This is a genomic window from Streptomyces venezuelae ATCC 10712, assembly GCF_008639165.1.
GTDB lineage: Bacteria > Actinomycetota > Actinomycetes > Streptomycetales > Streptomycetaceae > Streptomyces > Streptomyces venezuelae.
In genome coordinates this window covers 3,518,696-3,574,694 of sequence record NZ_CP029197.1, presented here as the reverse complement: position 1 = coordinate 3,574,694, position 55,999 = coordinate 3,518,696, and the positions used below count along the sequence as shown (strand labels likewise).

Here is a 55,999-nt window from a genome sequence, read left to right as displayed (position 1 = left end):
ACGACACGAGCCTCTACCCGGGCCCCTCGCTCCACCCCATCGGACCCAACGAGAACCTCGCCCCCGTCGTCGCCCTCATGACCACCGAAGGACGCCTCGACGACAGCCGGAGCGGACCCGCGCCCCGCAGCGGCGACCCGGCCGGCGACACCGCCGCCGCCTTCGCGGACCTCCTCACCCGGGCCGGCGTCAAGGTCACCGGCGACCCGGCCCCCGGCCGCGCCCCCAAGGCCGCCCCCCTGGCCCGTACGTACTCCGCCCCGCTCGCCGACCTCGTCGAGCGCACCCTCACCCACAGCGACAACGACCTCGCCGAAGCCCTCGCCCGGCAGACCGCCCTCGCCCGCAAACAGCCCGCGAGCTTCGACGGCGCCGCCAAGGCCGTACGCGACGAACTCGCCCGGCTCGGCCTCCCCGTCGCCGGCGCCCGCTTCGCCGACGGCAGCGGACTCGACCGCCGCGACCGCGTCTCCGCCGCCCTCCTCACCGGACTCCTCACCCGCGCGGCCGACCCCGCGCGCCCCGCCCTGCGCCCGCTCCTCACCGGACTCCCCGTCGGCGGCTTCACCGGCACCCTCGCCGGCCGCTTCGACACCGCCCCCGCCACCGCGGGCGCCGGACTCGTCCGCGCCAAGACCGGCACGCTCACCGGCGTCAACACCCTCGCCGGGACCGTCGTCACCGCCGACGGCCGACTGCTCGCCTTCGCCTTCCTCGCCGGCCGCACCCTCTCCCCGTACGAAGCCCAGCCCGCCCTCGACCGTCTCTCCGCCGCCCTCACCGGACAGCGGTAGGCGGGAGGCCCGCCGTCCGGGCCGCGAGAGCCCCGGCCGCCTCCCGACCCGCACCGAAGGCGTCCCGAACCCGCACCGAACGGCCCCCGAGACCGTACGGTTGACGCATGACGAGCATCGGTGGCGCAGGCACATCCGGGATGGTCGACTGGAACCTCGCGGTCGCGACCGCGACCCGCCTCGTGCGGCCCGGACCCGAAGTCAGCCGCGACGAGGCCCGCGAGGTCGTCGCCGAACTCCGCAGGCACGCGAAAGCCTCCGAGGAACACGTCCGCGCCTACACGCGGATGATCCCCGAGGGCGGCGAGCCGCACGACACCCCCGTCCTCGTCGTCGACCGGGCGGGCTGGATCAAGGCCAACGTCGCCGGCTTCCGCGAACTCCTCACCCCGCTCCTCGGCAAGATGCAGGAGCGCCGCGCCTCCACCCCCGGCAGCGCCGTCCTCGGCGCCGTCGGCGGCAAGGTCACCGGCGTCGAACTCGGCATGCTCCTGTCGTTCCTGGCCTCCCGCATCCTCGGCCAGTACGAGACCTTCGCCCCCGCCACCCGCGACCTGCCCGCCGGCCCCGCCGGCGCGGGGCGCCTCCTCCTGGTCGCCCCCAACATCGTCCACGTCGAACGCGAACTGGAGGTCTCCCCGCACGACTTCCGGCTCTGGGTCTGCCTCCACGAGGAGACCCACCGCACCCAGTTCACCGGCGTCCCCTGGCTCCGCGACCATCTGCAGGGCGAAATCCAGTCGTTCCTCGCCGCCACCGACGTCGACCCCGGCACCGTCGTCGAACGCCTCGGCGAGGCCGCCCAGACCCTCGTCGGCGGCCGCCCCGAAGCCGAGGAGGGCGAACCCGCCCCCTCCCTCGTCGAACTCGTCCAGACCCCCGAGCAGCGCGAGATCCTCGGCCGCCTCACCGCCGTCATGTCCCTCCTCGAAGGCCACGCCGACTACGTCATGGACGGCGTCGGACCGCAGGTCGTGCCCTCGGTCGCCGAGATCCGCGAGAAGTTCCAGCAGCGCCGCGCACGCGGCGCCTCCCGCCTCGACCTCGCCCTGCGCAAGCTCCTCGGCCTCGACGCCAAGCTCCGCCAGTACCGCGACGGCGAGCGGTTCGTCCGCGCCGTCGTCGACCAGGTCGGCATGGACGGGTTCAACCGCGTGTGGACCTCCCCCAACACGCTCCCCACCAAGACCGAGATCGCCGCCCCCGCCGACTGGATCGCGAGGGTGCACCGTAAGGCAGACTCATGAGACAGGTGCGGCAGACGGCACAGGAACACGTCCGAACACCCCACCAATCACCCATCCGAGGGACCCTGAGCATGGGGTGAGGCGTGCAATGCTCGGGTAACGGCCGGGTTTCTGTCACCATCGACGCACTCTGAGTGACCGAACCCCCCTTTCCGACCGTTAAGACTCCGACCGAGGCACCCCACCCCATCACGAAGGGCACCGGACATGGGTCCCCATCCTGCGGTCGCGGCGATACGCCTGGCGGTCCGCCGCGTACTCCACGACGTTCTCACCGAGCACACCACCACGGACGCCGAGCACACCCCCCTCGTGCTCGTCGCCTGCTCCGGCGGCGCCGACTCCATGGCGCTCGCCTCCGCCCTCGCCTTCGAGGCCCGCAAGCTCCCCGTGCGCGCCGGCGGCATCACCGTCGACCACGGACTCCAGGACGGCTCCGACACCCGCGCCGGCGAGGTCGTCGGCCGCATGACCGCCCTCGGCCTCACCCCCTCCGAGGCCGTCGCCGTCACCGTCGGCCGCGAAGGAGGCCCCGAGGCAGCGGCCCGCGACGCGCGGTACGCGGCCCTCGACGCCGCCGCCGAACGCCACGGAGCCGCCGCGATCCTCCTCGGCCACACCCGCGACGACCAGGCCGAAACCGTCCTGCTCGGACTCGCCAGGGGCTCCGGCATCCGCTCGCTCTCCGGCATGGCCGCCATCTCCGGCGCCTCCGGCCGCTACCGGCGCCCCTTCCTCCAGCTCGACCGGCAGACCGTCCGCAAGGCCTGCGTCGCACAGGAACTCGCCGTCTGGGACGACCCCCACAACAGCGACCCCGCCTACACCCGCTCGCGGCTCCGCCACGAAGGCCTCCCCGCCCTCGAGAAGGCCCTCGGCAAAGGCGTCGTCGAAGCCCTCGCCCGAACGGCCCAGCTCTCCCGGGACGACGCGGACGCCCTCGACACCTGGGCGGCCGACGCCGAGACCTCCGTACGCGACGAGGCGGGCGCCCTGGAGTGCGCCAAGCTCCACGGGCTGCCCCCCGCCGTACGCCGCCGCGTCCTGCGCCGCGCCGTCATCGCCGAGGGCGCCCCCGCCGGCTCCCTCTTCGCCCGGCACATCGAAGAAGTCGACCGGCTCATCACCGGCTGGCGCGGCCAGGGAGCCATCAACCTGCCCGGCCGCGTCGAAGCCCGCCGCCAGGGTGGCAGACTGGTCATCCGGCAAGGCTGACGCACGCTGCAACGAAAGTGACCCGGGTGAACGAGAAGGACATGGGCACCGACCTCCAGTCGGTGCTCATCACCAAGGAAGAGATCGACGCCAAGCTGGCAGAGCTGGCCGCGAAGATCGACGCGGAATACGCGGGCAAGGACCTGCTCATCGTCGGCGTCCTCAAGGGCGCGGTGATGGTGATGGCGGATCTGGCTCGCGCCCTTTCCACCCCCGTCACCATGGACTGGATGGCCGTGTCCTCCTACGGCGCCGGCACCCAGTCCTCGGGCGTCGTCAGGATCCTCAAGGACCTCGACACCGACATCAAGGGCAAGCACGTCCTGATCGTCGAGGACATCATCGACTCCGGCCTGACGCTGTCCTGGCTGCTGTCGAACCTCGGCTCGCGCGAGCCCGCCTCCCTCGAGGTCTGCACGCTGCTGCGCAAGCCCGAGGCCGCGAAGGTCGCGATCGACGTCAAGTGGATCGGCTTCGACATTCCCAACGAGTTCGTCGTGGGCTACGGCCTCGACTACGCCGAGAAGTACCGGAACCTTCCGTTCGTCGGCACGCTCGCTCCGCACGTCTACGGCGGCTGACGGCCACGCCGTCGGCCCGGGCGTTCGGGGAACCCGCACCGCCTTCCCTCCGTTGAACCACGGGAAGGCGGTCGCGGGCGACGATGCTGAGGTACCGTCCGAAGAACAGCTTTTTCACACAGCAGCTCTCACAGCAGCATTTTCCTACGGGCAGGAGGGACGGGGCGTTCTCGCTCCGTATGGATGGACGTGAAGCGATACTTCCGTGGGCCGGTCATGTGGATCGTGCTGGCCGTCCTCGCCGTGGTCGTGCTGATGCAGGTCGTCGGCTCGTCCGAGGGCTACAAGACGGTGGACACCGGCAAGGTCGTCCAGGCGATCGACAAGAACCAGGTCAAGCAGGCAAAGGTCACCACCGGTGACGAGCAGATCATCAAGATCGAACTCGTCGACGGTCAGAAGATCGACAACAGCAGCAAGGTCCAGGCCAGCTACATCGGCTCCCAGGGCGTCGACGTCGCGGACAAGCTGCAGGAGAAGTTCGAGGCCGGGCAGATCGAGAAGGGCTACACCGTCTCCCCGACGAAGCAGTCGCCCTTCGTCTCGATCCTGCTCTCGCTCCTCCCCTTCGTCCTCATCGTGGTCGTCTTCCTCTTCCTGATGAACCAGATGCAGGGCGGCGGCTCCCGCGTCATGCAGTTCGGGAAGTCCAAGGCGAAGCTCATCACCAAGGACACGCCGAAGACCACCTTCGCCGACGTCGCCGGCTCGGACGAGGCCGTCGAGGAACTCCACGAGATCAAGGAATTCCTCCAGGAGCCCGCGAAGTTCCAGGCCGTCGGCGCCAAGATCCCCAAGGGCGTCCTGCTCTACGGCCCGCCCGGAACCGGCAAGACGCTCCTCGCGCGCGCCGTCGCCGGCGAGGCCGGGGTGCCGTTCTACTCGATCTCCGGCTCCGACTTCGTCGAGATGTTCGTCGGTGTCGGCGCCTCCCGGGTCCGCGACCTCTTCGAGCAGGCCAAGGCCAACGCGCCGGCCATCGTCTTCGTCGACGAGATCGACGCCGTCGGACGCCACCGCGGCGCCGGCCTCGGCGGCGGCCACGACGAGCGCGAGCAGACCCTCAACCAGCTCCTCGTCGAGATGGACGGCTTCGACGTGAAGGGCGGCGTCATCCTGATCGCCGCCACGAACCGGCCCGACATCCTCGACCCCGCCCTCCTGCGCCCCGGCCGGTTCGACCGCCAGATCGCCGTCGACCGCCCCGACATGCAGGGCCGTCTGGAGATCCTCAAGGTCCACCAGAAGGGCAAGCCGGTCGCCCCGGACGTCGACCTCGGCGCCGTCGCCCGACGCACCCCCGGCTTCACCGGCGCGGACCTCTCCAACGTCCTCAACGAGGCGGCGCTCCTCACCGCCCGCAGCGACCAGAAGCTGATCGACAACAAGGCTCTGGACGAGGCGATCGACCGTGTGGTCGCGGGCCCGCAGAAGCGGACCCGGATCATGTCGGACAAGGAGAAGAAGATCACCGCGTACCACGAGGGCGGCCACGCCCTCGTCGCGGCGGCCTCGCCGAACTCCGACCCCGTCCACAAGATCACCATCCTGTCCCGCGGCCGCGCCCTGGGCTACACGATGGTCCTGCCGGACGAGGACAAGTACTCGACCACCCGCAACGAGATGCTCGACCAGCTGGCCTACATGCTGGGCGGCCGCGCGGCCGAGGAGCTCGTCTTCCACGACCCGACCACGGGCGCGGCGAACGACATCGAGAAGGCCACGGCCACCGCTCGCGCGATGGTCACGCAGTACGGCATGACCGAGCGTCTCGGCGCGATCAAGTTCGGTGGCGACAACACCGAGCCGTTCCTCGGCCGTGAGATGGCGCACCAGCGCGACTACTCGGAAGAGGTCGCGGCGCTGGTCGACGAAGAGGTCAAGAAGCTCATCGAGACCGCGCACAACGAGGCCTGGGAGATCCTCGTCGAGAACCGCGACGTTCTCGACAACCTGGTCCTCGCCCTCCTGGAGAAGGAGACGCTGGGCAAGGAGGAGATCGCCGAGATCTTCACCCCCATCGTCAAGCGCCCGGCCCGCCCGGCCTGGACCGGATCCTCCCGCCGTACCCCGTCCACGCGTCCGCCGGTGCTCTCCCCCAAGGAGCTCGCCCTGACGAACAGCGCGAACGGCTCGGCGACCCCCGCGGTCGACACCACGAAGGGCATCGAGATCGCCCCGGTGGACACCCCGGAGGACTGACCGCGCCACCCCGGAATGGCTGCCGCGCCCCCACAGGTTTTAGCCTGTGGGGGCGCGGCATTTCGCGCACTATCAGCCAGACGGAACGAGGCACAGAGATGACCGACCCGGTGACGCTGGACGGCGAGGGCACGATCGGCGAGTTCGACGAGAAGCGCGCCGAGGCCGCCGTGCGGGAGCTCCTCATCGCGGTCGGCGAGGACCCGGACCGTGAGGGCCTGAGGGAGACGCCGGCGCGGGTGGCGCGGGCGTACAAGGAGATATTCGCGGGCCTGTGGCAGGTGCCCGAGGGCGTGCTGACGACGACGTTCGATCTCGGTCACGACGAGATGGTGCTAGTCAAGGACATTGAGGTGTACTCGACATGTGAGCACCATCTCGTACCGTTCCGGGGCGTCGCCCACGTCGGTTACATCCCGTCGACGTCCGGCAAGATCACCGGCCTGTCGAAGCTGGCCCGGCTCGTCGACGTCTACGCCCGCCGTCCCCAGGTGCAGGAACGGTTGACCACCCAGGTGGCGGACTCCCTGATGGACATCCTGGAGCCGCGGGGCGTCATCGTGGTCTTCGAGTGCGAGCACATGTGCATGTCCATGCGCGGCATCCGCAAGCCGGGCGCCAAGACGATCACCTCGGCCGTCCGCGGCCAGCTGCGCGACCCCGCGACCCGCGCCGAGGCGATGAGCCTCATCATGGCGCGCTGACGCGCCACGACGGACCGGATCAGGCCCGGGCCTTGCCCGGGCCTTCGCCGTTGTCCTCGTCCTCCGGGAGTCTGCAGACGCGCTCCAGGAAGAGGGCGGCGGCGATGACGGCGATGCCTGCCGCGACCGAGAGGGCCGCGTAGAGGGCCTGGTCGCGGCGGGCGGGGACGTCGAGGGAGCCGAGGAGGAAGACGCCCGTGCCGCCGTACATGCCGGCGACGAGGGCGGCCACCAGGGCGCTCGCCTGGCCGAAGACGACCGCGCGGGCCGCCATGAGGGGTTCGACCCCCTTGGCGCCGGGGCGGCGGTCGCGCTGGGCCTTGAGGCGGACCCGGATGGAGAGGGCGGTCGCCGTCAGGACGACCGCGATCACGGCGAGGACGATGGGCGCGGCGATCGGCACGCTGGGGAGGGTGCCGACCGAGTCCCAGAGCCGGGCGGCGCCCCAGGAGAGGATGCCGGCCACGAGGAACAGTCCGGCGAGCACCTTCAGCCGCAGTTGTTTCACCGGGTGTCCTTCTCCTGATCGTCGGTCGTGGTCCGCGGGGCGGTCTGCCACGAAGCGTAACGACTACTCGGGCAGACGGAGTTCCAGGTCGGCGCGGCGGGCGATGCCTTCGCCGCCGACGGCGGCGAGGAGCTCGGTGACCGGTCCGTGGCCGGGGAGCTGGGCCTCGGGGTCCACGTCGTGCCAGGGGGCGAGCACGAAGGCGCGCTGGTGGGCGCGGGGGTGCGGGAGGGTGAGGACGGGGTCGTCGGAGACCACGTCCGCGTAGGCGACGATGTCGACGTCGATGGTGCGGGCGCCCCAGTGCTCCTCGCGGACGCGGTGGAAGGCCTCCTCGACGGCGTGGGCCCGCTCCAGGAGGGAGGAGGGCGGCAGGGTCGTCTTGAGGAGCGCGACGGCGTTGAGGTACGAGGGCTGGGTGCCGGGCTCGACGCCCCAGGGCTCCGTCTCGTACACCGGGGAGACGGCCTTGACGCGGAGGCCGGGGGTGTCGGCGAGGGCGTCGACGGCCCCCTGGAGGGTCTCCAGGCGGTTGCCGAGGTTGGCGCCGAGGGCCACGACGGCCCAGCGGGGGTTGGACAGCGTCGTGTCGGCGGCGTCGACGGTCGCGACGACGGAGGCCGGTACGGGCTGGACGGTGGGGTCGCTCTGCGTCGGCTTCATCGTCGGCTCCGGGTGATCGTGATGGTCACGTCGTCGAACGGCACGGTGATGGGCGCGTCCGGCTTGTGGACGACGACCTCCACCTCTTGTACCCCGGCGTGGCTGAGGCATTGCTGGGCGATGCGCTCGGCGAGGGTCTCGATGAGGTCGACGGGCTCGCCCTGGACGACGTCCACGACCTCTTCGGCGACGACCCCGTAGTGCACGGTCTTGGTCAGGTCGTCGTCGGCGGCCGCCGGGCGGGTGTCCAGGCCGAGGACCAGGTCCACGATGAAGGTCTGGCCCTCCTCGCGCTCCTTGGGGAAGACGCCGTGGTGGCCCCGGGCCTTGAGGCCGCGCAGCGCGACACGATCCACGCGAATCACTCCTGCTGTCGTAGTTCGGTGGCCACGCAGCCGGGTGCGGACGGCCGGGTGTCCAGCATCGAATCTACCTGCGGGGACCGACAGACCTTGCCCTCGGGGGGCCGCGGGCGGGCCGGTGGAGGGGGGCTCAAGCCTGGTCGGGGCGGGGCTCGTCGTCTCCGGGGTCGCCGGTTTCCTCGGTGTCGTCGGTGTCCGCGAGGACCGGGGAGGCGTGGTGGGACCAGATCCGCCAGCCGTCGGATGTGTGGCGGAACACATTGGTGGCGACGACGAGCTGGCCGACGAGGGGTCCCAGTTCGGCGCCGTCCTCGGGGGGTCCGCCGCTGAGGATGTTCTCGGTGCAGGTGACGACGGCGGTGTTCCCGGCGAGGGAGATCTTGAGGTCGGTGAGGAAGAACTGGATGTACTCGGTGTTCGCCATGATCAGCGCGTACGAGCGGAGCACCTCGCCGCGGCCGGTGAGGACGGGCCAGCCGGGGTGGACGCAGGTGATGGGGGTGGCTCCGTCGTCGAGCCAGAGCGCGGAGACGCCTTCGAAGTCGCCGGTCTCCATCGCCTCGTAGAAGGCGGTGTTGGCGGCTTCGACGGCCGCCTCGTCGGCGGTGCGGCTCACGCGGCTCCCTCGACGGCGCGGGCGACCCGTACGGCGTCGGCGGTGGCCCTGACCTCGTGGACGCGGACGGCCCAGGCGCCGGCGTGGGCGGCGAGGGCGGAGACGGCGGCGGTGGCGGCGTCGCGTTCGCGGGCGGGGGGCGGGGTGGAGCCCTCGCGGGTGAGGACGTGGCCGAGGAAACGCTTGCGGGAGGCGGCGACGAGGAGGGGGCGGCCGAGGGCGCGGAGCTCGCGGAGGTGGGCGACGAGGGCCAGGTCGTGGGGGGCGAGCTTGGCGAAGCCGAGGCCGGGGTCGACGATGATCCGTTCGGGGTCGATGCCGCCGTCGACGACGGCTTCGAGGCGGGTGCGGAGTTCGCCGAGGACCTCGGTGACGACGTCGTCGTAGACGGCGAGGCTGTTCATGTCCTGGCTGAATCCGCGCCAGTGCATGACGACGAAGGGGACCTCGGCGGCGGCGACGGCGGGGACCATGGCGGGGTCGGCGAGGCCGCCGCTGACGTCGTTGACGAGGACGGCGCCGGCTTCGACGGCGCGGGCGGCGACGCCGGCCCGCATCGTGTCGACGGAGACGGTGACGCCTTCGGCGGCGAGGCCGCGGACGACGGGGACGACGCGGCGGAGTTCTTCCTCCTCGTCGACGCGGCTGGCGCCGGGGCGAGTGGACTCGCCGCCGACGTCGACGAGGTCGGCGCCTTGGGCGACGAGGTCGAGGCCGTGTTTGACGGCGGCCGTGGTGTCGAACCAGCGGCCGCCGTCGGAGAAGGAGTCGGGGGTCACGTTGACCACGCCCATGACCGCGCAGCGGTCCCACTCCGGCAGGCCCCGGGCCGTACCCCGGTCGGTCGTCGTACTCATGTGTCCAGCGTAGGGCCCGGGGGCGGGATCAGGCCGCGCGGACCTCGTGCTCCGAGGGGGTGGGGACGATGTGCGCGCAGGGCCGGGGGGTGGGGGCGGGGCGCCTGCGGGCGAAGGGGCGGGGCAGGGAGAAGTTCACGAAGCCTTCGGCCTGCATGGCGGCGAAGCCGATGCGGGGGAGGTCGCGGCTGGTGCGGTAGACGACGAAGCGGGGCTCCCAGCGGGGCCGGAACTTGGCGTTGAACTTGTACAGCGATTCGATCTGGAACCAGCGGGAGAGGAAGACGAGCAGTCCGCGCCAGACGCGCAGGACGGGGCCCGCGCCGATCTTCTCGCCGCGGGCGAGGGCGGAGCGGAACATGGCGAAGTTGAGGGACACGCGCGCGATGCCGAGGCCGGGGGAGGCCTGGAGGGCGGCGACGATGAGGAGCTCGTTCATGCCGGGGTCGGCGGAGCGGTCGCGGCGCATGAGTTCCAGGGACATGCCGTCCCGGCCCCAGGGGACGAAGTGGATGATCGCCTTGAGGTCGCCGTAGGGGGAGGTGAGGTCGTCGTCGGTGTCGCTCTTGTGGGCGGTCGCTATGACGGCGTCGCCGTCGCCGGGGGCGCCGATGCGGCCGAGGGCCATGGAGAAGCCGCGTTCGGTGTCGGTGCCGCGCCAGTCGGCGGCGGCGCGGCGGACGCGTTCGAGTTCGGCGTCGTCGAGGTCACGGACGCGGCGGACCTGGGTGGTGTAGCCGTTGCGTTCGATGCGCTTCACCATCTGGCGGACGTTGCGCATGGCCCGTCCGGAGAGCGAGAAATCCTCGACGTCGACGACCGCCTCGTCGCCGAGTTCGAGGGCGTCGAGGCCGGTTTCGCGGGTCCAGACCTGGCCGCCGGTCTCGGAGCAGCCCATCACGGCGGGGGTCCAGGAGTGGGCCTTGGCCTCGTCCATGAAGCGTTCGATGGCGCCGGGCCAGGCTTCGACGTCGCCGATGGGGTCGCCGCTGGCGAGCATCACGCCGGAGACGACGCGGTAGCAGACGGCGGCCTTGCCGCTGGGGGAGAAGACGACGCCCTTGTCGCTGCGGAGCGCGAAGTGGCCGAGGGAGTCGCGGCCGCCGTGCTGGTCGAGGAGGGCGCGGAGCCTGATCTCGTCCTCTGCGGTGAGGCGGGCGGCGGGGTGTTCGGGGCGGAAGGCCAGGTAGATGGTGGTGAGGGCGGTGAGCATGCCGAGGGCGCCGAGGGAGTAGCCGACGGTCCAGTCGACGCCGTTGCTGTAGCCGACGGGGCCTTCGGCGCCGAAGAGTCCGTAGAGGACGTGTTCGAGGCGGTCGGCGAGGCTGGGGTCGCCGATGACGCGGCGCGGGTGGGCGCTGACGATGACGAGGCCGAGGGCGATGGAGCCGGCGCCCATGACGACGAAGTTGGCGAGTGCGCGCCAGCGGCTGCGGGGGTCGGGGAGGGCGGCGAACTCGCCTCGGTGGCGTACGAGGAGGGTGAGGAGTACGAGGGAGAGGAGGGCGCCGAGGACGGAGTGGCGCCAGATGAACTGGGCGGCGGCGCCGAGGGGCAGCAGGACGACGGCGGCGCGCCAGGCGCGGCGCTTGTGTCGCTTGAGGCCGTGGGCGAGCAGCAGGAGGAGGACGCCGACGCTGAGGGAGAGGGCGGCGGAGAGGGGGCCGAGGGTGCCGGGGAGGACTTCCGCGAGGGCGTGCATGCGGCTGGCGCGGAAGCGGGGGAAGACTCCTGCGGCGATGTCGATCAGGCCGATCAGGGTGCAGGCGGTGCCGACGAGCGCGGGGACCTTCTCGGGCCGTGGGCCGCGGAGAATCCGGCGTACTCGAACCGGAACCAATCCTGATTTGTCCCCATCTACTGTGACAGACATGGCTTCCCGTGCTTCCCGTGGTCCTGCGAAGGGTCCTTGATTCCGGGCGGGCCCTGCGGCGCGTTCGGCGGGCCGTTCCGGTTGGTGCGCCTTCTAGGACGGAGCCGTGCGGGGTCGGGTTCATCGGTTCACAGGAAATTCTTGGAAAGGAAGGCTCGGTCGTCCCATGGGTCTCACCAGCAACAAAGTCCTCGTGGTGGCGGTCGCGCTCGCCGTTCTGTTCTTCATCGCCACGATCTGGCTGTGGCCGAGGCTGGCGCGCCGTGGCTGGCGCGCGGTGGTGGGGCGGGTCGGGCTGCTGCTCGTGACCCAGCTGGCGCTCTTCGCGGCGGTGGGACTGGCGGCGAACCGTTCCTTCCTCTTCTACGGCTCCTGGGCCGACCTGTTCGGTCAGGAGCAGGAGATGGGGGTGGTCGTCGACCACGCGGGCGGTTCGAAGGACCTGAGGGTGGTGGGGACGCAGGCGCTCGACGTGCCGGGCGGCGGCCGGCCGGCGGTCGCCGGGCAGATCCAGAAGGTCGTCGTGTCGGGCGAGCGGTCGGGGATCGTCTCGCCGGCCTATGTGTACCTGCCGCCGGAGTACTTCCAGGAGCGGTACGCCAAGCGCACGTTCCCGGCCTCGGTGGTGCTCACCGGCTACCCGGGGACGGCGGAGAACCTGATCAAGGGGCTGAAGTACCCGCGGACGGCGTACCTCCAGGCGAAGGAGGGCCGGATGCAGCCGATGATCCTGGTGATGCTGCGGCCGACCGTGGCGCCGCCCCGGGACACCGAGTGCGTGGACGTGCCGGGGGGCCCGCAGACGGAGACCTTCTTCGCCGACGACCTGCCGAAGGCGGTCTCGGAGTCGTACCGGGTGGGCACGAAGCCCCGTAACTGGGGGTTCATGGGGAACTCCACGGGCGGGTACTGCGCCCTGAAGATCGCCCTGCACCACCCCGACCGGTTCGCGGCGGGCGCCGGATTCTCCGCGTACTACCGGGCGGCGGAGGACGTGACGACGGGCGACCTCTTCCACGGGAACGACGGACTGCGCAAGCGGGGTGACCTGCTGTGGAGCCTGGACCACCGGCCGCAGGGCCCGACGTCGTTCCTGGTGACGACGTCGCAGCACGGCGAGGACAACCGCAAGGACACGCTGGCGTTCATCAAGAAGGTGAAGAGCCCGGCGAAGGTCTCCTCGATCACGCTGAAGAGCGGGGGCCACAACTTCAACACGTGGAACCGGGAGATCCCGCCGGGCCTCGTCTGGATGGGCGCCAAGCTCAGCGCGACCTGACGGGACCCGGATCAGCCGGAGGTCACCGAGGCCCGGCGCAGGGCGCGGTGGACGCCCTCCGGGGTGAGGACGCCGACGGGCCGGCCGTCCTCGCCGGTGACGGTGAGCAGGCCGGTGTCGTGCTGGAGGAGTACGGCGAGGGCGTCCTTGAGGGAGGTGCCGAGCGGGACGGGCTCGGGGGCGCCGTCCCGGCCCGCGGCCCCGCCGGACTCCTTCACCGGCGGCGCGGGGTCGAGGTCGGCCTCGGTGACGGGCGTGACGGCGAGCCGCTTCAGACCGCGGTCGCTGCCGACGAAGTCCGCGACGTACGGGGTGGAGGGGGCGCCGAGGACGGTGGCGGGCGTGTCGAACTGCTCGATCCGGCCCTGCCCGTAGACGGCCATGCGGTCGCCCATGCGGACCGCCTCCTCGATGTCGTGGGTGACGAGGAGGACCGTCTTGCGGACGGTGGCCTGGAGCGCGAGGAACTCGTTCTGGAGGCGCTCGCGGACGACGGGGTCGACGGCGCCGAAGGGTTCGTCCATGAGGAGGACCGGCGGGTCGGCGGCGAGGGCGCGGGCGACGCCGACGCGCTGGCGCTGGCCGCCGGAGAGCTGGGCGGGGTAGCGGGAACCGTAGACGGCGGGGTCGAGGCCGACGAGGTCGAGGAGTTCGGCGGCACGCGCGCGTGCGTCGGCCTTCTTCCAGCCGAGCAGGGAGGGGACGGTCGCCGTGTTGTCGAGGACCGTGCGGTGCGGGAACAGCCCGACCTGCTGGATGACGTAGCCGATCTTGCGGCGCAGGGCGACGGGGTCGACGCCTGCGATGTCCTCGCCGTCGACGAGGACCCGGCCGGAGGTCGGCTCGACGAGCCGGTTCACCATCATCATCGTGGTCGTCTTGCCGCAGCCGGACGGCCCGACCAGGGTGACGAGTTCGCCCTCCGCGACCTCGAAGGAGAGGTCGTCGACGGCGGTCGTGCCGTCCGGGTACCGCTTGGTCACGTGCTCGAACCGGATCATGGTTCCCCATTCTGTCCCCTGGACGCCGGGGGTGTGTGAAGGGCGTGTTGCCGCATTGTGGCGGGTCTCGGGGATTGTCGGTGGCGGGGGTTAGGGTCGTCACACATGCGTTCGGAAAGGCCGGCGACCCGGGGGGAGGACGGATGAGCGCACCGAACTGTCTGGTCACCAACGACTGGATCTGCGGCGAGTATCTGCGCACGCGCGCCGAGGAGTTGACGGACGCCACGCTCCAGCATGTGGGAATCACGGTCGTGTCCGTGCTGATCGCGCTGGTCGTCGCGGTGCCGCTGGCCCTGCTCGTCCGGGCCAGGCCACGGTTCGCCGGACCGGTCCTCGGACTGACCACCCTGCTCTACACGATCCCGTCGCTCGCCATGTTCTCGCTGCTGCTGCCCTTCTTCGGGCTGTCGGCCGCGCTCGTGGTGACCGGCCTCGTGCTGTACGCCCTGACGATCCTCGTACGGAACACGCTGGCGGGTCTCGCCTCGGTGCCCGCCGAGACACGGGAGGCCGCCCGGGGCATGGGATACGGCTCGCTGCGGCTGCTCTGGCAGGTCGAACTGCCGCTGGCGCTCCCGGTGCTGATGGCGGGGATACGGATGGCGACGGTCTCCACGATCGCGCTGACGACGGTGGGCTCGGTCGTCGGCCGCGGCGGCCTCGGCAACCTCATCGAGGACGCGCTGCCGACCTTCTTCAAGGCGCAGATGCTCGCCGCCTCGGTGCTGTGCGTGCTGCTGGCCGTCGCCGCCGACCTGCTGCTCCTGGGCCTGCAGCGGCTGCTGACGCCATGGGCCCGCATACGGACCGCGCCGGGAGGTGAGTGAGATGGGCGTGGTGACGGACGCCTGGGGCTGGCTCACCACCGGCGCGCACTGGACGGGCGAGGAGGGCGTCGGGCAGCGGCTCGCCGAGCACGTGTACGTGAGCGGGGCGGCCCTCCTGATCGCCGCGGCGCTCGCGCTGCCGCTCGGGCTCTGGCTCGGCCACCTGGGCAAGGGCGGGACGCTCGCGGTGAACGTGTCGAACGTGGGCCGGGCGGTCCCGGTCTTCGCGGTCCTCGCCCTGTTCATGGTCTCCCCCCTGCGGAACGCCGGGTACGTGCCGACCGTCGTCGCCCTGGTGCTCTTCGCGATACCGCCGCTCCTCACCAACGCGTACGTGGGGATGCGGGAGGTCGACCGGGCCGCGGTGCGGGCCGCGCGGGGCATGGGGATGACGGGCGGCCAGCTCTTCCTGCGGGTCGAACTCCCGCTGGCGCGGCCGGTGGTGATGACCGGGGTCCGCTCGGCCGCGGTGCAGGTGGTCGCCACGGCGACGATCGCGGCGATGGTCGGCCAGGGCGGCCTGGGCCGGATCATCACGGCCGGCTTCGCCACCTACGACACGGCGCAGGTCGTCGCGGGCGCGGTGCTCGTGGCCCTGCTCGCCCTGCTGGTGGAGGGCGTGCTGGTGGGCGCGGACCGGCTGCTCTTCCGGGCACGGGACGGACGACGTGACGGTCGACGTGACGAACGACGTGACCGCCCACGTGACCGGCGGCCCGACCGACGACTTGACCGACGATTCGATCAACTGAGCAAACGGTGACTGGGGATGGGTGATCTCGTGAACAGGGTCTCGCGTATCGCGGGTGCGGTGCTGGGGACGGCGGCGCTGACCGTCGCGCTCGCCGCGTGCGGCGGTGACAGCCTGGAGCAGGGCAAGGAGAAGGGCGCCGGAAGCTCCGGCGGCGCCGGGAACTCCGGCGGCGGGGAGAAGGGTTCGCTGGTCGTCGGCGCGGCGGCGTTCACCGAGGCCAAGGTGCTCGCCGAGCTGTACGCCCAGTCCCTGCGGAACGCCGGATACTCGGTGTCCATCACCACCGTGAAGAATCGGGAGCTCTACGAGCCCTCGCTGGAGAAGGGCGAGATCGACGTCGTCCCGGAATACGCGGCGACCATCGCGGAATTCCTCAACGCGAAGGTGAACGGGCCGAAGGCGCCCGAGGACAAGCCCGTCGCCTCCGGTGACGCGACGGCCACCGTCGAGGCGCTGCGGAAGCTCGCCGAACCGCGCGGACTGAAGGTGCTCGCGGTGGGCGGCGCGGTCGACCAGAACGCCTTCGCGGTGACGAAGGAATTCGCCGAGAAGAACAAGCTGAAGACGCTTTCCGATCTCGGCGCCTCGAAGCTGAAGGTGAAGATCGCCGCCGGTGACGAATGCGCGGTCCGGCCGTTCTGCGCGCCCGGCCTGAAGAAGACGTACGGGATCGACGTGACGGGGATCGACCCCAAGGGCGTCGGCACCCCGCAGGCCAAGCAGGCGGTCAAGGACGGGGTGGACCAGCTGGTGCTGACGACCACCACGGACGCCACCGTCGACAGTTACGGCCTGGTCTTCCTCGAGGACGACAAGAAGCTCCAGAACGCCGACAACGTCCTGCCCGTGGTGAACGCCAAGGACGCCGGTTCGGCGGAGATAGCCGCCGCCCTGGACAAGATCACCAAGGTGCTGACCACAGCGGATCTCGCCGAACTCAACCGCAAGGTGGACGCCGAGCGGGCGAAGCCGGAGGACGTCGCCAAGGAGTATCTGGAGACGAAGGGGCTGCTCAAGAAGTAGTCATCGGCTGAGGGGAGGCGGCCCGAAACGGAACCGGAACGGTTGATATCCACTTCTGGTGGCGAGAAGTGGCCAAGAGATTGCCGGGCCGACACCCCACACCGCGCCTACGCACGGTAAATTTCAGGCCATGCCACGTGGACGCCACCGCCATTCCCCGCCTCTGCACAAGCTGCTGCCGCCCTCCGCGGTCGCCGGCGCCGCGGTCGTGTGCGCCGCGGCCGCCTGGCTCCCCGGCGGCCCGCTCGTCGCACGGCTGCTCGCGGCCGCCGCGGCCGCGGCGGCCGTCACCGGTGCCGTCCTCATGCGCAGTTGGGACCGGAGCGCCGGTCTGAAGGTCGCCGAACTCGACCGGGCCCGCGCCGCCGACCAGTGGAAGGCCGAGGAGCGGCTCGCCGAGCTGGAGTCCGACCTGGAGGAGGCCCGCGCGCTGCGCTCCCGGCTCGACGCCAAGCTCCGCGCCAAGCGGGTGGAACTCGCCGGGCTGCGCGGCGAGCACGCCGACCTGCTCCGCCGGTACGCCACCGCGGAGACCGAGCGGGCCAGCGCGCTCGAAGGCGCCCGCCTGCTCGCCCTGGAGTCGGCGGCCGGTACGACCTCCGGCGCCGTCAAGGAGTTGACCGCCGGCGGCTCCGCGCCCACGCCCGAGGCCTACCGCCGCGCGGCCCAGGCCCTGCGCGACCTCCCGCGCAACGCGGCCGCGCAGCAGGCCCGCCGCACCGCCGAGGCCGCACGCGCGCGTGACCTCGCCGAGCGGGCCCGCGAGACGGAGGAGCCGCAGGGGAAGCACGCGGCGGCCGCCGGAACCGAGCACGCCCGACCGGCCGCCGCCCTCGCCCTCCCGGCCGCCGCCCCCATGGTCCCCGCGGTGCCGACCGCGTCCGCGATCGTGCCGTACGCGGCCCGTCGGCCCGTTCCGCGCCCCGAGGGGGGCTTCGACTTCTTCGGTACGCAGAAGGCCGCGGCGGCCATCGAGGCCGTGCAGAACACCGATCTCGCGGACGTCGTGGGCGAGGAGGTCCTCGAAGAGGCCCTCGCCGCGCAGGCGGCGCTCGGCGCGCCGCTCCTCACGCCGATCAGCCCGACCGGGACCCCGGTCGACCCGCTCGCTCCGCGGCCGTCGCAGGCGGTGGGCCAGGTCATCGACCTGACGGCCCACGACGAGACGGAACAGCTGGACGTCGCGGAACTCCGCGGCGCGGTCAACTCCTGACACCACGCCGGGGGCGGGGCTACTTGTCGATGTCGCCCACGACGAAGAACAGGGAGCCCAGGATCGCCACCATGTCCGCGACCAGCGTCCCCGGCAGGAGTTCGACCAGCGCCTGGATGTTGTTGAACGACGCCGAGCGCAGCTTCAGCCGGTAAGGGGTCTTCTCGCCCTTCGAGACCAGGTAGTAGCCGTTGACGCCGAGCGGGTTCTCCGTCCAGGCGTACGTGTGGCCCTCCGGCGCCTTGAGCACCTTCGGCAGCCGCTGGTTGATCGGCCCGGGCGCCAGCTCCGCCATCCGGTCGAGGCAGGCGTCGGCCAGGTCCAGGGAGTTGTGGGTCTGGTCGAGGAGGCACTCGAAGCGGGCGAGGCAGTCGCCCTCCGAGCGGACGGCGACCCGCAGGGTCTCCTGGAGCTCCCCGTACGCCAGGTAGGGCTCGTCGCGGCGCAGGTCGAAGTCGACGCCCGAGGCGCGGGCGATCGGCCCCGACACCCCGTACGCGTGGACCGCCTCCGGCGACAGCACGCCGACCCCCCGCGTACGGCCCCGGAAGATCTCGTTGCCGAGGACCAGCCGGTCGTACACGTCCATCCGCGAGCGGACGTCCGCGACGGCCTGCCGCGCCCGCCCCAGCCATCCGGCGGGCAGGTCCTCCTTGAGGCCGCCGACCCGGTTGAACATGTAGTGCATCCGGCCGCCGGAGACCTCCTCCATCACGGCCTGGAGTTCCTCGCGCTCGCGGAAGGCGTGGAAGACGGGGGTGATGCCGCCCAGTTCGAGGGGGTACGAGCCGAGGAACATCAGGTGGTTGAGGACCCGGTTCAGCTCGGCGAGGAGCGTACGGGTCCACACCGCGCGCTCCGGGACCTCCATGCCCAGCATCCGCTCGACGGCCATGACCACGCCGAGCTCGTTGGAGAAGGCGGAGAGCCAGTCGTGACGGTTGGCCAGCATGATGATCTGCCGGTAGTCCCGCGCCTCGAAGAGCTTCTCGGCACCGCGGTGCATGTAGCCGATCACCGGCTCGGCCTGCTGTACGACCTCGCCGTCGAGCACGAGCCGGAGCCGGAGCACACCGTGGGTCGAGGGATGCTGCGGCCCGATGTTCAGCACCATGTCGGTGCTCTCCGCCGCGCCGCCGATGCCGACCGTCGTCTCCGTCATGCGGTCAGTATCCCCCGTGCCCCGGCCGCCCCGTGCCCTGCGTCCCGCCCTCCCCGCCGGGCCGCCCCGGCACCCGCCGGGTCAGCCACAGGAAGTCGCCGAGGCCGCCGCGGGCGGTGAGCTCGGCGGCCTCCCCGGCGGAGGAGAGCGCGCGGAGGTAGGCGGTGGGATCGGCCGAGGCGAGGGAGAGCGGCGGCCGCCCGCCGGACACCCCGAGCCGCCCGAGCGCCTCCCGCTGCGTGACGATCCCGGCCTCCGGCCACCCGCCGCCCCGGGACCCGGACGCGCCGTGCCCACCGGCCGCCTCCGGATCCCCGCCGCCGTGACCCGCGGCCGCCTCCGAAGCGCCGCCGCCGTCGCCACCCGCCGCCGCGCACGCGTCCAGGGCCACGTGGGACGTCAGGTCGCAGCTGCCGTCCGGGACCGGGGGGACCTCGCGGCCCGCGCGGAAGCCGGTCAGGGAGCCGAAGGGCGGCCTGGACTCCCGTACGTGCGCGTAGTCCACGGCCACCGCCCGGCCCGCCGCCAGCGACCCGACCGCCGCGGCCCAGGCCTCGTCGCGGGGCCGGCCGATCTCGGCCCGCGCGCCCGGCTCCCGCAGCGGCCACCAGCGGGCCAGCCACTCCGCGTCCGGTCCTGAGACGGGCCCGCCGAGCCGTTCCGTGCCGTCCGTGCGGACCTCCACGTACCGGACGGTGCCCTCGGCGTCCGCCTCGGCCACGTCCACCGGCACGTTGTCGAGCCACTCGTTCGCGAAGACCAGCCCCCGCACCCCCGAGGGCAGCCGGTCGCTCCACTCGATCCGGGGGTCCAGCCCCGCGGGCCGCGGCGCGCGCTCCACGGCGTACGGCCGGACCGTGAGGTCATGGGCGTCCCCGGCCACGGCGAGGACCCCCGTGAGCAGCTCCCCGCGCCCCGCGCCCACGTCGACGAGGTCGATCTCGGTCGTCCCCAGCTCCTCCGCGACCTCGGCGAGCAGCCGGGCCACGGCCGCCGCGAAGAGCGGGGAGGCGTGCACCGAGGTGCGGAAGTGCCCCACCGGTCCCTCCGGGCGCAGATAGAAGCCCCCGGGGCCGTAGAGCGCCCGTTCCGTGGCCTGCCGCCACCCCTGCCACTGACACGTCTCATCCGTCACGCGCCCCAGTCTCCACCTCGGGGAGTACGGGCTCCGCGTCAAGGATCGACCCCACGGTTGATCCCTGCACCTATCCGCCTTCCCTACTCTGGGTGACGTGCAGCGCCTCTACGACTTCATCCGCAGACACCCGACGGGCGTCGACACCTTCTGGGGCGTCGTCCTCCTCGGGTTCTCCTTCCTGTGGGTGGTGTCAGCCGGCCCGGTCGAGGGCCACCCCGTGGGGTACGTGCTCGTCGCCGTGCTGTTCTCCCTGGTCGTGGCCCTGCGGCGACGGGTGCCGGAGAAGATGCTGCTGCTCGCGGTCGGTCTCGGCCTCGCGCAGCTCGCCCTCGGTCTGGTGCCGTTCTTCGCCGATTTCGCCATGCTCGTGATCATCTACACGGTCGCGGCGCACGACGGACCCCGCTGGGCCTCCCGGCTCGCGCTCATCGGCGGCCTCTCCGCCGCGACGCTCTCCCAGCTGAGATGGCCCATGGAGGGCCCCGGGTCCAACGCCGCCAAGGTCTTCTTCACGATCATCATGACCGTGCCGTTCGCGCTGGCCTGGGTGCTCGGCGACTCGCTCCGCACCCGCCGCGCCTACTTCGCGCAGCTGGAGGAGCGGGCCTCCCGGCTGGAGCAGGAGCGTGAGGCGCAGGCCAAGGTGGCCGTCGCCGCCGAGCGGGCCCGGATCGCCCGCGAGCTGCACGACGTCGTCGCGCACAACGTCTCCGTGATGGTGGTCCAGGCCGACGGCGCCGCCTACGTGATGGACTCCTCCCCGGAGACGGCCAAGCAGGCGCTGGAGACCATCTCCAGCACGGGCCGGCAGGCGCTCGCGGAGATGCGCAGGCTGCTCGGCATCCTGCGGACCGGCGAGCACCAGGAGGCCGGGGAGTACGTGCCGCAGCCCGACGTGAAGCAGATCGAGGACCTCGTCGAGCAGGTGCGGGGCGCCGGTCTCACCGTGGACTTCGCCATCGAGGGGAGCCCGCGTCCGCTGCCCAGCGGCGTCGAGCTCACCGCGTACCGGATCGTGCAGGAAGCCCTCACCAACACGCGGAAGCACGGCGGTCCGGATGTCGGCGCCAGCGTCCGGCTGGTGTACTTCGACGACGGTCTCGGGCTGCTCGTCGAGGACGACGGCCGGGGAGCCCCGCAGGAGATGTACGAGGACGGCGGCGCCGACGGCCGGGGCCACGGTCTGATCGGCATGCGGGAGCGGGTCGGCATGGTCGGGGGCACGCTGGACGCCGGTCCGCGTCCTGGTGGAGGCTTCCGGATCAGTGCCCTGCTTCCCCTCAAGCCCGCTCTCTGACGACGACGAAGGAATCTGATGTCCATCCGCGTGATGCTTGTCGACGACCAGGTGCTGCTGCGCACCGGTTTCCGCATGGTGCTGGCCGCCCAGCCGGACATGGAGGTCGTGGCGGAGGCGGGCGACGGGGTCGAGGCGCTGGAGGTACTGCGTTCGACGGCGGTCGACGTGGTGCTGATGGATGTGCGCATGCCCAAGCTGGACGGGGTGGAGACGACCCGCCGGATCTGCTCGCAGCCCGACCCGCCGAAGGTGCTGATCCTGACCACCTTCGACCTCGACGAGTACGCGTTCTCCGGGCTCAAGGCGGGGGCGAGCGGCTTCATGCTGAAGGACGTGCCGCCGGCGGAGCTGCTCGGGGCGATCCGTTCGGTGCACAGCGGGGACGCGGTGGTGGCGCCTTCGACGACCCGCCGTCTCCTCGACCGCTTCTCGCCGATGCTGCCGTCCTCGGGCAAGGAGCCCGAGCACAAGGAGCTGGGGCGTCTGACGGACCGGGAGCGCGAGGTGATGCTGCTGGTCGCGCAGGGCCTGTCGAACGGCGAGATCGCCGCCCGGCTCGTCCTCTCCGAGGCGACGGTGAAGACCCATGTGGGCCGCATCCTGACCAAGCTGGGCCTGCGCGACCGGGTCCAGGTCGTGGTCCTGGCGTACGAGTCGGGTCTGGTCCGGGCGGGCGGCGGCGCGGCGGGCTGAGCCGTGACGCTGCTGTGGATCAACGGTCCGTTCGGCGGTGGCAAGACCCAGACCGCGTACGAGCTGCGGCGACGGCTGCCGGGCAGCGTGGTGTGCGACCCGGAGCACGTCGGCTTCGGGCTGCACCGGGCGCTGCCGCCGTCGCTGCGCGGGGACTTCCAGGACCTGGCGGCCTGGCGGCAGGGCGTGTACGAGGTGCTGGACCTGGCGCTGCGGCGGTACGAGGCGGGGCCGGTGATCGTGCCGATGACGCTGACCGATCCGGGGTACTTCGCCGAGATCGTCGGCCGGCTGCGCACGGACCACGGCGCGGACCGGGTGCACCACGTCGCGCTGCTCGCCGAGCGGGAGACGGTCCTGGGGCGGCTGGTGGAGCGGGGCCTGGGGCGCGGTCTGAAGCGGGAGAGCTTCGCCGTGGCCAAGCTGGACGAGTGCCTGGAGCGGCTCGCGGCGCCGGAGTTCGCCCACCACGTCCGTACGGACCGGCTGACCGTTCCGGAGGTCGCGGACCGGGCCGCGGAGCTGGCCGGGCTGCGGCCCGTGCCGAACACGGACGGGCCGCTGCGGCACCGGCTGCGGCGGATCCGGGTGGGCCTCTCCCACCTCCGCTTCGACTGAACCCGCACCCCCCAGGAACGCCGGGTGCAGGCAGGCCTACCGGAGCACGCTCTCCAGGAAGTCGCTGCCGAGGCGGGCGACGACGGAGAAGTCGAGCTGGTGCAGCACGTACCGGCCGCGGCGCTGGGTGGTGAGCAGGCCGGCCTTCTTCAGGACGGAGAGGTGCCGGGAGACCTCGGGGGCGGTGATGCCGTACGCGTCGGCCAGCTCGCTCGTCGAGTACGGGCCGCGCGCCAGGTTGCGGCAGAGCCGCATCCGCATCGGGTGGGCGATGGCCTCCAGGCGCAGCTTGACCGTCTCGACGGGCTCGGCGCCGCCGACCTCCCGGGTGGCGGCGGGGTACTGGATCACCGGCTGCCAGCCGGGGGCGCTCGTCGCGAACAGATGGGGCCAGCCGAACGCGGTCGGCACGAGGGTCACAGCGGAGCCCTGCGCCTCGGTCCGGCTGTGCACCAGTTTGTCGACGACGATGCGGCTGCCGTGCGGGCCGTCCTCGAAGGAGAGCGCGGGCGAGGCGGCTGTCAGGGCCTCGGCGAGGCCCTTGCGGCGCAGCAGTTCGGTCTTGTGGCGGGCGTCGGCGGCGAGCTGGACGCGGACCCGGCGCCAGGTGTCGGCGAAGAACGCCTCGTCGCAGTCCTCCAGGAGCCGGCGGATCCACGCGCGCGTGGCGGCCGGTTCGGCCAGCATCCGCTCGACGAACGCGGCCTGGCGCGGCCCGCGGGCGGCGGCCAGGTCGAGTGCGCGGCGGCGGGACTGCTCGTCGACCAGCGGGGACGGGATGCCTTCCGCGTAGCGGCTGCTGCAGGAGATCTCCAGGGCCGCGCCGACGAACCGCTCGTCGTCCAGGCGGTCGAGGTCGTCGAGCTCCTCGGCGAGCGTCTCGCGCGGCCGGGCGGGCAGCAGGAAGTCGGAGCGGGTGGACCGCCACATGAAGTCGGCCTCGTGCAGCCGGTCCGCGAGCTCGGGCTTCATCCCGGCGGAGGTCGCGGTCGTCCAGGCGTGCAGCCGGGCGTGGTGGGCGGGCTCGGCGAGGGCGTGCAGGGCGTTGCCGAGCTCGGCCAGCGGCGAGGGGCAGAAGGTGATCCGCTCGTGCGGCAGTCCGGTGATGTCTATGGTCACGCTCACCTCCCCATGGTGCGGGGTGGGGAGGGGGAGCTGTCCCGCCGTTTGACGGCCCTCGTCAAACGTCGGGCCACCGGCCGTGGGCGCGGCGCACGGTGGGGGCATGAACGCGATGCACCAGTACGTCTTCGACGCGTACCGCGCAGCTCAGCTCGGTGAGCCGATGCCTCCGGCACCCGGGACCCATGACGTCGCCGTCCTGCGGTCGGTCCGTGACCGGCGCCGCTTCGAGCGGGTCCTCGCGGGCCGCCCGGCGCGGGGCGGCCTTCGGACGGCCGTGCGGTCGGCGGTGCGGGCCGTCCTGCGCCGCCGGCCGGGTCCGGGCGTCTGCTGACAGCCGGCCGCGGCCGGCGGCTCGACGGCACCGGACGCGGCGGGTCCGCGTTCGAGGCGCGCCCTTCAGCGGCAGCCGGGTTTCAGCGGCAGCCGGTTTCAGACGATCCGGTCGAGGAACGCGCGTACCGCCGCCCGCACGTCCTCCGCCGTCCACTCCAGGCCCGGTCCGGCCACCGTCAGCTCGGTCACGGCGACCCCCGGCGGGCCGCCCGCGCCCGGGGCGAACCAGCGCCGGAAGAGCGCCGTGCCGGTGGCCTCGGTCTGGGCGAGCGCGGCCGCCGTCAGGGTGTCGGGGTCGTACGGCAGCCAGACCTGGAACTGGTGGGTGTGCGGGGCCTCCGGGTGGACCCGGAACCACAGGCCCGCCTCCGTGAGCGCCTCCCGGACCGCGTCCGCGACCACGCGCGCGTGGGCCACGTACGAGGGCAGCCGGGGCAGCTCCACGTCCAGGCCCCGGAGCGCGGTGAGCGCCGCCGGGTACTGCTGGAAGACCTGGCCCCCGTACCGGTGCCGCCACACCCTGGCCTCGGCCATGACGTCCTCGGGGCCGGCGAGCACGGCGCCGGACATGCCGCCGAGGGACTTGTAGAACGACACGTAGACGCTGTCGGCGAGCCCCGCGATCTCGGCGAGCGGGCGGCCGAAGTGGGTCGGGCACTCCCAGAGCCGCGCCCCGTCGAAGTGGACCACGGCGTCCCGTTCCCTGGCCGCGGCCACCACCTCGGTCAGCTCCTCCCAGGTCGGCAGCACGAAGCCGGCGTCCCGCAGCGGCAGCTCCAGCATCAGCGTCCCGAAGGGTTCCGGGTGGTCCCGTACCTCCTCGGCCGTCGGCAGCCGGGGGGCGTCGGTCGGGTGGACCGTACGGAGTCCGGAGACGGCTCCGAGCGCGCCGCCCTCGTGGACCTCGGGGTGGGCGAGCGGGTGGAGGGCGACGACGGGGTTGCCGGTCCGCCCGGCCCAGCAGCGCAGTGCCACCTGCTGGGCCATGGTGCCGGTGGGGAAGAAGACGGCGGCGGGCATGCCGAGCTCCTCGGCGACGCGCCCCTCCAGCTCCTCGACGAGCCCGTCGCCGTAGCTGTCGAGCGGTGCCTCGCCGTGGCCGGAGGACTCGGCCCAGTCGGCGAGCTCACGCAGCCGCGGGCCCACCGGGCCGTCCACCTGGGTGCGCCACAGGGTGCGTTCGGCGCCGCCCCAGACCTTCGCCCGGTGGTGCCGGGCCGCTTCCGGGTCCACGGCGTCCGGGGCGTTCACGGTGTCCACATCGTCCACAGGTTCCATGGAGCGATCATCACACCACCGCCCACACCCTGTGGACAGCCACGGAGCAGCGCGAAACGCTGGCGTAGCATGACCAGAAATCGTCCGGTACCCGCCGAGGACTGGAACGGAAGGCCGTCCCCACCGTGAACGCACCAGCAGCGCCAGAGCCCCGAGCCGAGGACCGACCCGCCCGGCTGACCGTCGGCGTCGTCGGCGCCGGCCGCGTGGGCCCCGCCCTCGCCGCCGCCCTCCGCCTCGCCGGGCACCGCCCCGTCGCCGTCTCGGCGGTCTCCGACGCCTCCCGCCGCCGCGCCGCCGAGCTCCTGCCCGACGTCCCCGTCGTGGAGCCCGCGCGCGTCCTCGCCCTCGCCGACCTGGTCCTGCTGACCGTCCCGGACGACGCGCTGCCCGGCCTGGTCGAGGGCCTCGCCGACACCGGGGCCGTACGACCGGGCCAGCTGCTGGTGCACACCTCCGGGCGGTACGGGGCACGGGTCCTCGACCCCGTCCGGCGGGCCGGAGCCCTGCCGCTTGCCCTGCACCCCGCCATGACCTTCACCGGCACCCCGGTCGACGTCCAGCGGCTCGCCGGCTGCTCCTTCGGGGTCACCGCGCCCGCGGAGCTGCGGCTCGCGGCCGAGGCCCTGGTGATCGAGATGGGCGGCGAGCCCGAGTGGATCGCCGAGGAGGCCCGCCCGCTGTACCACGCGGCCCTGGCGCTCGGCGCGAACCACCTGGTCACCCTGGTGGCCCAGTCGATGGAGCTGTTGCAGAAGGCCGGGGTCGCCGCCCCGGACCGGATGCTCGGCCCACTCCTCGGGGCCGCCCTGGACAACGCGCTGCGGTCCGGGGACGCGGCCCTGACCGGCCCCGTCGCCCGCGGTGACGCCGGCACGGTCGCCGCCCACGTCACCGAGCTGCGCAAGCACGCGCCCGGCACCGTCGCCGGCTATCTGGCGATGGCCCGCACCACCGCCGACCGCGCGCTCGCGCACGGCCTGCTCAAGCCCGAGCTGGCCGAGGACCTGCTGGGCGTCCTCGCCGGCGACAGCACCACCACCGCCGCCGACGGGCCGCAAGGAGACGACCGATGAGCCTGTTCGCCCGCGAGAGCGCCGACGGCGGCCGGTCCGTCCGCCACCAGCCGGCCGAGCTCCTGCGCACGGCCGAGGAGCTCCGCGCCGCCGCCGCCCGCTTCGGGACCCCCGGGGCGAACGCCGTGGTCATGACCATGGGCGCCCTCCACGAGGGCCACGCCACCCTGATCCGGACGGCGCGCGAGCGCGTCGGCGACCAGGGCTTCGTCGTCGTCACCGTCTTCGTCAACCCGCTCCAGTTCGGCGCAGGAGAAGACCTCGACCGCTACCCCCGCACCCTCGAAGCCGACCTCGAGGTGGCCTTCGAGGCGGGCGCGAGCGCCGTCTTCGCGCCCTCCGTCGACGAGGTCTACCCGGGCGGGGAGCCCCAGGTCAGGATCACCGCGGGCCCCATGGGCGGGCTCCTCGAAGGCGCCTCCCGGCCCGGGCACTTCGACGGCATGCTGACCGTCGTCGCCAAGCTGCTCCACCTCACCGCCCCCGACCTGGCGTTCTTCGGGCAGAAGGACGCCCAGCAGCTGGCCCTGATCCGCCGGATGGCCCGCGACCTGAACTTCCCGGTGGAGATCGTCGGCGTGCCGACCGTCCGGGAAGGCGACGGCCTCGCGCTGTCCAGCCGCAACCGCTACCTGTCGGCCGCCGAGCGGCGTACCGCCCTCGCGCTGTCCGGCGCGCTGTTCGCCGCCCGTGACCGGCTCGCCGCCCAGGAGGCGCTCCGCGCGCGTGCCGAGGCCCTGCCCGGCGCCCAGAATCGTGGCGAGGGCCGCGCCGAAGGGCTCTCCCGGCTCGGCGAGGCCCGGGCCGCCGCCGACGCCCACGCGGTCGCGCAGGCCGCCGAGGGCTGCGGCGCCGAGGCCGTGCGGGCCGCCGCCCGCGCCGTCCTCGACGACGCGGCGAAGGCCGACCCGCCGCTCGTGCTCGACTACCTCGCCCTCGTCGACCCGGCCGACTTCACCGAGGTCTCCGACGACCACGACGGCGAGGCGATCCTCGCCGTCGCCGCCCGCGTCGGCGCCACCCGGCTGATCGACAACCTCCCGCTCCTCCTCGGAGCCACCCTCTCCACCACGTTCGGAGCCACCCAGTGACCGGAATACGGCTGCACGCCCCCGCACCCGGCTGGGCCATCGACGCCGACGTCGTCGTGGTCGGCTCCGGCGTCGCCGGCCTCACCGCCGCGCTGCGCTGCACCGCCGCCGGGCTCCGTACCGTCGTCGTCACCAAGGCCCGGCTCGACGACGGCTCCACCCGCTGGGCCCAAGGCGGCATCGCGGCCGCGCTCGGCGAGGGCGACACCCCCGAGCAGCACCTCGACGACACCCTCGTCGCCGGTGCCGGGCTGTGCGACGAGCGGGCCGTGCGGGTCCTCGTCACCGAGGGCCCCGACGCCGTCCGCCGGCTGATCGAGACCGGCGCCGACTTCGACAAGACCGCCGACGGCGCGATCGCGCTCACCCGCGAGGGCGGCCACCACCGCCGCCGCATCGCGCACGCGGGCGGGGACGCGACCGGCGCCGAGATCTCCCGCGCCCTGGTCGAGGCGATACGGGACCGGGGCGTGCGCACCATCGAGCACGCCCTCGTCCTGGACCTCCTCACGGACGCCGAGGGCCGTACGGCGGGCGTGACCCTGCACGTCATGGGCGAGGGTCAGCACGACGGCGTCGGCGCGGTCCACGCGCCCGCGGTGGTCCTCGCCACCGGCGGCATGGGCCAGGTCTTCTCCGCCACGACCAATCCGGCGGTCTCCACCGGCGACGGCGTCGCCCTCGCGATGCGCGCCGGGGCCGAGGTCTCCGACCTGGAATTCGTCCAGTTCCATCCCACCGTGCTCTTCCTCGGCGCAGGTTCCGAGGGCCAGCAGCCGCTGGTCTCCGAGGCGGTGCGGGGCGAGGGCGCCCACCTGGTCGACGCCGACGGCGTCCGCTTCATGCTCGGGCAGCACGAGCTGGCCGAGCTCGCGCCCCGCGACATCGTCGCCAAGGCGATCACGCGCCGGATGCAGGAGCACGGCACCGAGAACATGTACCTCGACGCCCGCCACTTCGGCGCCGAGATGTGGGCGGAACGCTTCCCCACGATCCTCGCGGCCTGCCGCGCCCACGGCATCGACCCGGTGACGGAGCCGATCCCGATCGCCCCGGCCGCCCACTACGCCTCCGGCGGCGTCCGCACCGACCTGCACGGCCGGACCACCGTCCCGGGCCTGTACGCCTGCGGCGAGGTCGCCTGCACGGGCGTCCACGGCGCCAACCGGCTCGCCTCGAACTCGCTCCTCGAAGGCCTGGTGTTCGCCGAACGGATCGTCGAGGACATCACCGCCGCCGCCCCGCGCGTGGCGGGCCCCCCGGCGCCGCACCCGGCCCCGGTGACCCTGCCGCTGCCCGTGGCGGGCGCCCGGCTCCGGGTCCAGCGGATCATGACGGCCGGCGCCGGAGTACTGCGCTCCGAGGACAGCCTGCGGGAGGCCGCCGAGGCCCTCGACGCCCTGCACAGCGACGCCCTGGCCGGCGGCACCGACGACACGAAGGCCGGCGAGCCGGGCGTGGACTCCTGGGAGACCACCAACCTGCTGTGCCTCGCCCGGGTGCTGGTCGCCGCCGCCCGCCGCCGCGCGGAGACCCGCGGCTGCCACTGGCGCGAGGACCACCCGGACCGCGACGACACGGACTGGCGCCGGCATCTCGTCGTACGCCTGAACCCGGACCGGACCCTCGACGTCCGGACGACCGCCACGCACGACTTTCCCCCCACATCCGATGCCCCAGGGAGCGCTCAGTGACCACGCCCGAGGAAGCCCGTCCGCAGCCCGTGGACGTCCCTCTGATCCAGATCAACTCGGTCGCCTCCGACGAGGAGGCCGGTGGCTGCGGCGACGGCTGTGGCTGCGGCGGCGCCGAGGAGTTCGAGTGCGGGCTCGACCCCGCGCTCGCCGAGCTCCTCGCGGACGCCGGCCTCGACCCCGTACAGGTCGAGGACATCGCCCACCTCGCGATCGCCGAGGACCTCGACGGCGGCGTCGACGTGACGACCGTGGCGACCGTCCCCGAGGACGCCGTCGCCACCGCCGACTTCACCGCCCGCGAGGCCGGTGTCGTGGCCGGCCTGCGGGTCGCCGAGGCCGTGCTGTCGATCGTCTGCGACGACGAGTTCGAGGTCGAGCGGCACGTCGAGGACGGCGAGCGCGTCGAGGCCGGCCAGGTGCTCCTCAGCGTCACCGCCCGCACCCGCGACCTGCTCACCGGCGAGCGCAGCGCGCTCAACATCCTGTGCCGCCTCTCCGGCATCGCCACCGCCACGCGCGCGTGGGCGGACGTCCTGGAGGGCACGAAGGCCAAGGTCCGCGACACCCGCAAGACGACGCCGGGCCTGCGCGCCCTGGAGAAGTACGCGGTCCGCTGCGGCGGCGGCGTCAACCACCGCATGTCGCTCTCCGACGCGGCCCTGGTGAAGGACAACCACGTGGTGGCGGCCGGCGGCGTCGCCGAGGCCTTCAAGGCCGTGCGCGAGCTCTTCCCCGAGCTGCCGATCGAGGTCGAGGTCGACACGATGCACCAGGTCCGTGAGGTCCTGGACGCCGGCGCGGACCTGATCCTGCTCGACAACTTCACCCCGGTGGAGACCGAGGAGGCCGTCGCCCTGGTGGCGGGCCGCGCGGCCCTGGAGTCCTCCGGCCGCCTCACCCTGGAGAACGCGGCGGCGTACGCGGCGACCGGCGTGGACTACCTGGCGGTCGGCGGCCTCACCCACTCCTCCCCGATCCTCGACATCGGCCTCGACCTGCGCGAGGTGCGGGCCTGATGCTGCTCACCATCGACGTCGGCAACACGCACACGGTCCTCGGTCTCTTCGACGGTGACGAGATCGTCGAGCACTGGCGGATCTCCACCGATCCGAGCCGCACCGCCGACGAGATGGCGGTCCTGCTCCAGGGCCTCATGGGCATGCACCCGCTGCTCGGCGTCGAGCTGAGCGACGGCATCGAGGGGATCGCCATCTGCGCGACGGTCCCCTCGGTGCTGCACGAGCTGCGCGAGGTGACGCGGCGCTACTACGGGGACGTTCCGGCGGTCCTGGTGGAGCCGGGCGTCAAGACGGGCGTCCCGGTCCTCACGGACAACCCCAAGGAGGTCGGCGCGGACCGCGTGATCAACGCGGTCGCCGCCGTCGAGCTCTACGGCGGCCCGGCGATCGTCGTCGACTTCGGTACGGCGACGACGTACGACGCGATCACCGCGCGCGGGGAGTACGCGGGCGGGGCGATCGCGCCGGGCATCGAGATCTCGGTCGAAGCCCTCGGGGTCAAGGGCGCGATGCTCCGCAAGATCGAGCTGGCCCGGCCGCGGAGCGTGATCGGCAAGAACACGGTCGAGGCGATGCAGTCCGGCATCGTCTACGGCTACGCGGGCCAGGTCGACGGCGTGGTCTCCCGGATGAAGCGGGAGCTGGTCGGTGCCAGCGGCGATCCGTCGGACGTGACGGTGATCGCGACGGGCGGCCTGGCGCCGATGGTGCTCGCGGACTCCAAGGAGATCGACGAGCACGAGCCCTGGCTGACCCTGATCGGCCTGCGCCTGGTGTACGAGCGGAACGTCTCGCGCATGTGAGGGGCGGTGCCGCGCGGGGCACCGGGCCCGGCGGGCCCGGGCCGCACCGACGCGCCGGAATGATCGCTAAGAGGAAATTGTCCGATTAGCGCGTATCGTCGGCCCATGCCCACGCCATACGGATCCCGCGGCGGCATGGCGTTCAGCGCGGACGAGCTGCGTGTGCTCCGCCGTGCCCTCGCCATCGCCCTCCACCCCGCCACCCTCCAGGACGAGGACGTCCAGGACGCGCTGAGTCTGGCCGCATCCGTGGACGAGGCCGTGCGCGAGGCCGGCCGGCTGCGCGCCTTCCTCCTCGACGACCTGGCCCGCTACCGCGAGGCGCTCCCCGGGTCGCTCAGCGGCTACCTGGAGCTCCTCCAGGAGGCGCTCGCCACCGGGTACGACCCCGCGGCCGACGACCTCGCCGCCCTGCGCGCCCTGCGCCACAACCCCGCGGCCGCCGCGGTCCTCGCCCGCTGCCAGGTCCTCGCCGAGCGCTCCGTACGCGCGCGCCTGGCCCGGGTCTCGCAGGCCACCGCCACCTCCGCGCCCATCGGCCCGCGGGTCCGGCTGCTCGCCCTGCCCGGCGGGCGTACGGCGGCCGACGAGCCCAAGCCCGAGCCGCCCGCCCCGGCGGAGCGCCCGGTGCCCAAGCCGTCCGAGGTCTTCCCGCCGCGCCGAAGGCCGGTACCCCCGCCCCCGCCCGAGGAGCGGGTCGCCGGATAGCTACTCTGGTCGGCATGGACTACGTATCCGCGCTCCTGCCCCCCATCGTGATGGCGGCCTTCTTCATCGCCCTCGTCACCGTGATCGTGAAGAGCCAGGGCGGTTCGAACAAGGCCAAGGAGGACGCGGCCGTGGACGCCGCGCTCGCCCGCGCCGAGGCCGCCCGCCAGGCGGACGGCGCCACCGCCGGCTGAGCCGCCGGACGCCGGCGGCACCAAGGACGTACGGCCTTTCGAGGTCGTGCGTCCTTTTCGTTGCGTTTCTTTCCGTCAATGACCTCTTCTGTGCGGTTTGCGCACTAAAGTGGCGTTGTGCCCCGTCCTTTGGGAGAGCTCGAAGACGCCGTCATGACGCGCGTCTGGCAATGGAACCGTCCGGTGACCGTCCGGGAAGTTCTGGAGGACCTTCAGCAGGAACGGTCCATCGCCTACACCACCGTCATGACCGTCATGGACAATCTCCACCAGAAGGGCTGGGTCCGCAGAGAAGTCGAAGGCCGCGCCTATCGATATACGGCGGTCTCCACCCGCGCCGCATACGCGGCCGCGCTGATGAACGAGGCATGGGCCCAGAGCGACAACCCTGCCGCCGCGCTCGTCGCCTTCTTCGGCATGATGTCGCAGGACCAGCGCGAAGCCCTGAACGACGCCATCCGTATCGTCCAGCGCGACAACCCGCTTCCCGCGCCGCCCGAGGAGGGCGCCGAAGGAACCGGGGCCCAGGAGCGATAAGCGGGCCGCGGGGGCGATAGCGTCCCCCCATGTCGCCGTCTGCTTCCCCCGCCGCTTCCGCGGACTTCGCCAAAGCCGTCACCGTACGCAGGGCCCGCACCGGAGATGTCGCCGCGGTCCGCCGTCTCGTCGACCCCTTCGTCCGGCGCGGCATCCTGCTCGACAAGGCGACCGTCACCCTTTACGAGTCCATCCAGGAGTTCTGGGTGGCGGAACGCGACGAGGACGCCACGGTCGTCGGCTGCGGCGCTCTCCACGTCATGTGGGAAGACCTCGCGGAAGTCCGCACTCTCGCCGTCGATCCCGACTTCAAGGGCGCCGGCGTCGGACATCAGGTGCTCGACAAGTTGTTGCACACCGCCCGATGGCTGGGGGTGCGGCGGGTATTCTGCCTGACCTTCGAAGTCGACTTCTTCGCGAAGCACGGCTTCGTCGAGATCGGCGAGACCCCGGTCGACGGAGATGTCTACAGCGAGCTCCTGCGTTCCTATGACGAGGGAGTCGCCGAGTTCCTCGGTCTCGAACGAGTGAAGCCGAACACCTTGGGCAACAGCCGGATGCTTCTGCACCTGTGACGCGGAACCCCGCTGAACGCCGGACGGAACCCCGCACGGAACCCTATGTCCGAATCGCGCACGTTTCCCGCGTTGTCGGGGTTCTGAACCTCTGCCAGGGGTTTGTGTTTTTCCGGGAAAAGCGGTTTCCTTTCCGCGTACTGCATTTTCGATGAAAGGAAATCCGGTGGCACAGAAGGTTCAGGTCCTTCTTGTCGACGACCTCGACGGCGTCGAGGCGGACGAGACCGTGACGTTCGCGCTGGACGGCAAGACCTACGAGATCGACCTCACCACCGCCAACGCGGAAAAGCTCCGTGGCCTGCTCGAGCCGTACACCAAGAGCGGTCGCCGCACCGGCGGTCGCACCACCGGCGGTCGCGGCAAGGGCCGCGCCGTGGCGGCGGGCAGCCCGGACACCGCGAAGATCCGCGCGTGGGCCAAGGACAACGGCTACAACGTGAACGACCGCGGCCGCGTCCCGGCCGACATCAAGGCCGCCTACGAGGACGCGAACCGCTGAGGCGACAGCTGCTGGGCCGCCGGACCCCGGGTCCGGGCACTCAGCAGCCGCACCCGGTGGCACTCCGCGGCGGCGGCGGCCACGAGACGCACCAGACAGGGGCCGTCCGCACCGCCCCACGGTGCGGACCGCAGCGCCGGCAGCGAGGACTCGACCTCGCGGCCCGGTGCCGGGGCACGCAGCCACACCGCGGCGCCCGGCGCGCCGGATCCGCCCCGCCCCGGGGGAAGGGGCGCGGTCATCCGGCCGTCGGCGCCCAGCGCCGTGAGATCCAGCGAGATACCGCCCCATTCGAGCCAGTCGAGCAGGCCCGGTAGTTCCTCGGCGCCACCCGCTGCCACGAGCAGCCGCATCCGGCTTCCGAGCAGGGCCACCGGACCCGTCGCCCGGCCCATCCTGCGCAGCACGCCGCGGCCGGCCGCCGCGGGCAGCTCCAGGACGTCGAACCGCAGCCCGGTGACCAGCTGCACCGGCGGGCCCGCCACCGTGGCCCAGCCGAGCTCGTGCTCGTACCAACGCGCCAGGCCGCCGTCGAGCGGGGTGCGGGGGAGCGGGACGGTGAAGGCCATGCCCGGGGAACTCCCGGAAGGGCGCGTTGGTTACGCCCGACGGGCCGCCACGGCACCGGTCGCGGTGACGCAGGGTCCCGCTCCGAACGCGCAAGGTGTCCGGGATGGGGCGTACGCGTGCATTCGGCAGCGCAAGGGTGTTCGCTGGTAGCGGAGGGAACCGGGGTGCGCCGCATGGAGTGTCAGTGCTTACGGGTAAGACATTCCTAGTGGAGAGGGGCGACTCGCGGGCTTCGGCGTCTCACGTTCGCCATCGGCGTACTGATGGCGCGGGTAACTACTTGGCCTGCGGGAACATCGTCTCGCACCATCGGGTTGGAGCATTTGTCGGCTGTTCGGCAGCAGGTCCCCTCGCGGAAGGTGGGGTGATCCGGACGGATGTCGGCAGTTGGAATGAGCGGTCCCCGCTTGCGGGACTAAGCTGCGGAAGGACAGGGAGGGGATCGACCCCTAACTGACTGACCGCTCTGAGGAGCGATTAACGATGTTCGAGAGGTTCACCGACCGCGCGCGGCGGGTTGTCGTCCTGGCTCAGGAAGAAGCCCGGATGCTCAACCACAACTACATCGGCACCGAGCACATCCTTCTGGGCCTTATCCACGAGGGTGAGGGTGTCGCCGCTAAGGCCCTGGAGAGCCTCGGGATTTCGCTCGAGGCGGTCCGCCAGCAGGTGGAGGAGATCATCGGCCAGGGCCAGCAGGCCCCGTCCGGGCACATCCCCTTCACCCCTCGCGCCAAGAAGGTCCTGGAGCTCTCGCTCCGTGAGGCCCTCCAGCTCGGCCACAACTACATCGGCACCGAGCACATCCTGCTCGGCCTGATCCGCGAGGGCGAGGGCGTCGCCGCCCAGGTCCTCGTGAAGCTGGGCGCCGACCTCAACCGGGTGCGGCAGCAGGTCATCCAGCTGCTCTCCGGCTACCAGGGCAAGGAAGCCGCCACGGCCGGCGGTCCTGCCGAGGGCACCCCCTCGACGTCCCTGGTCCTCGACCAGTTCGGGCGCAACCTCACCCAGGCCGCCCGCGAATCCAAGCTCGACCCGGTCATCGGGCGCGAGAAGGAGATCGAGCGGGTCATGCAGGTGCTGTCCCGCCGCACCAAGAACAACCCCGTCCTCATCGGCGAGCCCGGCGTCGGCAAGACCGCCGTCGTCGAGGGCCTGGCGCAGGCCATCGTCAAGGGCGAGGTGCCCGAGACCCTCAAGGACAAGCACCTCTACACCCTCGACCTCGGCGCGCTGGTCGCCGGCTCCCGCTACCGCGGTGACTTCGAGGAGCGCCTGAAGAAGGTCCTCAAGGAGATCCGCACCCGCGGCGACATCATCCTGTTCATCGACGAGCTCCACACCCTCGTGGGTGCGGGCGCCGCCGAGGGCGCGATCGACGCCGCCAGCATCCTCAAGCCGATGCTGGCCCGCGGTGAGCTCCAGACCATCGGTGCGACCACGCTGGACGAGTACCGGAAGTACCTGGAGAAGGACGCGGCCCTCGAGCGCCGCTTCCAGCCCATCCAGGTCGCCGAGCCGTCGCTGCCGCACACGATCGAGATCCTCAAGGGTCTGCGCGACCGGTACGAGGCCCACCACCGGGTCTCCATCACCGACGAGGCCCTCGTCCAGGCCGCGACCCTGGCCGACCGGTACATCTCGGACCGCTTCCTCCCGGACAAGGCGATCGACCTGATCGACGAGGCCGGCTCCCGGATGCGCATCCGCCGGATGACCGCGCCGCCGGACCTCCGCGAGTTCGACGAGAAGATCGCCGGCGTCCGCCGCGACAAGGAGTCCGCGATCGACTCGCAGGACTTCGAGAAGGCCGCCTCGCTCCGCGACAAGGAGAAGCAGCTCCTCGCCGCGAAGGCCAAGCGCGAGAAGGAGTGGAAGGCCGGCGACATGGACGTCGTGGCCGAGGTCGACGGCGATCTGATCGCCGAGGTCCTCGCGACGGCCACCGGCATCCCGGTCTTCAAGCTGACCGAGGAGGAGTCCAGCCGCCTGCTCCGCATGGAGGACGAGCTCCACAAGCGCGTCATCGGGCAGAAGGACGCCGTCATCGGCCTCTCGCGGGCCATCCGCCGTACGCGTGCCGGTCTGAAGGACCCGAAGCGCCCCGGTGGCTCGTTCATCTTCGCCGGTCCGTCCGGTGTCGGTAAGACCGAGCTTTCCAAGGCGCTCGCCGAATTCCTCTTCGGCGACGAGGACGCGATGATCTCCCTCGACATGTCGGAGTTCAGCGAGAAGCACACGGTTTCCCGTCTCTTCGGTTCGCCGCCCGGATACGTCGGCTACGAAGAGGGCGGCCAGCTCACCGAGAAGGTGCGCCGCAAGCCGTTCTCCGTCGTGCTCTTCGACGAGGTCGAGAAGGCCCACCCCGATATCTTCAATTCCCTTCTCCAGATCCTGGAGGACGGTCGCCTGACCGACTCCCAGGGCCGGGTCGTGGACTTCAAGAACACGGTCATCATCATGACCACCAACCTCGGGACCAGGGACATCTCGAAGGGCTTCAACCTGGGCTTCGCCGCCCAGGGCGACACGAAGTCCAACTACGAGCGGATGAAGGCGAAGGTCAGCGACGAGCTGAAGCAGCACTTCCGCCCGGAGTTCCTCAACCGTGTGGACGACATCATCGTCTTCCCGCAGCTGACCCAGGACGACATCCTCCAGATCGTCGACCTGATGATCAGCCGCGTCGACGAGCGCCTCAAGGACCGGGACATGGGCATCGAGCTCTCCCAGTCCGCGAAGGAGCTGCTCGCCAAGAAGGGCTACGACCCCGTGATGGGCGCCCGGCCGCTGCGCCGGACGATCCAGCGCGAGATCGAGGACTCGCTCTCGGAGAAGATCCTCTTCGGCGAGCTGCGCCCCGGTCACATCGTGGTCGTGGACACGGAGGGCGAGGGCGACGAGCGCACCTTCACCTTCCGCGGCGAGGAGAAGACGGCCCTGCCGGACGCCCCGCCGATCGAGGCCACGGGCGGCACGGGCCCGAACCTGTCGAAGGACGCGTAAGGCACCACGCCTGAGCAAAGGGGCGGCCCCGGAACCCGATGGTTCCGGGGCCGCCCCTTTTGCCGTGTCGTACGGCTCCGCGGCCGGCCCGCACTCGTGTCGTACGGCTCCCCGGTCGGCCCGCGCCCGTGTCGTACGGCTCAGGCCTCGGACGGCCTCCGCCGGATGGCCTCGGCCTGGGCGAAGAGCTGGACGCGGGCGGGGAGGTGCTCGGTCCCCGCCAGGGAGCCGTCGCTGGAGAGCCAGCTCAGCCGCTCCAGGCCGGCCAGCACCGAGACGTCCACGGCCTCCTCCGTGTGGCAGTCCAGGTCCAGCTCCTCCAGGGAGGGGAAGGCGCCCACGAGGAGGGCCAGCGGCGGCCGGTCGCCGTGGGTGAACCGCAGCCCGGTGATCCCCGGCATGACGAGGTCCTCCGGCCATCCGTAGAGCAGGTCCTCCTGGTCGATCGCGAGGGTGTTGAGCAGGGGAAGGCCGGCGAGGTCACGCCACTGCTCGGGCCCGAGGACGGGCGCGTCCCACAGGCTCAGCGCGGTGAGCCGGCCGAGGTGGCTGAGGGTGCCAAGACCGTCCTGCGGCCACGAGGAGAGCGCGAGGGAGGTCAGCGGCGCGGACGCCGGGAGCTGCTCCGACGTCCAGGTCGTGTGCTCGGGCAGGTCGAGCTCAAGGCTTTCGAGCCGGCTCAGCGTGCTGAGCACGCTCAGGTCGAGCGAGGGCTCGGCCCTGCGCAGCACCAGAAGGGTGGGGTCGCACCGGGCGATGAGCGAGGCGGCCACGTCGGGCGAGACCCCCGCGCCGATGTCCAGCCGGGCGGGCCGCAGCCCGAGCCGCTCCAGCTCGGCCGCGTGGTGGTCCTCCCGCACCGTGTAGTTCAGTTCGGTGGGGTCGAGCCGGGCGACGACCTGCTCGGCGTACGCCCGGGTGTCGAAGCGGGGCCAGGCCCAGATGAGCTGGGAGCGGACGTTCAGCAGGGGGTGTTCGGCGAAGCGGACCAGGTAGGGGATCGACGCGTCGTGGGTGACCGCGGTGGCCGTGATCACGGACATGAGGGCCTGCTCGTCGGAGAGCGCCTCGGGCGGGGCGAGGAGCCCGAGCACCGTGGGGCCGACGAGGGCCAGTTCCCGGGCCTCCTCCGGGGTGCGGGGCGGGATCACCTCGGCGGTACGGGCGAGGATCTCCTCCCGCACCTCCGGTGCCACCTCCGTCGCGTGGTCGAGGGCCGTCGCCGCCACCACGAGCAGCCGGAGGCGGGTGCGGGGTTCCGCCGCGGCGTCGGCGGCGGACAGCAGTTCGCGGAAGATCTCCGCGCACTCGCGGGGCCGGGAGTGGGCCACCGCCATCCGGACGACGTCCTCCCACTGGTCGTCCGCCGCGTGGTCGATCAGGACGCCGATGTCCCAGCGGTCCACCAGGTGCTTGGCCGCGAGGTAGTCCTGGAAGGTGCGGTGGACGAAGTCGACGGTGTCGGGCGTCGGCTCGCGGAGCAGTCCGCTGCGGTGCAGGAGGTGGGTGAACACGCTGTCCGGGTCGCCGTGGGCGGCGGCCTCGGGGACGGCGGGGACGGCCTCCGTGACGATGGACCGCGCGTGCTCGCGGTCCATCTGGGTGCGCCCGTTGAGGGTGAGCCAGTAGGCGAGGCGCTGGATGAGCTGGATCTGGGGCGCCTCGCCGAGTGCCACCCCGTAGGGGGCCGCCATGTCCCGCTCGCGGTCGCGGCGGGTGAGGAGCATGGCCAGGGCGGCGTCGTACAGGGCCTTGCGTCCGCGGGGCAGGAAGCCGCGCCGGTCGTGGTGGAGGGCGCAGATGAGGCCGCACATGAGGGGGTTGGTGGCGAGCCGGGCGAGTTCGGGGGTGGTCCGGAGGGCGTCGACGAGCTGCTGCTCGTACGGCGCGGCGGCCGGTCCTCCGGCGGCGTGCCAGCGGCGGACGAAGGTGGTGACCTCGGAGCGGGACATCGCGGAGAGGGTGAGTTCGGTGAAGCGGTCGGTCGCCAGCCAGTCGTCGCCGACCGCCGAGGGGCGGGAGGTGACGAGCCAGCGGTTGCCGCCGTCGTAGGCGCTGATCAGGTCGCGCAGCCAGCGGCGGGTCCGTTCGCGCTCCCGTTCGGGGACCTCGTCGATGCCGTCGATGAGGACGATGCCCCGGCCGGCGGTGAGGACGCGGTCGGCCCAGCCCTCGGGCGGGGTGAGGGGGCAGCCGACGGCGGAGAGGAGGCGGTCGACGGGGGGCAGCCGTTCGCCGTGGCGGGTCAGGGTGCGCAGGGGCAGGACGAAGGGGACCGTTCCGTCGGACGCCTCGGCCGCGGTGACCGCAAGCCACTGGACCAGGGTCGTCTTGCCGGAGCCGGCGACCCCGCGCAGCAGGATGCGGGGGTGCCGGGCGAGCGCCCGGTCGGCGGGGACGCTGTGGAGCTGCCCGTGACCGGCGGCGGGCTCGCCGTCCCGGGTCCGGGGGCGGGCGCCGGAGGCCCCGGTGGTCTCCTTGCCCGTCGCTTCGAGCGACAGGTAGGCCAGGTCCAGCGGCCAGTCCTCCGGTGAGTGGTGCAGGTCGATGCCGTAGATCGTGAGGCGGCCGTGCTTCCTCGCCAGGTGGGCGAGGTAGCGGTCCTCGAACTCCGCGTCGCGGGTGTCCTGCCGTGGTGTGCGGCGGATCAGCTCGTCCGTCTTCGCGATGAGCTCGTTCTGGCCGCGGGTCTGCTCGACGAGGCTGCGGGCGACGAACGTGGAGCGCCCGGTGAAGAACTCCAGGATGTGGAGGCAGGCCCACTCGGTCATCGACTCCAGGTAGCGGACGGAGTCGGTGGAGAGGCCGTCCGGGGCCGGGGCGGCCGCGCGGAGGCGGCGGGCGAGGGCGGTGTGGCCGAGGCGGACGGCCTGGACGTCGTCCATGTCGAGGTCGCCGAGGGAGAGGAGGGTCTTCGCGAGGGTCTCGGTGACGGCCTCGGTCTCGTCGGCGGGGAACGGCCGCCCGCCGGCGCCGGCCAGGGAGCGTTCGACCAGCGTCGCCGCGAGCTTGCGGACGTCCTTCTCGGTGAGGGTGCGCTTCTCGCCGCGGAAGGAGACGAGGGAGGACAGCCGGATCTTTCCCTCGCCGCCCGTGAGACCCGCCCCCGGACCCTCGCTGACCAGCAGTTTCTTCAGGAGTGGCCCGATCGCCGCCGAGGTCAGGCGCGCGCCGATGAGTGCCGGTTCCATGTGTGTCCCCCCGTGGTTCCGCGTAGCGGTCAGCGTAGTGCGGGACGGCCTTCAAGGCGGTTCGGTTGCGTGACCCAGGTCCCATTGGCGGGCGGGGCCTGGTGACAAGGCGCACAGGGGTTTCGAGGGGTACTAACCGGAATAGTGGCGCCCTTTGGTGTCGATTCGGGACGTTCAGGAGTGAACCTCCGGGACTTTGGTCCCGACGGGTCCCGAACCGGACGCCAGATGGTGTTTTACGCGGTTCCGGCACTCCCGGACATGCGGATAAACCGGTTCTCTTGTGTCGGTATGTCCGATTTCGAAGGAGCGGGCCGAGGTCGTCAAGGGCTGAACTTCCCCAGAGATCGCTACGACGCGATGTCGTAGATGGGGTGTTTTGGCCCGAGTGGGGGTCCGGGTTACCAAGGATGAGCAAGCCCGACGCAGAGCACCGTTCGCGTCGGGTCCCGTACTTCCCGGAGGTTTCCCCCGTATGTCGAAGCGCATGAACCCCGCCGCCCGTGTCACCGTCGTCGCTCTCGCCGCCGCCGGCCTGGGGGCGACGATGGTGACCGGAGCTGGGTCCGCCTTCGCCGCCGAGGGCAAGGCCGCCACCGCGCCGGTCGCGCTCACCGCCGCCGCCGTCTCCGCCCAGGCCGACGCCCAGGCTCACGTCGCCGCCCAGGTGAAGGCCGCCGCCGCCAAGGCCACGGCCGCCAAGAAGGCCGCGGTCAAGAAGGCCGTCGCGGTGAAGCCCGTCGCCGCCAAGAAGGCCGCGTCCTGGGTCAAGCCGGTCAGCGCGTACACGCTGAGCGCCAGCTACAACCAGGGCGGCGCCATGTGGGCCCACAAGCACTCCGGCCAGGACTTCGCCGTCCCGACCGGCACCTCGGTCAAGGCCGCGGGCGCGGGCACCGTCGTGAAGGCCGGCCCGAACGGCGGCGGCGACGGCCCCGCGTACGGCAACGCGATCGTCGTCAAGCACGCCAACGGCACGTACTCGCAGTACGCCCACCTGTCGAAGATCAAGGTGCACATCGGCCAGAAGGTCATGGCCGGCCAGCAGATCGCCCTCTCGGGCAACACCGGCAACTCCTCCGGCCCGCACCTGCACTTCGAGATCCGTACGACCCCGAACTACGGCTCCGCCGTGAACCCGGCCGCCTTCCTGCGGTCCCACGGCGTCTCCATCTGAGCCGGCGAGACGAACCTCAAGCGGCCCCGTGGGCCTGATTGAGCAGATCGAGGGCGACCTCGAGGGTGGCCCTGTGCTTCTCCTCGGAGTCGCCCTCGATGTTCTGCATGAAGAACGCGCCCGCGTGCAGGGTGAAGATCGCGCTGACGCAGCGCACCTGGTCCACCATCGCGAAGTCCGGCTCCCGGATCAGCCCGGTGAGGGCGAGCATCCGCTCCTTGAAGGTGAGGCCCACGCTGAGCTCGCGGACCGTCGCCTGGTTCTCCTGCATGAAGCGGAAGAGCGGGGCCGCCGCGCGCAGCGCCTCCTGGTAGCGGCGCAGCACCTCCTGCCGGGTCTCCAGGGTGCGGGGCTGTTCCTCGGCCCAGGCGATCAGCTCGTCCATGGGCCGGGTCAGGTCCTCGAAGATCCCGATGAGGATGTCTTCCTTGGTCTTGAAGTGGTAGTAGAGGGCCGCTTTGGTGACGTCGAGGCGTTCCGCGATCTCGCGCAGGGAGGTCTTCTCGTAGCCCTGCTCGGCGAAGAGGTCGAGGGCCACGTCCTGGATGCGCTGGCGGGTGTTGCCTCGGGCCATGACTGCCCTCCACTTTCCACAGAACTTACTTGACGACCGGCAAGTTACAGGTCTACCGTCCCCAGTGTAGTAGTAGCTAGCCGGGCGGCAAGTAAGGGACGACGACATGACCACGCAAGCGACAGCGAACCCGGTGCAGGGGGAGACGGAACCGCAGCCACGCAGCGTCCGTGTGGTCCTCCTCGCCCTGATGATCGCGATGCTCCTCGCGATGCTCGACAACATGATCATCGGCACCGCGATGCCGACGATCGTCGGCGAACTCGGCGGCCTCGAACACCTCTCCTGGGTGGTCACCGCCTACACCCTGGCCACCGCCGCCTCCACCCCCCTCTGGGGCAAGGTCGGCGACATGTTCGGCCGCAAGGGCGTCTTCCTCACCTCGATCGTGATCTTCCTGATCGGCTCGGCGCTCAGCGGCATGGCCCAGGACATGGGCCAGCTCATCGGCTTCCGCACGATCCAGGGCCTCGGCGCCGGCGGCCTCATGGTCGGCGTGATGGCGATCATCGGCGACCTCATCCCGCCCCGCGAGCGCGGCAAGTACCAGGGCATGATGGCCGGCGTGATGGCCCTCGCCATGATCGGCGGCCCCCTCGTCGGCGGCACCATCACCGACCACTGGGGCTGGCGCTGGTCCTTCTACATCAACCTGCCGCTCGGTGCCGTGGCTCTCGCCATGATCACGACCGTGCTGCACCTGCCGAAGAAGCAGCGTGACAAGGGCACCCGCATCGACTTCCTCGGCGCGGCGCTGCTGACGGTCGGCATCACCGCGATCGTCCTCGTCACCACCTGGGGCGGTACGGAGTACGCCTGGGGCTCGGCCACCATCGTCGGCCTCGCGGTCGGCGGAGCGCTCGCCCTCGCCGCCTTCCTGTGGGCGGAGACCCGGGCCGCCGACCCGATCATGCCGCTGCACATCTTCCGCAGCCGCAACTTCACCCTGATGTCCCTGATCGGCTTCATCACCGGCTTCGTGATGTTCGGCGCGGTGCTCTACCTGCCGATCTTCCAGCAGTCCGTCCAGGGCGCCTCGGCGACCAACTCCGGTCTGCTGCTCCTGCCGATGCTGCTCGCCATGATGGTCGTCTCGCTGGTCGTCGGCCGCTTCACCACCAGCACCGGCAAGTACAAGATCTTCCCGATCATCGGCGGCGCGCTGATGATGACCGGCCTCTTCCTGCTCTCCACGATGGACACCGGCACCTCGCGACTGGTCTCCGGCATCTGGATGGCGGTCCTCGGCGCCGGCATGGGCTTCCTGATGCAGATCACGATGCTCGTCGCGCAGAACAGCGTCGAGATGAAGGACATGGGCGTCGCCTCGTCCTCCACCACCCTGTTCCGCACGCTGGGCTCCTCCTTCGGCGTCGCGATCATGGGCGCGCTCTTCACGAGCCGCGTCCAGGACGAGATGGCCTCGCGCGGCGGCGGCGGGCTCACCGAGCGGACGGCGCAGCTCGACGCGGCCAGCCTCGCCAAGCTGCCGGAGGCGCTCCGCGAGGCCTACCAGCACGCGGTCGCCACGGGCACGCACGGCGCCTTCCTGGTCGCCTCCGCGGTCTCGGTGCTCGGCCTGGTCCTCGCCTTCTTCGTCAAGGAGGTGGCGCTGCGCGGCGCCGGTCCCGCGCCGGCCCCGACGACGGAGTCCGGCGAGTCGGCCAAGGTCGCCGAGACCGTCTGAGGTCAGCTGTTCGTACGGCGGTGGGGCCGGGTCCTGGACAAGGACCCGGCCCCACCGCCGTACCGCCACCGGTCACCGCACACCACCGGCCACCGCACGCGCCCGGCCGTGCCCCGGCTCAGTCGGCCGGGCGCAGGATCGGGAAGCTGCCCGTGTTCGTCGGCGCGTGGTCCGGCAGCCACAGCACCGCGATGGCGCCGCCCACCCCGTTCGGCGCGGCCTCCGAGGCCACGTTCCGGAAGGTCAGCCGGGCGCCGAGGACCCGCGCCTGGCCCGCCGCGATCGTCAGGCCCAGGCCGTGGCCCTGGCCCGCGCGGTCGCTCGTGCCCGTACGGAACCGGCTCGGGCCCTCCTTGAGCAGCGCCTCGGGGAAGCCGGGGCCGTGGTCGCGCACGCGGACCACCCGGCCCTCCACCGTGACCTCCACCGGCGGCCTGCCGTGCTTGGCGGCGTTGGCCAGGAGGTTGCCGAGGACGCGCTCCAGGCGCCGGGGGTCGGTGTTCACCCAGGAGTCGTGGACGACCCGGACGACCACCTCGGGGTCGAGCGCCCGCACCCGCCGCTCCACGAACTCGCCGAGCGCGATCTCCTGGAGCTCCGCCCGCTCGGACGCGCTGTCGAGACGCGCCACCTCCAGGACGTCCTCGACCAGCGTCCGCATCGCCTGCGCCCGGTCCCGTACCAGCTCGGTGGGACGGCCCGGCGGCAGCAGTTCGGCCGCCGTGAGCAGTCCGGTCACCGGGGTGCGCAGTTCGTGCGCGATGTCGGCGGTGACCCGGCGCTCCGCCTCGATCCGCTCGTTGAGCGCGTCGGTCAGCGCGTCGACCGCCCACGCCAGGTCGTCGGTCTCGTCCCGCACGACCCCGCCGACGGCCTCCCTGACCCGGACGTCGGTGTTCCCCTGGGCGACCCGGCCGGCCGCCACGGCGGCCTTGCGCAGCCGCCGGGAGAGCTGGCCGCCGATGAGCACGCCGAGCGCGCAGCCGCCGAAGACCACCGAGACCGAGCCGATGACGAGGGCCCGGTCGAGATCGTTCATGATCGTCGCGCTGCGGTCGGCGAACGGGATGTGCAGCGAGAGCACGTCGCCGTTGGCGAGCGGCACCGCCGCCCACACGTCCGGCGGCCCGCCGTGCCGGTGCTCCTGCACGTACGTGCCGCGCCGCTTGTCCCGCATCAGCTGGTCGAGCTGAGGGGGCAGCGACGGGTCGTTGATCTTCGTGCCGAAGCGCGGCTCCTTCGGCTTCGACGTCTCGTACATCCGCTGCGCGAAGAGCAGCCGCTCCATCTGCACCTCGCGCGCGTTGTCGAGCATCGAGATGCGGGCGGCGTTGTGCACGACCACGCTCAGGGTGACCGCGATCAGCGCGCCGACCGCCGCGATGGCGACGGCGATCTTCCAGCGGACCCCGGTCCGCAGCGGGAGCAGCTTCACCGGTTCCTGTCCGTCTCGGGGGATGTCGTGTGAACCATGCCGGTTCAGCTCTTGAGCTTGTAGCCGAAGCCGCGGACCGTCTCGATCCTGTCCTGGCCGATCTTGGCGCGCAGCCGCTGGACGTGGACGTCCACGACCCGGGTGTCGCCGCCCCAGCCGTAGTCCCAGACCCGCTCGAGGAGCTTGTCACGGGACAGCACGGTGCCCGGCGCGGACGAGAACTCCAGGAGCAGCCGCATCTCGGTCGGGGTCAGCGCGACGGGGGCGCCGGCCTTGCGGACCTCCATGCCCTCGGTGTCGACCTCCAGGTCGCCGAAGGCGAGGAGCCCGCCGTCCGGCGTCTCCTCCCCGTGCTCCCCGGCGCCGGGCCCGCCCGCGTGCCCGAAACGGCGCAGCACGGCGCGGATCCGGGCCATCAGGACGGAGCCGTCGAAGGGCTTGGTGACGTAGTCGTCGGCGCCGGCCTCCAGGCCGAGGACGACGTCGATCGAGTCGGCGCGCGCCGACAGCATGATCACCGGCACGGTCGACTCGTCGCGGATGCGGCGGCAGAGGCTGACCCCGTCCATGCCCGGCAGCATCACGTCGAGCAGGGCGATGTCGGGCCGCTGCGCGCGGAAGGCGTCCAGGCCGGACAGCCCGTCGGGCATGGCCGTGACGCGGAAGCCGTCCCGCTCCAGGGCGAGCTGGGTGGCCTCACGGATGACGTCGTCGTCCTCGACGAACAGGACATGGGTTTCGGCCATCGTGCGTGCCCTTCGGATCTCTGCGCGTGCTGCGGTGCTGGTGGGAGGTGTGGGGTGGCGGAGGTGTACGGGCGGGGCCGGCCGGATGGCGGGTGGCCGGCTCCCACGGCTCAGCGGACGGGCGGCTCGCTCGGGGCGGGCTCCGTGACCGCGGAGCCCCCGTCCACGGCACGGCTGTAGTCGTTGTGGACCCAGTCGTGCTGGGTGAAGCCGTTCCCCGACCAGCGGTAGGTGATCACGTCCTCGCCCGAGGGGTACGCGACCGGGTCACCCTTCGCGTACACCTGCTTGGTCACGACGAGCTCGCCCCGGTCGATCGTGCCGTACACCGCCGCGTCCTCGGCCATGAACACGTTCTCGTACCGGTCGCTCTGCTTCCGGTAGACGTACGTGCCGATGCCCACGGCGTCACCGCAGGTCATCACGTTGACGACGACGTCGGGCGCGGCCGCGTTGGTGAGATTGCCGTAGGAGGTGTCCACCGGATAGGCGTCCGCGACACAGGGCTTCAGATCCGTCTTCAGCCGTTCACCGATCTTCGGGTCGCCCTTGAGCAGCGCGATCGGATCCACCCGCTCGGCCGACCGCTGCCCCCCGCCGGGCGAGGCCGAGGGGGTGGGGGCCGCCGCGGCGACCTCCTTCGTGGCGGCCGCTCCCTCGTCGCGGGAGCCGGTGCCGCCGGTGGAGCAGGCGGCCATGGACAGCCCGACGGCGACGAGCCCGGCCGCCGCCGTGATGCTCGCCGCCTTGGCGGTACCGCGCCGGCGGCGACGCCCGGTCCCGTACCGGTCGCCGCCGCCCGCACCGTCACCGCTGTCGATGCCGCTGTCGCGGTCGTGTCTGCTGCCGTCGGCTTCGCCGTCTAGGCCGCGCACCGCTCCCGCCCCCGTTCGTCGCCTCGTACGGTCGTCCGCTCTCCGGTCCGCCCCAGGGCGCGGGCATCGAGGTCACGGCTCTCCAGCTCCTGACGGAGCCGGGCGAGCGCGCGGTGGAGCGTCGACTTCACCGTACCGGTCGACATGCCGAGCGCGGCCGCGGTCTCCTCGGTGCTCATCTGTTCCCAGTGCCGCAGGACGACGACGCTGCGCTGCTTCGGCGCGAGCACCTTCAGGACGTCCATGAGGAGCGCCCGGTCGGCGTGCTGCTCGGTCGGGTCGTCGACGGAGGCGTCGGGGAGCTGCTCGGTGGGCACCTCGTCGAGCTTGCGCGAGCGCCACCACTCGGTCCGGGTGTTGATCATGACCCGGCGGAGGTAGGCGTCGGCCAGGGACTTGTCGGCGATGCCGTCCCAGCGGCCGAACGTGCGGGCCAGGGCCGTCTGGAGCAGGTCCTGGGCGTCGACGGGGTCCGCGACGAGACGACGCGCACTGCGCAGCAGCGCCTCCTGCCGCGTGCGGACGTACTCCTCGAAGTCGAGCACCTCGCCATGCCTCATCCGAACCGCCTCCGAACCCCGTGACCTGCTTCGTTCCTCGTGTCGTCGATGACGCTACGGAGCGGTTGTCACGGGGCTGTGCGGGGCAGCCGTCGGTGGACGCACGGCTACCCATCGGTTGTGTAACAGCGGGGCGGAGGAGGTTTCGGGGGACGGGAAGGGTCTGGGGGGCGAGGGGGACCAGGCGGCGGGTCGGCCGGCCATGGGCATTCGGACCGTCCGCCAGGGCCAGGCGGCGGATCAGGCCGCGAGCGGCCGCAGCGTCCGCCAGTGCCCCGGCGGGGGGTCAGGCCATGGGCAGTCGGAAGTATCCGCCGTCCAGCGGTTCGACCAGACCGTCGGCGACCAGGCCGTCCAGCGCCCTGGCCCGCTGCACCGGCTCGTCCCAGACCGTGTCGAGGACCGCCTGCGCCACCGGGTCCGTCGACTCACGCAGCACCGCCAGGAGCCTGCCCCGGACCTGGCGGTCGGTCCCGGCGTACGTCTGACCGCGCCGCGGCGGCCCGTCGTGCGCCGGCTTCCCCGCGAGGCGCCAGGCGCAGTGCCCGGCGATCGGACAGCGCGAGCAGTCCTCGTTCTTCGCCGTGCAGACGAGCGCGCCCAGCTCCATCGAGGCGGCGGCCCAGCGGGAGGCCGTCGACTCGTCCTGCGGAAGCAGCGCGCGGGCCAGCCGCCGCTCGGCGGCGGTGGTCGCGTTCGGCGGGTACTGCACGCCCGTCGCCGCCCGCGCGAAGACCCGGCGCACGTTGGTGTCCAGGACCGCGTGCCGCTGCCCGTACGCGAAGGAGGCCACCGCCGCCGCCGTGTACTCGCCGATCCCGGGCAGCGCGAGCAGCTGCCCGTGGTCGCTCGGCACGTCGCCGCCGTGCCGTTCCGTTATGGCCACGGCCGCCGCGTGCAGCCGCAGCGCCCGGCGCGGATAGCCGAGCCGGCCCCACGCGCGGACCGCCTCGCCGGAGGCCTCGGCGGCCAGGTCGGCCGGGCGCGGCCAGCGCGCGAGCCACTGCTCGTACACCGGGAGCACCCGGACGACGGGCGTCTGCTGGAGCATGAACTCGCTGACCATGACGCCCCAGGCGCCCGCCTCGGGGCGGCGCCAGGGCAGGTCGCGGGCGTGCCGGTCGAACCAGGCGAGGACGGGCCCGTGCAGCTCGGCGGGCGGCGTCGGGAGCGCGGGAGCCGAGGGGGCTTCAGGCATGGGGGAGGCGTCGATGGAAGTCATGGCACCTCCGATCCTGGCACGTCCCAGGAGCGATCAGTACGCGCCGTGGCGTGCGCGCTGGGGTTCCTGGGCGTACGCGGGGGCGTGCGCGCGCGGCCCGCGCCCCGCGCACCACACCACCGCGGCGCTCCGGCTCGACCGGGCCGTCTCCACCAGAGCGCCCACCGGCCGCACCGCCGCCTTCATCACGAGGAAGGCGACCAGACCGCCGAGGAGCAGGCCGACGGTCACGTCGTGCGGGTAGTGCACGCCGACGAAGACCCGGGAGAAGGCCATGAGGATCGCCATCGGCACGGTCAGCCGGCCGATCCCGCGCCAGGACAGCGCGAGGGCGATCGCCGCGGCGCCCGCGATGGCCGAGTGGTTGCTGGGGAAGGACCAGTCGCCGTGCGGCGGGCAGGCGACGAGCGAGGCGGGTGCCCCGATGACCGCACGGCACGGGCGTTCCTCGTCGACCAGCGACTTCAGCGACTCGCTCACCACGTATCCGAAGGCGGTGGCGAGCGGGGCGAGCAGCGCGAGCGCCATCATCCGGCTCGCCCCCTCGCGGGCCCGCCACCAGCCCGCCAGGAACAGCACGCCGAACAGCAGGAGTCCGGCCTCGGTCCAGACCTCGGCGAGCCACTGGAACCAGTGGGGGGTGGAGTGCGCGAAGTCGGCGACGTCGAGATACAGCCGGTCGGAGAGGTCGAGAAGGGTGTTCATGGTGGACGACGCTAACCGGAATCCGCACGCCGTCGCCCCGGGCCAACGGCCAGAACGACCCCCGACGAAAGTGGGGGGTCCGGCGGTGGACCGGGCGGGACAACCGTCGGGACGGGCGGCGGTCCCGGGAAGTTCCCGGAACACGAGGATGTGATCATCGGCAAAACTTGTTGCCCCGGGCGGCGGTTGGGGCGGGAGTTGGGCCGGATCTCTCGTAAGGTTCGGGTCGTGGGATCTTTGCGCAATCCGGTCGGGCCGCTTCCCTCCACCATCTACTGGCGACGGAGGGCGGTGGCGGCGTGCCTGGTGGCACTTCTCGCACTCCTCACCGTATGGGCCGTCACCTCCGGCGGCGGGGGCGGGAAGAAGACGAACGACGGGGCCAACGGCTCGTCCCCCACGCCTCCCTCGATCACCCCGGGGCCCTCCGGCACCGGCCCGGCGATCAGCCAACAGCCGGGCGGACGCGACGAGTCGGACGACTCGGGTGACACCACGGGCGGCGACGCCGGCTCGGGCGGCCCGGGTACGGACCCGGGCACCGGCACCGGCACGGACGCGGGTACGGCCGCCGGGACCGACGGCGGCAAGAACGGCGACACCGACGGCGCGGGCGGCGACGGCGGCGCAGGCACGGGCGCCGGGCAGCGCGTCCCGGCGAACTCCCCGCTGCCGAACTGCCCCGCCGGATCACTGCAGTTGACGCTCCGCAGCGCCAAGGTCAGTTACGAGCCCGGGGAGAAGCCGCGCTTCCACCTCGTCGCCAAGAACCCCTCGACCACCGACTGCAAGGCCGACTTCGGGCCGCGCACCGCCATTCTGACGATCAGCGACGGCAAGAACGGCGAGTTCTGGTCTTCGGCGGACTGCCCGCGCCCCGGCGACCCGATCCTGCTCAAGGTCCCCGCGGGAGCCACCGTCACCCACACCGTGGAGTGGGACCGCGGACGCAGCGCCCCGCAGTGCGCCACCACCCCGGCCGGCCAGGCGGGCCCCGGCACGTACCTGGTGGAGGCGAAGGTGCCGGGCGCCAAGGTGCTCCCGGCGTCGTTCACCCTCGCCAAGGACTGACGCAGAGCCCGCGCCGGCGGCGGCGCGGGCGCCGGCGGCGCGGGCGACGGGGGCGCGGGCTACGGGCGTCCGGTACGTCGAGTGCGCCTAGACGTACCGCTCAAGGATCGAGGACTCCGCCAGCCGGGACAGACCCTCGCGCACGCTGCGGGCGCGGGCCTCGCCGACGCCGTCCACCGTCTGCAGGTCGTCCACGCTGGCCGCGAGCAGCTTCTGCAGCCCGCCGAAGTGCTCCACGAGCCGCTCGATGATCGCGCCCGGCAGCCTCGGCACCTTGGCCAGGAGCCGGTAGCCGCGCGGCGAGACCGCGGAGTCCAGGGTCTCGGGCGAACCGCTGTAGCCCAGTGCCCGCGCCACGACCGGGAGTTCGAGCAGCTCGGTGTGGGTCAGCGCGTCCAGCTCGGTGAGCGCCTCCGCGACCGTACGCGAGCGCTTGGCCGTCGGCTCCGGCACGTAGTCCCGGATCACCAGCTCGCGCTCCGGCTCCACGCCCGCGATCAGCTCGTCGAGCTGGAGCGAGAGCAGCCGGCCGTCCGTACCGAGCTCGACCACGTACTCGGCGATCTCGGTGGCGATCCGGCGGACCATCTCAAGGCGCTGGGCGACGGCGGTGACGTCCCTGACCGTGACCAGGTCCTCGATCTCCAGGGCGGAGAGCGTGCCCGCCACCTCGTCGAGCCGGAGCTTGTACCGCTCCAGCGTCGCGAGGGCCTGGTTGGCACGGGACAGGATCGCGGCCGACTCCTCCAGGACCCGCCGCTCCCCGTCCACGTACAGCGCGATCAGGCGCATGGACTGGGAGACGGAGACGACCGGGAAGTTGCACTGCTTGGAGACCCGGTCCGCCGTACGGTGCCGGGTGCCGGTCTCCTCGGTGGGGATGGAGGCGTCCGGGACCAGCTGCACGCCCGCGCGGTGGATCTTGGTGATGTCCTTGTCGAGGACGAGCGCGCCGTCGAGCTTGCACAGCTCCCGCAGCCGCGTGGCGGCGAACTCGACGTCCAGCACGAAACCGCCGGTGCACATCGAGTCGACCGTCTTGTCCAGGCCCAGCACGATGAGACCGCCGGTGTTGCCGCGGAGGATCCGCTCCAGGCCGTCACGCAGCGCGGTGCCCGGCGCGACGGCGCTCAGGGCGGCGCGCATCAGCGCTTCGTTGCCGGAGCCCGCGCCGGACTTTCCAGGAGCTGCTGCCCCGTCCTTGGCTGCCACTGCACTCCTCCGGCTCGTACGGATGGGCGAGACCAGGGCAAAGTCTAGCGACACCACCCCGCCGCCCTCCGCCCCCGACCGATCCCGGGTGGTCCGAAAGGGGTCCCCACCCCGACACGGCCCTAACCCTCCGCGTCTCCGCGAAGCGTACGAAGCGAACCGTTCATGCGGCGTGAGTGAACCACGCGCGTGCCGCGAACGGACCGCCCGTCGGGCGCGCGGACCGCCCGTCCGGCGTGGGCGAGTGGCCCGTCCGTCGGGCGCGCACGTGCCGCCCGTCCGGCGTGCGCGGACCGCTTCGGCGTCAGCCGACCGCCCGTCGGGCGCGAGCGTGCCGCCCGTCCGCGTGGGCGGACCCGCCCGTCCGGCGTGGACGGACCGGCCGTCGGGCGCGCGAGCCGCCCCTCCGGCGTTCGCGGCCCGCTTCGCGCCAGCGGACCGCTCGTCGGGCGCAAGCCGCCCACCCGTCCAGCCCGAGCGGCCCGGCGCGGCAGCCCTACCCGGGACCGACCCGCCGGCCCCGCCCCCTACGCCTCCGCCGTCTTCGCCCGTCGCCCGCGGGGCAGGACCCGCAGGGCGTCGCCCATGTCGGCGACCTCCGTCACCTTCATGCCGGCCGGCACCTTGCCCGGGTCCGAGGGGACCAGCGCGTGGGTGAAGCCGAGGCGGTGTGCCTCGGCCAGGCGGCGCTGGACGCCCGTCACCCGCCGGACCTCGCCCGCGAGGCCGACCTCGCCGATCGCCACCAGGTTCTTCGGCAGCGGGGTGTCGCTCGCCGCCGAGGCGAGGGCGAGCGCGATCGCCAGGTCGGCGGCGGGCTCGGTCAGCTTCACCCCGCCCACGGTCGCGCTGTAGATGTCCCGCTTGCCCAGCGCGCTGATCCGCCCGCGCTGCTCCAGGACGGCCAGCATCATCGAGACCCGGGAGGTCTCAAGACCGGAGACGGTCCGGCGCGGGGACGGGATCTGGGAGTCCACCGTCAGCGACTGCACCTCGGCGACGAGCGGCCGGCGGCCCTCCAGGGTGACCGTCAGGCAGGTGCCCGGCACGGCCACGTCGCGCCGGGTCAGGAAGAGCCCCGACGGGTCGGCGAGACCCGTGATCCCCTCGTCGTGCAGTTCGAAGCAGCCGACCTCGTCCGTCGCCCCGTACCGGTTCTTGACGCCGCGGACCAGCCGCAGGCGCGCGTGCCGGTCGCCCTCGAAGCTGAGGACGACGTCGACCAGGTGCTCAAGGAGCCGGGGCCCGGCGATCGCCCCGTCCTTGGTGACGTGGCCCACGAGCAGCGTGGACATGCCGCGCTCCTTGGAGGCCCGGATGAGCGCTCCGGCGACCTCGCGGACCTGCGCCATGCCGCCGGGCGCGCCGTCGATCTCGGGGGAGGCGACGGTCTGCACCGAGTCCATGATCAGCAGCGAGGGCTTCACGGCGTCCAGGTGCCCGAGGACGGCCGACAGATCGGTCTCGGCCGCCAGGTACAGATGGTCGCTGAGGGCGTTGATCCGGTCGGCGCGCAGCCGGACCTGGCTCGCGGACTCCTCGCCCGTGACGTACAGCGTGCGGTGCTCGTCGCTGGCGGCCTTGGCCGCGACGTCCAGCAGCAGCGTGGACTTGCCGACGCCGGGTTCGCCCGCGAGCAGCACGACGGCGCCGGGCACCAGACCGCCGCCGAGGACCCGGTCGAGCTCGTCGACGCCGGTGGAGCGGGCGGTCGCCTGCCGGCCGTCGACCTGCCCGATGGGGAGGGCGGCGGTGGAGACCCGGCCCGCGGCGGTCGTGCGGACGGCGGGCGCGCCGTACTCCTCGACCGTCCCCCAGGCCTGGCACTCGGGGCAGCGGCCGAGCCACTTGGCCGTCTGCCAGCCGCACTCGGTGCAGCGGTAGGACGGCCGGTCCTTGGTCGATTTCGTACGGGCAGCCATGTCGCCCACCGTAGCGGCCGCCACCGACAGCGGACCCCGAGCCGCCCCAGGAGCCCCACCCGTCCCCGGAACGCCCGGTTCCTGTCCTCTTTCGAGCGATACCTTCACCCGTAAGAATGAGAAGAACGCGACCGGTACGAAAAGCGCCCCCCATGCTGCCTACGGTCGACCGGTGACGAGCAGCAGGCTGGATTCTCCCGCACGCACCACCGGCGCACCCCCGGCGCACGACGCGACCGACGAGGGACCGCGCACGCTCGGCCGGCGGCCCCCCGCCCGCTACGAGGCCGCTCTCGACGGCCTCTTCACGTACTGCCTCTCCGTGCTGTGCGACCACGACACGGCGACCGCCGTCCTCGGCGACGTCCTCGCCGTCGCCGAGCGGCACCACGGCCGCTGCCCCTCCGACGAGGACGGCCGTACGGCCTGGCTGTACGCCCTCGCCCGCTGGGCCTGCCTGCGCAGCCTCGGCGAGCAGCGCCGCAAGCGCCAGGGCGCCCACACCGGCCGCCCCGCCGTCACCGCGCCCGAACCGCCCCGGGTCCCCGAGGAGACCGCCGAGCGGCGCCGCGCCGAACTCGCCCTGCTCGCCTGGCCCGAGGCCGCCGGCACCACCCCCGAGCAGCGCGAGGCGCTGGAGCTGGCCGTACGGCACGGCCTCAGCCACCGTCAGGTCGCCGCCGTCCTCTCCCTCGACCCACTCGCCGCCCGCGAGCTGCTCGCCACCGCCGGCTGCGAGGTCGAGCGCACCCGCGCCGCGCTAGCCGTCGTCGAGACCGGCAGCTGTCCCACCGTCGCCCGGCTCACCGGCGACCACCAGGTGCTCCTCTCGGCCGCCCTGCGCGCCGAGCTCGTCCGGCACGTCGACGACTGCCCCCGCTGCCGGCGGGCCGCCGAGCGCGTCGGCGCCACCGCCCCCTGGCCCGGGGCCGCCGCCCTGCCGCAGGCCCGGCTGCCGCTCGTCGAAGCGCCCCGGGCCGCCGCGTACATGGCGATGCTGCACGTCCCCCGCGCCCGGGCCGGCGCCCCGCGCTTCTCGCCGACCGGCTTCCCCATGGACCCCAAGGACCATGTGGCCCGCCGCGACCGGATGCGGGCCCGCGCGGTGACGACCACCGTCGTCGCGGCCGTCATCGCCGCACCCGTCCTCGCCCTGTGGACCTCCTACCGGGGCGCCCCGGTGGGCGAGACCGAGGCCCGTGAAGGGTCCCGGGTGACCGCGAGCGAGGCGGACGAGCCGACCGGCCCCGACGGACGCCCCTACGACCGCTACGAGAACGCGGGCAACGCCCGCACCACCCCCGAGCCCCGCTTCACCCGGGGCAGCCGCGCCCCCGACGTCTCCGTCGAGGTGCTCAGCCCCGGTGGCCCCACCGGCCCCACGGACCCGCCCCGCCCCGGCGAACCCGCTCCCGGCTGGATCACGGTCACCGCCCGCGGCCAGGGCGAGCTGACGCTGCTCACGCTCACCGCCTCCGGCGGCAGCCCCGTCGACTGGTCGCTCTGGACGGACGCTCCCTGGCTGTACGTGAGCCGGGCCTCCGGCACCCTGCGCCCCGGCGGGACGGTCACCATCGCCGTACGGGTCGACCACGGCCGCGAACCGCAGGGCGTGTGGAGCGCCCGGATCGGGGTGAACCCCTCCGGCGCGGTGGTGCGGATCGACGGGCGCGGGCAGACCTCACCACCGCCGGTCGTCGACCCGGTCACTCCGCCGCCGACGACCACCGAGCCGACCACGCCGCCGACGAGTCCCCCGACGACGGAGCCGACGACGCCGCCGCCGACGACGGAGGAACCCCCGCCGACCACCGAGCCCACGACACCGCCGACGAGTCCGCCGACCACGGAGCCGACGACGCCGCCGCCGACCACCGAGGAACCCCCGCCGACCACCACGGACCCGGGCCCCCCGGACCCGACGACCCCGCCGCCGACGGCGGAGGAACCGCCCCCGTCGTCGCCCTGAGAAGAGCCTCGTCGTCCTGAGCCCGGCCGCTGACCCTTCGGGTCTAACCCTTCGGGTCGGCCGGGTGCGGGGCCACCAGCGGCAGCTGCGAGGCGAGCCGCGCCGCGCACAGCCCGGCCAGCACCTCGTAGGCCTCCTTGCCCATCATCTCGGTGAGCTCGGGCCGGTACGTGACGTAGACCGGCTCCCCGGCCCCGTGCGCCGAGGTCGCCGAAGTGCACCACCAGTGCAGGTCGTGGCCGCCCGGGCCCCAGCCCCTGCGGTCGTACTCACCGATCGACACCTGGAGGACCTTGGTGTCGTCGGGCCGCTCGATCCAGTCGTACGTGCGCCGCACCGGCAGCTGCCAGCAGACGTCAGGCTTCGTCTCCAGCGGCTCCTTGCCCTCCCGCAGGGCCAGGATGTGCAGCGAGCAGCCGGCGCCGCCCGCGAACCCGGGACGGTTCTGGAAGATGCAGGACCCCTCCCAGCGGCGGGTCTGCCGGTCGCCGTCCTCGTCGGTCTGC

The 55,999-nt window shown here is 72.5% G+C and carries 53 protein-coding genes (2 of these 53 cut by a window edge); 30 read left to right on the top strand and 23 right to left on the bottom strand.

Annotated elements, in window-relative coordinates:
• The 6 genes from dacB to folE form a co-directional block, all read left to right on the top strand.
• Nucleotides 1-794, top strand: partial view of a D-alanyl-D-alanine carboxypeptidase/D-alanyl-D-alanine endopeptidase gene (gene dacB, locus DEJ43_RS16260; protein ID WP_015034461.1) — the 3' portion only. It extends 610 nt beyond the left edge of the window; the window shows 794 of its 1,404 coding nt (coding positions 611-1,404); its start codon lies off the left edge, out of view; the stop codon is at nt 792-794.
• 107 nt (nt 795-901) lie between these two features.
• The gene (locus DEJ43_RS16255; protein WP_015034460.1) at nt 902-2,041 is read left to right on the top strand and encodes a zinc-dependent metalloprotease; all 1,140 of its coding nucleotides are present in this window, start codon (nt 902-904) and stop codon (nt 2,039-2,041) included.
• Nucleotides 2,042-2,248: 207 nt separating this feature from the next.
• Complete coding sequence (gene tilS / locus DEJ43_RS16250; RefSeq protein WP_015034459.1) at nt 2,249-3,256, top strand: tRNA lysidine(34) synthetase TilS; 1,008 nt, start codon at nt 2,249-2,251, stop codon at nt 3,254-3,256.
• A 41-nt stretch (nt 3,257-3,297) separates the two neighbouring features.
• Nucleotides 3,298-3,837 (top strand): hypoxanthine phosphoribosyltransferase, encoded by a 540-nt coding sequence (gene hpt / locus DEJ43_RS16245; protein ID WP_030219931.1) that lies wholly within the window; start codon nt 3,298-3,300, stop codon nt 3,835-3,837.
• 183 nt (nt 3,838-4,020) lie between these two features.
• Nucleotides 4,021-6,039, top strand: a complete 2,019-nt coding sequence (gene ftsH, locus DEJ43_RS16240) for an ATP-dependent zinc metalloprotease FtsH (RefSeq protein ID WP_015034457.1) — start codon at nt 4,021-4,023, stop codon at nt 6,037-6,039.
• 98 nt (nt 6,040-6,137) lie between these two features.
• The gene (gene folE, locus DEJ43_RS16235; protein WP_015034456.1) at nt 6,138-6,743 is read left to right on the top strand and encodes a GTP cyclohydrolase I FolE; all 606 of its coding nucleotides are present in this window, start codon (nt 6,138-6,140) and stop codon (nt 6,741-6,743) included.
• A 19-nt stretch (nt 6,744-6,762) separates the two neighbouring features.
• Here folE and DEJ43_RS16230 read toward each other — a convergent pair whose 3' ends face one another.
• The 6 genes from DEJ43_RS16230 to DEJ43_RS16205 all read right to left on the bottom strand — a co-directional run bounded on the left by DEJ43_RS16230 (nt 6,763) and on the right by DEJ43_RS16205 (nt 11,622).
• Nucleotides 6,763-7,251 carry a DUF3180 domain-containing protein gene (locus tag DEJ43_RS16230; protein WP_015034455.1) on the bottom strand — a complete coding sequence of 163 codons (489 nt, stop codon included), beginning with the start codon at nt 7,249-7,251 and terminating at the stop codon, nt 6,763-6,765.
• Between the two features lie 63 nt (nt 7,252-7,314).
• A complete protein-coding gene (gene folK, locus DEJ43_RS16225; RefSeq protein WP_015034454.1) occupies nt 7,315-7,914 on the bottom strand; it encodes a 2-amino-4-hydroxy-6-hydroxymethyldihydropteridine diphosphokinase in 600 nt (199 codons plus the stop codon).
• On the bottom strand, nt 7,911-8,270 hold the full coding sequence (folB, locus tag DEJ43_RS16220; RefSeq protein WP_015034453.1) for a dihydroneopterin aldolase: 360 nt from the start codon (nt 8,268-8,270) through the stop codon (nt 7,911-7,913). Before folB ends, folK begins: the two co-directional genes overlap by 4 nt.
• 136 nt (nt 8,271-8,406) lie before the next feature.
• On the bottom strand, nt 8,407-8,892 hold the full coding sequence (locus DEJ43_RS16215; RefSeq protein ID WP_015034452.1) for a nuclear transport factor 2 family protein: 486 nt from the start codon (nt 8,890-8,892) through the stop codon (nt 8,407-8,409).
• Nucleotides 8,889-9,749, bottom strand: coding sequence for a dihydropteroate synthase (gene folP, locus DEJ43_RS16210; protein ID WP_015034451.1), 861 nt, complete (start codon nt 9,747-9,749; stop codon nt 8,889-8,891). Before folP ends, DEJ43_RS16215 begins: the two co-directional genes overlap by 4 nt.
• 28 nt (nt 9,750-9,777) lie before the next feature.
• Nucleotides 9,778-11,622: a phosphatidylglycerol lysyltransferase domain-containing protein gene (locus DEJ43_RS16205; RefSeq protein ID WP_015034450.1), complete on the bottom strand. Its 1,845-nt coding sequence runs from the start codon at nt 11,620-11,622 to the stop codon at nt 9,778-9,780.
• 166 nt (nt 11,623-11,788) lie between these two features.
• Between DEJ43_RS16205 and DEJ43_RS16200 the strand changes: the two genes are divergently transcribed.
• Nucleotides 11,789-12,901, top strand: a complete 1,113-nt coding sequence (locus DEJ43_RS16200; protein WP_015034449.1) for an alpha/beta hydrolase — start codon at nt 11,789-11,791, stop codon at nt 12,899-12,901.
• Between the two features lie 11 nt (nt 12,902-12,912).
• On the opposite strand, the gene DEJ43_RS16195 is transcribed toward DEJ43_RS16200, so the two are convergent.
• A complete protein-coding gene (locus DEJ43_RS16195) occupies nt 12,913-13,902 on the bottom strand; it encodes an ABC transporter ATP-binding protein (RefSeq protein ID WP_015034448.1) in 990 nt (329 codons plus the stop codon).
• Nucleotides 13,903-14,045: 143 nt separating this feature from the next.
• Between DEJ43_RS16195 and DEJ43_RS16190 the strand changes: the two genes are divergently transcribed.
• The 4 genes from DEJ43_RS16190 (at nt 14,046) to DEJ43_RS16175 (ending at nt 17,722) form a co-directional block, all read left to right on the top strand.
• A complete protein-coding gene (locus DEJ43_RS16190; protein ID WP_015034447.1) occupies nt 14,046-14,732 on the top strand; it encodes an ABC transporter permease in 687 nt (228 codons plus the stop codon).
• 1 nt (nt 14,733) lies between these two features.
• Entirely contained in the window at nt 14,734-15,495 is a 762-nt protein-coding gene (locus DEJ43_RS16185; RefSeq protein WP_015034446.1) for an ABC transporter permease, read from the top strand.
• A 6-nt stretch (nt 15,496-15,501) separates the two neighbouring features.
• Nucleotides 15,502-16,509: an ABC transporter substrate-binding protein gene (locus DEJ43_RS16180; protein ID WP_015034445.1), complete on the top strand. Its 1,008-nt coding sequence runs from the start codon at nt 15,502-15,504 to the stop codon at nt 16,507-16,509.
• 130 nt (nt 16,510-16,639) lie between these two features.
• The gene (locus tag DEJ43_RS16175) at nt 16,640-17,722 is read left to right on the top strand and encodes a hypothetical protein (RefSeq protein WP_015034444.1); all 1,083 of its coding nucleotides are present in this window, start codon (nt 16,640-16,642) and stop codon (nt 17,720-17,722) included.
• A gap of 19 nt (nt 17,723-17,741) precedes the next feature.
• Here DEJ43_RS16175 and DEJ43_RS16170 read toward each other — a convergent pair whose 3' ends face one another.
• Nucleotides 17,742-18,884 carry an NADH-quinone oxidoreductase subunit D gene (locus DEJ43_RS16170; protein WP_015034443.1) on the bottom strand — a complete coding sequence of 381 codons (1,143 nt, stop codon included), beginning with the start codon at nt 18,882-18,884 and terminating at the stop codon, nt 17,742-17,744.
• A 4-nt stretch (nt 18,885-18,888) separates the two neighbouring features.
• Complete coding sequence (locus DEJ43_RS16165; protein WP_015034442.1) at nt 18,889-20,019, bottom strand: SAM-dependent methyltransferase; 1,131 nt, start codon at nt 20,017-20,019, stop codon at nt 18,889-18,891.
• Between the two features lie 97 nt (nt 20,020-20,116).
• Between DEJ43_RS16165 and DEJ43_RS16160 the strand changes: the two genes are divergently transcribed.
• From DEJ43_RS16160 to DEJ43_RS16150, 3 genes are read left to right on the top strand one after another with little or no spacing between them, the layout of a single operon-like run.
• Nucleotides 20,117-21,319 (top strand): sensor histidine kinase, encoded by a 1,203-nt coding sequence (locus DEJ43_RS16160; protein WP_015034441.1) that lies wholly within the window; start codon nt 20,117-20,119, stop codon nt 21,317-21,319.
• 18 nt (nt 21,320-21,337) lie between these two features.
• Nucleotides 21,338-22,015 carry a response regulator transcription factor gene (locus DEJ43_RS16155; protein ID WP_015034440.1) on the top strand — a complete coding sequence of 226 codons (678 nt, stop codon included), beginning with the start codon at nt 21,338-21,340 and terminating at the stop codon, nt 22,013-22,015.
• A 3-nt stretch (nt 22,016-22,018) separates the two neighbouring features.
• Entirely contained in the window at nt 22,019-22,633 is a 615-nt protein-coding gene (locus DEJ43_RS16150; protein WP_015034439.1) for an AAA family ATPase, read from the top strand.
• Nucleotides 22,634-22,669: 36 nt separating this feature from the next.
• Here the strand turns inward: DEJ43_RS16150 and DEJ43_RS16145 are convergent, their stop codons facing one another.
• A complete protein-coding gene (locus DEJ43_RS16145; RefSeq protein WP_041662538.1) occupies nt 22,670-23,758 on the bottom strand; it encodes a DUF5937 family protein in 1,089 nt (362 codons plus the stop codon).
• A 100-nt stretch (nt 23,759-23,858) separates the two neighbouring features.
• Between DEJ43_RS16145 and DEJ43_RS16140 the strand changes: the two genes are divergently transcribed.
• On the top strand, nt 23,859-24,089 hold the full coding sequence (locus DEJ43_RS16140) for a hypothetical protein (protein ID WP_051025888.1): 231 nt from the start codon (nt 23,859-23,861) through the stop codon (nt 24,087-24,089).
• A gap of 98 nt (nt 24,090-24,187) precedes the next feature.
• Here the strand turns inward: DEJ43_RS16140 and DEJ43_RS16135 are convergent, their stop codons facing one another.
• Nucleotides 24,188-25,369: a threonine aldolase family protein gene (locus DEJ43_RS16135; protein ID WP_015034436.1), complete on the bottom strand. Its 1,182-nt coding sequence runs from the start codon at nt 25,367-25,369 to the stop codon at nt 24,188-24,190.
• A gap of 125 nt (nt 25,370-25,494) precedes the next feature.
• Between DEJ43_RS16135 and DEJ43_RS16130 the strand changes: the two genes are divergently transcribed.
• The 10 genes from DEJ43_RS16130 (at nt 25,495) to DEJ43_RS16085 (ending at nt 33,571) form a co-directional block, all read left to right on the top strand.
• On the top strand, nt 25,495-26,445 hold the full coding sequence (locus DEJ43_RS16130) for a Rossmann-like and DUF2520 domain-containing protein (RefSeq protein WP_015034435.1): 951 nt from the start codon (nt 25,495-25,497) through the stop codon (nt 26,443-26,445).
• The gene (gene panC, locus DEJ43_RS16125; protein WP_015034434.1) at nt 26,442-27,536 is read left to right on the top strand and encodes a pantoate--beta-alanine ligase; all 1,095 of its coding nucleotides are present in this window, start codon (nt 26,442-26,444) and stop codon (nt 27,534-27,536) included. Before DEJ43_RS16130 ends, panC begins: the two co-directional genes overlap by 4 nt.
• Nucleotides 27,533-29,230, top strand: a complete 1,698-nt coding sequence (locus DEJ43_RS16120) for an L-aspartate oxidase (protein ID WP_015034433.1) — start codon at nt 27,533-27,535, stop codon at nt 29,228-29,230. Before panC ends, DEJ43_RS16120 begins: the two co-directional genes overlap by 4 nt.
• Complete coding sequence (gene nadC / locus DEJ43_RS16115; RefSeq protein ID WP_015034432.1) at nt 29,227-30,249, top strand: carboxylating nicotinate-nucleotide diphosphorylase; 1,023 nt, start codon at nt 29,227-29,229, stop codon at nt 30,247-30,249. The genes DEJ43_RS16120 and nadC overlap by 4 nt, the downstream gene beginning before the upstream one ends.
• On the top strand, nt 30,249-31,055 hold the full coding sequence (locus tag DEJ43_RS16110) for a type III pantothenate kinase (RefSeq protein ID WP_015034431.1): 807 nt from the start codon (nt 30,249-30,251) through the stop codon (nt 31,053-31,055). Before nadC ends, DEJ43_RS16110 begins: the two co-directional genes overlap by 1 nt.
• Nucleotides 31,056-31,190: 135 nt before the next feature.
• Entirely contained in the window at nt 31,191-31,763 is a 573-nt protein-coding gene (locus DEJ43_RS16105; protein ID WP_041662536.1) for a hypothetical protein, read from the top strand.
• A gap of 14 nt (nt 31,764-31,777) precedes the next feature.
• Nucleotides 31,778-31,957, top strand: coding sequence for a hypothetical protein (locus DEJ43_RS16100; protein WP_015034429.1), 180 nt, complete (start codon nt 31,778-31,780; stop codon nt 31,955-31,957).
• Between the two features lie 117 nt (nt 31,958-32,074).
• Nucleotides 32,075-32,494 carry a BlaI/MecI/CopY family transcriptional regulator gene (locus DEJ43_RS16095; RefSeq protein WP_015034428.1) on the top strand — a complete coding sequence of 140 codons (420 nt, stop codon included), beginning with the start codon at nt 32,075-32,077 and terminating at the stop codon, nt 32,492-32,494.
• Nucleotides 32,495-32,523: 29 nt separating this feature from the next.
• Entirely contained in the window at nt 32,524-33,069 is a 546-nt protein-coding gene (locus DEJ43_RS16090; protein WP_015034427.1) for an amino-acid N-acetyltransferase, read from the top strand.
• 166 nt (nt 33,070-33,235) lie between these two features.
• Nucleotides 33,236-33,571 (top strand): histone-like nucleoid-structuring protein Lsr2, encoded by a 336-nt coding sequence (locus DEJ43_RS16085; protein WP_015034426.1) that lies wholly within the window; start codon nt 33,236-33,238, stop codon nt 33,569-33,571.
• Here DEJ43_RS16085 and DEJ43_RS16080 read toward each other — a convergent pair.
• Nucleotides 33,550-34,140 (bottom strand): SCO3374 family protein, encoded by a 591-nt coding sequence (locus DEJ43_RS16080; protein WP_015034425.1) that lies wholly within the window; start codon nt 34,138-34,140, stop codon nt 33,550-33,552. The two genes, DEJ43_RS16085 and DEJ43_RS16080, sit on opposite strands and share 22 nt — an antisense overlap.
• A gap of 484 nt (nt 34,141-34,624) precedes the next feature.
• Between DEJ43_RS16080 and DEJ43_RS16070 the strand changes: the two genes are divergently transcribed.
• Complete coding sequence (locus DEJ43_RS16070) at nt 34,625-37,147, top strand: ATP-dependent Clp protease ATP-binding subunit (RefSeq protein ID WP_015034424.1); 2,523 nt, start codon at nt 34,625-34,627, stop codon at nt 37,145-37,147.
• A gap of 140 nt (nt 37,148-37,287) precedes the next feature.
• Here the strand turns inward: DEJ43_RS16070 and DEJ43_RS16065 are convergent, their stop codons facing one another.
• On the bottom strand, nt 37,288-40,338 hold the full coding sequence (locus DEJ43_RS16065) for an NACHT domain-containing protein (protein WP_015034423.1): 3,051 nt from the start codon (nt 40,336-40,338) through the stop codon (nt 37,288-37,290).
• 475 nt (nt 40,339-40,813) lie between these two features.
• Between DEJ43_RS16065 and DEJ43_RS16060 the strand changes: the two genes are divergently transcribed.
• Complete coding sequence (locus tag DEJ43_RS16060; protein WP_015034422.1) at nt 40,814-41,515, top strand: M23 family metallopeptidase; 702 nt, start codon at nt 40,814-40,816, stop codon at nt 41,513-41,515.
• Nucleotides 41,516-41,531: 16 nt separating this feature from the next.
• On the opposite strand, the gene DEJ43_RS16055 is transcribed toward DEJ43_RS16060, so the two are convergent.
• The gene (locus DEJ43_RS16055) at nt 41,532-42,089 is read right to left on the bottom strand and encodes a TetR/AcrR family transcriptional regulator (protein WP_015034421.1); all 558 of its coding nucleotides are present in this window, start codon (nt 42,087-42,089) and stop codon (nt 41,532-41,534) included.
• A gap of 106 nt (nt 42,090-42,195) precedes the next feature.
• Here DEJ43_RS16055 and DEJ43_RS16050 point away from each other — a divergent pair, with 106 nt between their 5' ends.
• Nucleotides 42,196-43,776: an MDR family MFS transporter gene (locus DEJ43_RS16050; protein ID WP_015034420.1), complete on the top strand. Its 1,581-nt coding sequence runs from the start codon at nt 42,196-42,198 to the stop codon at nt 43,774-43,776.
• A gap of 118 nt (nt 43,777-43,894) precedes the next feature.
• Here the strand turns inward: DEJ43_RS16050 and cseC are convergent, their stop codons facing one another.
• The 6 genes from cseC to DEJ43_RS16020 form a co-directional block, all read right to left on the bottom strand.
• On the bottom strand, nt 43,895-45,211 hold the full coding sequence (gene cseC / locus DEJ43_RS16045) for a two-component system sensor histidine kinase CseC (RefSeq protein WP_015034419.1): 1,317 nt from the start codon (nt 45,209-45,211) through the stop codon (nt 43,895-43,897).
• A 44-nt stretch (nt 45,212-45,255) separates the two neighbouring features.
• On the bottom strand, nt 45,256-45,957 hold the full coding sequence (cseB, locus tag DEJ43_RS16040; protein ID WP_015034418.1) for a two-component system response regulator CseB: 702 nt from the start codon (nt 45,955-45,957) through the stop codon (nt 45,256-45,258).
• Between the two features lie 110 nt (nt 45,958-46,067).
• The gene (locus DEJ43_RS16035; protein WP_015034417.1) at nt 46,068-46,832 is read right to left on the bottom strand and encodes a hypothetical protein; all 765 of its coding nucleotides are present in this window, start codon (nt 46,830-46,832) and stop codon (nt 46,068-46,070) included.
• On the bottom strand, nt 46,820-47,392 hold the full coding sequence (locus DEJ43_RS16030) for a SigE family RNA polymerase sigma factor (RefSeq protein ID WP_015034416.1): 573 nt from the start codon (nt 47,390-47,392) through the stop codon (nt 46,820-46,822). The genes DEJ43_RS16035 and DEJ43_RS16030 overlap by 13 nt, the downstream gene beginning before the upstream one ends.
• A gap of 286 nt (nt 47,393-47,678) precedes the next feature.
• A complete protein-coding gene (locus DEJ43_RS16025) occupies nt 47,679-48,614 on the bottom strand; it encodes an HhH-GPD family protein (protein WP_015034415.1) in 936 nt (311 codons plus the stop codon).
• Between the two features lie 33 nt (nt 48,615-48,647).
• The gene (locus tag DEJ43_RS16020) at nt 48,648-49,319 is read right to left on the bottom strand and encodes a phosphatase PAP2 family protein (RefSeq protein WP_015034414.1); all 672 of its coding nucleotides are present in this window, start codon (nt 49,317-49,319) and stop codon (nt 48,648-48,650) included.
• 228 nt (nt 49,320-49,547) lie between these two features.
• Between DEJ43_RS16020 and DEJ43_RS16015 the strand changes: the two genes are divergently transcribed.
• The gene (locus DEJ43_RS16015) at nt 49,548-50,390 is read left to right on the top strand and encodes a hypothetical protein (protein WP_041662535.1); all 843 of its coding nucleotides are present in this window, start codon (nt 49,548-49,550) and stop codon (nt 50,388-50,390) included.
• 87 nt (nt 50,391-50,477) lie between these two features.
• Here DEJ43_RS16015 and disA read toward each other — a convergent pair whose 3' ends face one another.
• Both disA and radA read right to left on the bottom strand, forming a co-directional pair.
• Nucleotides 50,478-51,602 carry a DNA integrity scanning diadenylate cyclase DisA gene (gene disA, locus DEJ43_RS16010; protein WP_030324225.1) on the bottom strand — a complete coding sequence of 375 codons (1,125 nt, stop codon included), beginning with the start codon at nt 51,600-51,602 and terminating at the stop codon, nt 50,478-50,480.
• A gap of 527 nt (nt 51,603-52,129) precedes the next feature.
• Nucleotides 52,130-53,524, bottom strand: a complete 1,395-nt coding sequence (radA, locus tag DEJ43_RS16005) for a DNA repair protein RadA (RefSeq protein ID WP_015034411.1) — start codon at nt 53,522-53,524, stop codon at nt 52,130-52,132.
• A gap of 172 nt (nt 53,525-53,696) precedes the next feature.
• Between radA and DEJ43_RS16000 the strand changes: the two genes are divergently transcribed.
• On the top strand, nt 53,697-55,493 hold the full coding sequence (locus DEJ43_RS16000) for a BACON domain-containing protein (protein WP_015034410.1): 1,797 nt from the start codon (nt 53,697-53,699) through the stop codon (nt 55,491-55,493).
• A gap of 43 nt (nt 55,494-55,536) precedes the next feature.
• Here DEJ43_RS16000 and DEJ43_RS15995 read toward each other — a convergent pair whose 3' ends face one another.
• On the bottom strand, nt 55,537-55,999 hold the 3' portion of the coding sequence (locus tag DEJ43_RS15995; RefSeq protein WP_071891356.1) for a DUF3109 family protein. Its footprint extends 365 nt past the window's final position; 463 of the gene's 828 nt are visible here — the last part of the coding sequence; its start codon lies beyond the right edge, outside the window; the stop codon is at nt 55,537-55,539.

Excerpts from the sequence above, each read along its gene's own strand:
- DEJ43_RS16255 (WP_015034460.1), top strand. The coding sequence starts at position 902 with ATGACGAGCATCGGTGGCGCAGGCACATCCGGGATGGTCGACTGGAAC.
- tilS (WP_015034459.1), top strand. The coding sequence starts at position 2,249 with ATGGGTCCCCATCCTGCGGTCGCGGCGATACGCCTGGCGGTCCGCCGC.
- hpt (WP_030219931.1), top strand. The coding sequence starts at position 3,298 with ATGGGCACCGACCTCCAGTCGGTGCTCATCACCAAGGAAGAGATCGAC.
- ftsH (WP_015034457.1), top strand. The coding sequence starts at position 4,021 with ATGGACGTGAAGCGATACTTCCGTGGGCCGGTCATGTGGATCGTGCTG.
- folE (WP_015034456.1), top strand. The coding sequence starts at position 6,138 with ATGACCGACCCGGTGACGCTGGACGGCGAGGGCACGATCGGCGAGTTC.
- folK (WP_015034454.1), bottom strand. The coding sequence starts at position 7,914 with ATGAAGCCGACGCAGAGCGACCCCACCGTCCAGCCCGTACCGGCCTCC.
- folP (WP_015034451.1), bottom strand. The coding sequence starts at position 9,749 with ATGAGTACGACGACCGACCGGGGTACGGCCCGGGGCCTGCCGGAGTGG.
- DEJ43_RS16205 (WP_015034450.1), bottom strand. The coding sequence starts at position 11,622 with ATGTCTGTCACAGTAGATGGGGACAAATCAGGATTGGTTCCGGTTCGA.
- DEJ43_RS16200 (WP_015034449.1), top strand. The coding sequence starts at position 11,789 with ATGGGTCTCACCAGCAACAAAGTCCTCGTGGTGGCGGTCGCGCTCGCC.
- DEJ43_RS16195 (WP_015034448.1), bottom strand. The coding sequence starts at position 13,902 with ATGATCCGGTTCGAGCACGTGACCAAGCGGTACCCGGACGGCACGACC.
- DEJ43_RS16190 (WP_015034447.1), top strand. The coding sequence starts at position 14,046 with ATGAGCGCACCGAACTGTCTGGTCACCAACGACTGGATCTGCGGCGAG.
- DEJ43_RS16185 (WP_015034446.1), top strand. The coding sequence starts at position 14,734 with ATGGGCGTGGTGACGGACGCCTGGGGCTGGCTCACCACCGGCGCGCAC.
- DEJ43_RS16180 (WP_015034445.1), top strand. The coding sequence starts at position 15,502 with ATGGGTGATCTCGTGAACAGGGTCTCGCGTATCGCGGGTGCGGTGCTG.
- DEJ43_RS16175 (WP_015034444.1), top strand. The coding sequence starts at position 16,640 with ATGCCACGTGGACGCCACCGCCATTCCCCGCCTCTGCACAAGCTGCTG.
- DEJ43_RS16170 (WP_015034443.1), bottom strand. The coding sequence starts at position 18,884 with ATGACGGAGACGACGGTCGGCATCGGCGGCGCGGCGGAGAGCACCGAC.
- DEJ43_RS16155 (WP_015034440.1), top strand. The coding sequence starts at position 21,338 with ATGTCCATCCGCGTGATGCTTGTCGACGACCAGGTGCTGCTGCGCACC.
- DEJ43_RS16140 (WP_051025888.1), top strand. The coding sequence starts at position 23,859 with ATGAACGCGATGCACCAGTACGTCTTCGACGCGTACCGCGCAGCTCAG.
- DEJ43_RS16135 (WP_015034436.1), bottom strand. The coding sequence starts at position 25,369 with ATGGAACCTGTGGACGATGTGGACACCGTGAACGCCCCGGACGCCGTG.
- panC (WP_015034434.1), top strand. The coding sequence starts at position 26,442 with ATGAGCCTGTTCGCCCGCGAGAGCGCCGACGGCGGCCGGTCCGTCCGC.
- DEJ43_RS16110 (WP_015034431.1), top strand. The coding sequence starts at position 30,249 with ATGCTGCTCACCATCGACGTCGGCAACACGCACACGGTCCTCGGTCTC.
- DEJ43_RS16105 (WP_041662536.1), top strand. The coding sequence starts at position 31,191 with ATGGCGTTCAGCGCGGACGAGCTGCGTGTGCTCCGCCGTGCCCTCGCC.
- DEJ43_RS16100 (WP_015034429.1), top strand. The coding sequence starts at position 31,778 with ATGGACTACGTATCCGCGCTCCTGCCCCCCATCGTGATGGCGGCCTTC.
- DEJ43_RS16090 (WP_015034427.1), top strand. The coding sequence starts at position 32,524 with ATGTCGCCGTCTGCTTCCCCCGCCGCTTCCGCGGACTTCGCCAAAGCC.
- DEJ43_RS16080 (WP_015034425.1), bottom strand. The coding sequence starts at position 34,140 with ATGGCCTTCACCGTCCCGCTCCCCCGCACCCCGCTCGACGGCGGCCTG.
- DEJ43_RS16070 (WP_015034424.1), top strand. The coding sequence starts at position 34,625 with ATGTTCGAGAGGTTCACCGACCGCGCGCGGCGGGTTGTCGTCCTGGCT.
- DEJ43_RS16065 (WP_015034423.1), bottom strand. The coding sequence starts at position 40,338 with ATGGAACCGGCACTCATCGGCGCGCGCCTGACCTCGGCGGCGATCGGG.
- DEJ43_RS16060 (WP_015034422.1), top strand. The coding sequence starts at position 40,814 with ATGTCGAAGCGCATGAACCCCGCCGCCCGTGTCACCGTCGTCGCTCTC.
- DEJ43_RS16055 (WP_015034421.1), bottom strand. The coding sequence starts at position 42,089 with ATGGCCCGAGGCAACACCCGCCAGCGCATCCAGGACGTGGCCCTCGAC.
- DEJ43_RS16050 (WP_015034420.1), top strand. The coding sequence starts at position 42,196 with ATGACCACGCAAGCGACAGCGAACCCGGTGCAGGGGGAGACGGAACCG.
- cseB (WP_015034418.1), bottom strand. The coding sequence starts at position 45,957 with ATGGCCGAAACCCATGTCCTGTTCGTCGAGGACGACGACGTCATCCGT.
- DEJ43_RS16030 (WP_015034416.1), bottom strand. The coding sequence starts at position 47,392 with ATGAGGCATGGCGAGGTGCTCGACTTCGAGGAGTACGTCCGCACGCGG.
- DEJ43_RS16025 (WP_015034415.1), bottom strand. The coding sequence starts at position 48,614 with ATGACTTCCATCGACGCCTCCCCCATGCCTGAAGCCCCCTCGGCTCCC.
- DEJ43_RS16020 (WP_015034414.1), bottom strand. The coding sequence starts at position 49,319 with ATGAACACCCTTCTCGACCTCTCCGACCGGCTGTATCTCGACGTCGCC.
- radA (WP_015034411.1), bottom strand. The coding sequence starts at position 53,524 with ATGGCTGCCCGTACGAAATCGACCAAGGACCGGCCGTCCTACCGCTGC.